The 57,671-nt window shown below is 45.6% G+C and carries 36 protein-coding genes and 2 tRNA genes (1 of these 38 running past the window's edge); 27 read left to right on the forward strand and 11 right to left on the reverse strand.

Features of this window, described 5'->3' with window-relative positions:
- Nucleotides 1–144: 144 nt before the first annotated feature.
- Nucleotides 145–753 (reverse strand): phosphoribosylglycinamide formyltransferase, encoded by a 609-nt coding sequence (gene purN / locus WC882_00005; GenBank protein MFA5842054.1) that lies wholly within the window; start codon nucleotides 751–753, stop codon nucleotides 145–147.
- Between the two features lie 871 nt (nucleotides 754–1,624).
- Here purN and WC882_00010 point away from each other — a divergent pair.
- The gene (locus WC882_00010; protein MFA5842055.1) at nucleotides 1,625–2,056 is read left to right on the forward strand and encodes a hypothetical protein; all 432 of its coding nucleotides are present in this window, start codon (nucleotides 1,625–1,627) and stop codon (nucleotides 2,054–2,056) included.
- 46 nt (nucleotides 2,057–2,102) lie between these two features.
- Nucleotides 2,103–2,432 (forward strand): hypothetical protein, encoded by a 330-nt coding sequence (locus WC882_00015; protein MFA5842056.1) that lies wholly within the window; start codon nucleotides 2,103–2,105, stop codon nucleotides 2,430–2,432.
- A gap of 12 nt (nucleotides 2,433–2,444) precedes the next feature.
- Here the strand turns inward: WC882_00015 and eno are convergent, their stop codons facing one another.
- Nucleotides 2,445–3,740: a phosphopyruvate hydratase gene (gene eno / locus WC882_00020; GenBank protein MFA5842057.1), complete on the reverse strand. Its 1,296-nt coding sequence runs from the start codon at nucleotides 3,738–3,740 to the stop codon at nucleotides 2,445–2,447.
- A gap of 159 nt (nucleotides 3,741–3,899) precedes the next feature.
- Between eno and WC882_00025 the strand changes: the two genes are divergently transcribed.
- From WC882_00025 to WC882_00115, 19 genes are all read left to right on the forward strand, one after another.
- Nucleotides 3,900–4,559 carry an MBL fold metallo-hydrolase gene (locus WC882_00025; GenBank protein ID MFA5842058.1) on the forward strand — a complete coding sequence of 220 codons (660 nt, stop codon included), beginning with the start codon at nucleotides 3,900–3,902 and terminating at the stop codon, nucleotides 4,557–4,559.
- A gap of 105 nt (nucleotides 4,560–4,664) precedes the next feature.
- Nucleotides 4,665–4,739 (forward strand) — tRNA-Arg (locus WC882_00030).
- Nucleotides 4,740–4,810: 71 nt separating this feature from the next.
- Nucleotides 4,811–5,716 (forward strand): DUF1189 family protein, encoded by a 906-nt coding sequence (locus WC882_00035; GenBank protein ID MFA5842059.1) that lies wholly within the window; start codon nucleotides 4,811–4,813, stop codon nucleotides 5,714–5,716.
- Between the two features lie 103 nt (nucleotides 5,717–5,819).
- Nucleotides 5,820–6,134, forward strand: a complete 315-nt coding sequence (locus tag WC882_00040) for a hypothetical protein (protein MFA5842060.1) — start codon at nucleotides 5,820–5,822, stop codon at nucleotides 6,132–6,134.
- Nucleotides 6,119–6,742 carry a transcriptional repressor LexA gene (gene lexA, locus WC882_00045; GenBank protein MFA5842061.1) on the forward strand — a complete coding sequence of 208 codons (624 nt, stop codon included), beginning with the start codon at nucleotides 6,119–6,121 and terminating at the stop codon, nucleotides 6,740–6,742. The genes WC882_00040 and lexA overlap by 16 nt, the downstream gene beginning before the upstream one ends.
- Before the next feature lie 363 nt (nucleotides 6,743–7,105).
- A tRNA-Thr gene (locus WC882_00050) sits at nucleotides 7,106–7,180 on the forward strand.
- 193 nt (nucleotides 7,181–7,373) lie between these two features.
- A complete protein-coding gene (locus WC882_00055) occupies nucleotides 7,374–8,654 on the forward strand; it encodes a DUF4256 domain-containing protein (protein MFA5842062.1) in 1,281 nt (426 codons plus the stop codon).
- A 162-nt stretch (nucleotides 8,655–8,816) separates the two neighbouring features.
- A complete protein-coding gene (locus tag WC882_00060; GenBank protein ID MFA5842063.1) occupies nucleotides 8,817–9,860 on the forward strand; it encodes a mechanosensitive ion channel family protein in 1,044 nt (347 codons plus the stop codon).
- A gap of 83 nt (nucleotides 9,861–9,943) precedes the next feature.
- The gene (locus WC882_00065) at nucleotides 9,944–10,270 is read left to right on the forward strand and encodes a hypothetical protein (GenBank protein ID MFA5842064.1); all 327 of its coding nucleotides are present in this window, start codon (nucleotides 9,944–9,946) and stop codon (nucleotides 10,268–10,270) included.
- A gap of 78 nt (nucleotides 10,271–10,348) precedes the next feature.
- The gene (gene mutS, locus WC882_00070; protein MFA5842065.1) at nucleotides 10,349–12,934 is read left to right on the forward strand and encodes a DNA mismatch repair protein MutS; all 2,586 of its coding nucleotides are present in this window, start codon (nucleotides 10,349–10,351) and stop codon (nucleotides 12,932–12,934) included.
- Nucleotides 12,935–13,039: 105 nt separating this feature from the next.
- Nucleotides 13,040–13,747: a 30S ribosomal protein S6 gene (gene rpsF / locus WC882_00075; GenBank protein MFA5842066.1), complete on the forward strand. Its 708-nt coding sequence runs from the start codon at nucleotides 13,040–13,042 to the stop codon at nucleotides 13,745–13,747.
- 7 nt (nucleotides 13,748–13,754) lie between these two features.
- Nucleotides 13,755–13,973, forward strand: coding sequence for a 30S ribosomal protein S18 (gene rpsR / locus WC882_00080; GenBank protein MFA5842067.1), 219 nt, complete (start codon nucleotides 13,755–13,757; stop codon nucleotides 13,971–13,973).
- Between the two features lie 20 nt (nucleotides 13,974–13,993).
- On the forward strand, nucleotides 13,994–14,668 hold the full coding sequence (locus WC882_00085) for an HAD family phosphatase (protein ID MFA5842068.1): 675 nt from the start codon (nucleotides 13,994–13,996) through the stop codon (nucleotides 14,666–14,668).
- Between the two features lie 4 nt (nucleotides 14,669–14,672).
- Nucleotides 14,673–15,797 (forward strand): glutamate 5-kinase, encoded by a 1,125-nt coding sequence (gene proB, locus WC882_00090; protein MFA5842069.1) that lies wholly within the window; start codon nucleotides 14,673–14,675, stop codon nucleotides 15,795–15,797.
- Nucleotides 15,798–15,922: 125 nt separating this feature from the next.
- Entirely contained in the window at nucleotides 15,923–16,438 is a 516-nt protein-coding gene (locus WC882_00095) for a hypothetical protein (GenBank protein ID MFA5842070.1), read from the forward strand.
- A gap of 11 nt (nucleotides 16,439–16,449) precedes the next feature.
- A complete protein-coding gene (locus tag WC882_00100) occupies nucleotides 16,450–18,147 on the forward strand; it encodes a hypothetical protein (GenBank protein ID MFA5842071.1) in 1,698 nt (565 codons plus the stop codon).
- Nucleotides 18,148–18,162: 15 nt separating this feature from the next.
- Nucleotides 18,163–19,731 carry a hypothetical protein gene (locus WC882_00105; GenBank protein MFA5842072.1) on the forward strand — a complete coding sequence of 523 codons (1,569 nt, stop codon included), beginning with the start codon at nucleotides 18,163–18,165 and terminating at the stop codon, nucleotides 19,729–19,731.
- 113 nt (nucleotides 19,732–19,844) lie between these two features.
- Nucleotides 19,845–22,259, forward strand: a complete 2,415-nt coding sequence (locus tag WC882_00110; GenBank protein ID MFA5842073.1) for a hypothetical protein — start codon at nucleotides 19,845–19,847, stop codon at nucleotides 22,257–22,259.
- 27 nt (nucleotides 22,260–22,286) lie between these two features.
- Nucleotides 22,287–26,348: a hypothetical protein gene (locus tag WC882_00115; GenBank protein ID MFA5842074.1), complete on the forward strand. Its 4,062-nt coding sequence runs from the start codon at nucleotides 22,287–22,289 to the stop codon at nucleotides 26,346–26,348.
- A 2-nt stretch (nucleotides 26,349–26,350) separates the two neighbouring features.
- Here WC882_00115 and thrS read toward each other — a convergent pair whose 3' ends face one another.
- Complete coding sequence (thrS, locus tag WC882_00120) at nucleotides 26,351–28,075, reverse strand: threonine--tRNA ligase (protein ID MFA5842075.1); 1,725 nt, start codon at nucleotides 28,073–28,075, stop codon at nucleotides 26,351–26,353.
- A gap of 399 nt (nucleotides 28,076–28,474) precedes the next feature.
- On the opposite strand from thrS, the gene WC882_00125 reads away from it, so the two are divergent.
- Nucleotides 28,475–29,353 (forward strand): PrsW family glutamic-type intramembrane protease, encoded by an 879-nt coding sequence (locus WC882_00125; GenBank protein MFA5842076.1) that lies wholly within the window; start codon nucleotides 28,475–28,477, stop codon nucleotides 29,351–29,353.
- A 21-nt stretch (nucleotides 29,354–29,374) separates the two neighbouring features.
- Here the strand turns inward: WC882_00125 and WC882_00130 are convergent, their stop codons facing one another.
- Nucleotides 29,375–30,337, reverse strand: a complete 963-nt coding sequence (locus tag WC882_00130) for a class I SAM-dependent methyltransferase (protein MFA5842077.1) — start codon at nucleotides 30,335–30,337, stop codon at nucleotides 29,375–29,377.
- 100 nt (nucleotides 30,338–30,437) lie between these two features.
- On the opposite strand from WC882_00130, the gene uvrA reads away from it, so the two are divergent.
- From uvrA to WC882_00150, 4 genes are all read left to right on the forward strand, one after another.
- Nucleotides 30,438–33,305 (forward strand): excinuclease ABC subunit UvrA, encoded by a 2,868-nt coding sequence (gene uvrA, locus WC882_00135; GenBank protein ID MFA5842078.1) that lies wholly within the window; start codon nucleotides 30,438–30,440, stop codon nucleotides 33,303–33,305.
- Nucleotides 33,306–33,368: 63 nt separating this feature from the next.
- A complete protein-coding gene (locus WC882_00140; GenBank protein ID MFA5842079.1) occupies nucleotides 33,369–34,517 on the forward strand; it encodes a DUF711 family protein in 1,149 nt (382 codons plus the stop codon).
- 238 nt (nucleotides 34,518–34,755) lie between these two features.
- A complete protein-coding gene (locus WC882_00145; protein MFA5842080.1) occupies nucleotides 34,756–34,926 on the forward strand; it encodes a helix-turn-helix domain-containing protein in 171 nt (56 codons plus the stop codon).
- Nucleotides 34,927–34,989: 63 nt separating this feature from the next.
- A complete protein-coding gene (locus WC882_00150) occupies nucleotides 34,990–35,250 on the forward strand; it encodes a hypothetical protein (GenBank protein MFA5842081.1) in 261 nt (86 codons plus the stop codon).
- Here WC882_00150 and WC882_00155 read toward each other — a convergent pair.
- The 7 genes from WC882_00155 to WC882_00185 form a co-directional block, all read right to left on the reverse strand.
- The gene (locus WC882_00155) at nucleotides 35,188–36,342 is read right to left on the reverse strand and encodes a hypothetical protein (protein MFA5842082.1); all 1,155 of its coding nucleotides are present in this window, start codon (nucleotides 36,340–36,342) and stop codon (nucleotides 35,188–35,190) included. The two genes, WC882_00150 and WC882_00155, sit on opposite strands and share 63 nt — an antisense overlap.
- A complete protein-coding gene (locus tag WC882_00160) occupies nucleotides 36,343–38,094 on the reverse strand; it encodes a hypothetical protein (GenBank protein MFA5842083.1) in 1,752 nt (583 codons plus the stop codon).
- Between the two features lies 1 nt (nucleotide 38,095).
- Nucleotides 38,096–38,752: a hypothetical protein gene (locus WC882_00165; protein MFA5842084.1), complete on the reverse strand. Its 657-nt coding sequence runs from the start codon at nucleotides 38,750–38,752 to the stop codon at nucleotides 38,096–38,098.
- Between the two features lie 37 nt (nucleotides 38,753–38,789).
- Complete coding sequence (locus WC882_00170) at nucleotides 38,790–39,365, reverse strand: hypothetical protein (protein MFA5842085.1); 576 nt, start codon at nucleotides 39,363–39,365, stop codon at nucleotides 38,790–38,792.
- The gene (locus tag WC882_00175; protein MFA5842086.1) at nucleotides 39,349–56,070 is read right to left on the reverse strand and encodes an S-layer homology domain-containing protein; all 16,722 of its coding nucleotides are present in this window, start codon (nucleotides 56,068–56,070) and stop codon (nucleotides 39,349–39,351) included. Before WC882_00175 ends, WC882_00170 begins: the two co-directional genes overlap by 17 nt.
- 258 nt (nucleotides 56,071–56,328) lie before the next feature.
- A complete protein-coding gene (locus WC882_00180; GenBank protein ID MFA5842087.1) occupies nucleotides 56,329–56,934 on the reverse strand; it encodes a prepilin-type N-terminal cleavage/methylation domain-containing protein in 606 nt (201 codons plus the stop codon).
- 36 nt (nucleotides 56,935–56,970) lie between these two features.
- Entirely contained in the window at nucleotides 56,971–57,498 is a 528-nt protein-coding gene (locus WC882_00185) for a prepilin-type N-terminal cleavage/methylation domain-containing protein (GenBank protein MFA5842088.1), read from the reverse strand.
- Nucleotides 57,499–57,634: 136 nt separating this feature from the next.
- Here WC882_00185 and WC882_00190 point away from each other — a divergent pair, with 136 nt between their 5' ends.
- A protein-coding gene (locus WC882_00190) for a type II secretion system protein (protein ID MFA5842089.1) crosses the window boundary here: on the forward strand, nucleotides 57,635–57,671 show its beginning. It continues 530 nt past the right edge of the window; 37 of the gene's 567 nt are visible here — the first part of the coding sequence; it begins with the start codon at nucleotides 57,635–57,637; its stop codon lies off the right edge, out of view.

Here is a 57,671-nt window from a genome sequence, read left to right on the forward strand (position 1 = left end):
GCACTACAGCAGGAAGATTTCTCATGTTTTTTATTCATACACGAGAAAATGACACAAAAAAGAAACTTTTACAGATTTAAAAGAAAATATTCTTCAACCAAGTTTCGTTAACTATCCCGCCCGGGCACACTTTGTCTGATTTTTTTACTCTCCCACCACCACTTTCCCGTGTTGAATCCAACGAATCACTTCGGGGTACCATTTTTTCTCTAGGGTTTGAACCTTATCTTTTAAGGAGTCCGGGGTGTCATCCGGATCCACGGCCACCTCTTTTTGAACCACAATCGGCCCTTCGTCACACACTTCACTCACAAAGTGGATGGTCATACCCGTGACCTTATCTCCATTTTTGAGTACCTCTTCATGCACATTGAGGTCCATAGCTCCACCGCCGCCATATTTAGGAAGTAAGGCGGGGTGCACATTCAAGATGCGATTGCGGAAATGATCCACGAACGATTTGGTTAAGATGCGCATATAACCCACCAGCACAATTAGATCCACCTGATATTTCTCGAGAATTTCCTGCATGCGTTGGTCAAATTCTTCTCTCGTGCGTCCCTTGGTACGCACAAAAATCGCCTTAAACCCTTGTTCGCGTGCCCGCTGCAACGCATAACAGTCTTTTTTATTGGAGAGAACCACGGAAAGTTCGACTCCGGGCAGCTTGTCGGCCTTGAGTTCATCAATAATAGCCTGAAGGTCGGTGCCGCGAGTGGAGGCAAGGACTGCAATTCGAAAAGGTTTTTTCATAAAAAATAAGTTTAAATTGGATTTAAAAATGCCTTTTTTAAACAGAAAAAGCAAGAAAATAAAACCTGTTTGCAGGTTAAGTCTTTAAATTAGAAAATATCTATCTACTCAACGCCAGGATAATTATTTGACGTAGGCTTAACTCGCGAATACAATAACACGATACGCTGAAATAAAGACAAAAAGAAAAACAAAGTAAGTCAAAACAAAAACAAAACTTTCTCTCGCGTATCAAACCTTCCTAAAACGCATAGGAAAAAAAGTTCTTTCACATCACGCTTCAATCGCGTCTCGCCCCTCTTTCCCTCCATCCGTCTTTATATGACGACCGGAGGCGATAAAGCGGAGGCGGAGAACTCGGGACAACAGAATCTATTTTCAGGAAATGTCCCTATTTCTCCCTTTCCGCTTTGTGATGGGAGTCCCCTTGACCAGGGAACCCCGACACTTCAATAGCTTGGTGTTTCCGTCGATTTGACCCGTAAGGTGCTCAACACGGACGCACACTAAACAAGCGGCTATGGTCAGGCCTATATACTGAACCAAAGCACAGCGGAAATAAGGAAGGGTAGGATCACCTTCTCGCCACTCTCTTGGGAACCTCTGAGCAGTAATACAAAAACAAAAATAAACTGCTAATAGAAAGGGCCTCTTCGGGAGTGGCCTTTCTGTTATACGGGAAAATTATCGCACACGATTTCGTGTGTATTTTTTTTGCACATTTTTAATCTTTTATTCATGAAATTTTAATGAACCGTAGACGCCGCATAAAAACAAGAATTTAGACAAGTTGAAATGGCATAAAAATCCTTGACCCTGCACATTAAAAAACTTACGATTCAAGGCCCACGATTCATTTTTAGATTTTCAAATGAAAAGGAGAAACGCTACAACACCGGCAACAAAAAGCGACCTCAGAAGAATGGAGGGAGCGTTTAAAGGAGACCTCAATAGAATGGAGGGGGCGTTTAAAAGAGATCTCAATAAAATGGAAGGAAGTTTTAAAAAAGATCTTAAGAAAATGGAAGTGAGTTTTCAGAGGAGCCTTAAAAAGGGATTTAAAGAAAAATTAAAACCAATTTATAAAAAATTGGATGACCATGATAAACAGTTTGAGGTCGTTCATTTAAAGTTGGAATATCATGATGAACAATTCGTTAGGATTTTTAGAACATTGGATGAAATGATGGTGATTTTAAAACGGCTCGATGGAAATACCGCTCATTTGAATTATAAAGTTGAGCGCCATGAAGAAATGCTTTTAAGTCTCAATGCGAAAGTGGGACTGCCACACTTGGCCTAAAGTTTGCAACAGAATTAACTTTTCAGGAATTTTTTATTCAAAATGTATGCCAGCAATAAAGCAAAAATCAGTCTCGAGAAAAAATTCCGTAATAGAGAGTAAAATTGATTTAATTTTGGGGAAACTTGAGAAGCATGATCGAAAATTCGAGCGCATCCTTGAAGAATTCGCAGAGCACAAGAGGCTTATGAATACCTTCGTAATTAAAGAGGAATTTTACGAATTTAAAGATGAGGTTTATACGAAATTAGATGGGGTAATGGCCATTTTGGAACGATGGGATCAAGAAAGAGTCTGCACAAACCACGCCATTGATCGACATGAAACCATGCTCGTCAGCCTCAATACGAAAGTGGGTTTGCCACACTTGGCTTAGCACGTAAAGGATTTATTTCATCTGATAAAACGCCTTTTTCCCAATGTAAAAAGCGTCTTTTCCCAGTTCTTCTTCAATGCGCAAAAGTTGATTGTACTTGGCGATGCGTTCGGTGCGACACAGAGAGCCGGTTTTGATTTGGCCGGTTTCCAGGGCCACCACCAAGTCCGCAATCGTGGTGTCTTCGGTTTCCCCGGAGCGATGCGAAACCACGGCGGTCCAATTGGAGGCGTGCGCCAGTAAAATCGCATTCATGGTTTCACTCAACGTTCCAATCTGATTGAGTTTGATGAGAATGGAGTTGGCGGTGCTTTCATTGATCCCGCGTTGCAGTTTTTTAACATTGGTAACTAAAAGATCGTCTCCTACAATTTGAATTTTTTTCCCCAAACGAGAAGTGAGAGATTGCCATGCCTTCCAGTCGTTTTGATCGAGCCCATCTTCAAGGGTCAGAATCGGATATTTTTTCACCCAACCTTCATAAAAATCCACCATTTGTGCCGAAGAAAGCACCTCGGGTTTACCATTCACCTTAATATGATAGCCATCTTTTCCATGAAATTCGGATGCCGCGGCATCTACTCCGAGATAAATGTCTTTCCCGGGTTTATATCCCGCTTTTTCAATGGCTTTTAAAATATAGTCAAACGCGGCTTCATTGTGCGGCAAATTAGGGGCAAAACCTCCTTCATCCCCAACCGCTGTTCCCAATTCTTCATCGTGGAGAATTTTTTTAAGAGAGTGAAACGTCTCAGCTCCCATGCGAAGCGCCTCTGCAAACGTAGGGGCACTCACCGGCAAAATCATAAATTCCTGGATATCGAGCCCGCTGTCCGCGTGTTTTCCTCCATTCATGATGTTCATCATCGGCACAGGCAAAACATGCGCTTTTGCATTCCAATATTTAAATAGACTGACGTCTTTTTCATCCGCTGCCGCACGCGCATTGGCCATCGAAATTCCAAGAATTGCATTAGCCCCAAGTCGACCTTTATTTTCCGTCCCATCGAGTTCAATCATTTTGGAATCGAGCGCGTTTTGATCCATTGTATCCATGCCTTTTACCGCAGTATTGAGCTCTTTATTTACGTTTTTGACCGCGTTCAAAACTCCTTTTCCAAGATAGCGTTTGGGGTCGTTGTCGCGGAGCTCTACCGCTTCGTGTTCACCGGTGGAAGCGCCGCTGGGCACCATGGCGCGGCCGTGATAGGTTCTCCCGTTTTTTTCAGCAAAAAGCTCGACTTCGATGGTTGGATTTCCGCGGGAATCAAGAATTTCACGGGCAAGCACGCGTTGAATAATGGCCATATCGGGGGAGGATAAAAAATAGGAGAGAAGATGGGAAAAATAAATTTTTCTTCCTGATCAGTATAACATAAATAGACTCGTTTTTGCATTCTTAAAATTTGCGCCAGCGGTTTGATGTGCTAGAATAAGCCGGCTTATTTAAGATTATAAAAAACTCCTATGGAAATCATTTGGCACGGTCAATCTTGTTTCACCATCAAAGGTTCTTCCGCCACATTAGTGACGGATCCCTACAGCGCAGCAAACGGTTTAACTCCACCTAAATTCAAGGCGGATATCGTAACCGTGAGTCATGCGCATGAAAATCATAACAATGTGGCCGGAGTCGAAGGAGAAAACGTGAAGGTTTTCGATTGGCCCGGAGAATATGAGTCCAAAGAAGTCATGATCACATGTCTTGAGATCTCTCGTTTTTTAAAGCCCGAAGAGAAAACAGACCTCAAACGTTCGCAACTTTTAGTCACGCATATAGAAATGGATGGCATTAAAATTTGTCATTTGGGAGGGTTGGAAAAGCGCTTGACCGGAGAAATGATCGAAGCCATCGGGGATGTGGATGTTTTGCTTCTTCCCGTGGGCGGAGGGGATATGATTGGAGCCAAGACCGCGCACGAAGTGATTGAGCAAGTGGAACCGAGAATTGTGATCCCAATGCACTATAAAATCGACGGATTGAAAGAAGCGATCGAACCGTTGGATGTTTTTATCAAGGAAATGGGAATTCATGTGGAGCCCACCGAAAAATGGGGGATCAAAAATCGCAAAGAAATGCCGGAAGAAACTACGGGCTATGTGATCTTGATGCCGCAATTGGGCTAATAGGCACGGAGCGAAGCGAAGTGCCGCATTTTGAATTTTTCCCCGTATTTTTTTTGAATTTCAGTTTTTCCTAAGAGATCTTTTGCCGTAGAATATATAAAGATTGCTCTCGTAGTTCAATGGATAGAACAAGGCACTCCTAAGGCTTAGATGCAGGTCCGATTCCTGCCGAGGGCACCAGAAAAAATGCGAAGCATTTTTTCTCTTCATTTTCTAGCATTTTGTATTTTTTTATCCTTTATTTCCTCACTATGCCTCTCAAAAAATCCCCCAAGCCGGTTGCGCCCCAAAAGGTGGAAAAAACCAAAAAAGTTGGCTTTTTAAAAGCCATTCCAGCCTCGATTTATTCCCCTAAGTTTTACGCCACAATCCCTCAGCGTTCATTTTGGAAAGCGTTCAGGTATTTTTTAGGAGTTTTAACGTTGATCCTATTTATTTTATTGGCCGTGGGTGGAGTTTTCGTGATGAAATATAAAAATGAAGCCATTGCAAAATTTCGAAGCATTCCGGAAAATTATCCTCAAGATTTGGTGCTCACCATGCAAGGAGGGAAATTTTCCACCAATGCCCCCGAGCCGTTTTTCGTTCCGATCCCGGAATCATGGGGGGACTTAAGTGTCGCGGGGACGGATATGAAAAATTTAATTGTGATCGATACAAAAACGCCTTTTGACATTCCTACAATGGAAAAATACGCAACCTTTATTTGGATGGGAGAAACCAGCGTTTTCGTGAAAAGCGAACAAGAGGTAAAAATTTATGACCTTTCAACCATGCCTGACGGGCAAGTGACGAAAGAGATGATCGGCGTGATGTGGTTGTCTCTTGAAAACACATTGAAGCCTTTCGTTATCGTCGCTGCGATTGGAGGAGTGATCGGCTATTATCTTGCCATGATTGCCTTGGAAATGATTTATCTTCTTTTCTTTGCATTATTGGCGGTGATTTTAGCGGCGATTTTAGGAACGAAATTGACGTATGGAGATTGCTACAAAATGGGTTTTCATATTTTAACCGTGAGTTTCCTCCTTTCCTTTGTGATTCGATTGACGCAAACGTGGACTCATTTCAGCGGGTTTATATTGCTTCCGACCCTTGTGATGTTATTGATGTTGGGAGCGAATTTATGGGAAGCCAAGAGACAAAAATTGCTTTAAAACATTTTAAAAAAGATGCGTCAACGGGAAAGCATTGACGGTGAGTGTTTGCTCACCTAATATAGGTGAGGATAAGCTCACTTCTATCTTTAACTCTCTCGTTATGAAAACTTTTTTCATCCTGTATTGGGGCACTTTGCTCATGGGATATTTAACCTATCGTTCTTATACCCATTATTATCGTCGTTCGATTTTACGACGGATTTATGCCGAGCGACACAAGAGTCGATTGAAAGCACTCAATGGAAGGAATCAAATGACGCTTTTTTCTTGATTTAAATTTTATTTTAGCGCTGTCATGGTGAGTACGCACAGAGCGAAGCGAAGTGCGCTCCCCCCGCATTCCATCCCCCTCGAACCATACAGCGCTTTTCTTCCTTTTTATCCTTTAAAATTTCATTTATGGACAATGCCCTAACAGAAAAACAAGCTCAACTTTTGGCTTTTATTGAGCAATATCAATGGGAGCATGGATCGTCTCCAACCTTGAGGGAGATGAGGGAAAAATTCGGAGTGAGCTCGGACAACAGTATTTTAAAACACCTAACCGCCTTAAAAGAAAAAGGGAAAATTCAAAAAGACGATACTCCACGCGGGATTAAGCTTTTGGATAAAATTCGAGGACAATTGGATGCTGCGGCAAATATTGTAAATGTCCCGTTGCTGGGCGCGATCCCGGCCGGAGGACCGGTGATGGCGGAACAAAACATTTTGGGCACTTTTGAAATGGGAAAGGGCTTGATGAATGTGGGGGATGGCTATTTTTTATTAAAAGTGACGGGAAACAGCATGATCAATGCCGGAATTCATGAAGGGGATATGGTGCTGGTGGCTCCAAGACAAGAGCCAAGGAATGACGACATCGTGGTGGCCTTGGTGGACGGAGAAAATACAGTAAAACGTTATAAAAAAGCCAAAGGAGGACAATTTTATCTCCATCCCGAAAATCCGGATTATGAGGATATTTATCCGGAACAAACCCTGGAGATCCAGGGCGTGGTGACCGGGCTGGTGAGAAATTATTAAGACACTTTTTTTCTATTTGAAAAAAAAGGACGAGAACCGTAGAATAACGGGGCTTTAAGACACGGAGCGCAGCGGAGTGTCTGCATCCCGAATTTTCTTCCCAACAAAATTCCGGATTTTCACTTTTACAAGAATAAAGACTTGAAATAAACAGCAACTTAAAAGGAAGACAAATGGTTTCCTAGAATGAATTTTCCCCAACTGAGCGACTTACGGGTCTCGTGGGCTAAGGTAAGCATAGTTTAAATTGTTCTTTTAAAAAATAAGGTGAGGTGAAGAAAAGTTACGCGAAACTTTTCGAGCCGAACATCAGCTGGGAGAGGGTTCCCGCAAGGGAGAACCTTAGGTGCTCCCTTGCGATTTGCCGGGGTAGCTCAGTGGTAGAGCGACGCACTCGTAACGCGTAGGTCGTGGGTTCAATTCCCATTCCCGGCTCCAGGAAAAAATAAAATGGCTTATTTGAGCCAAAAAATAAGGCAAAAGTTGTGCCCGGGCACAACTTTACGGCATTGCACGCGCATTTTTTTCTGAAATAAAACAACAATAAGACAATAGAACCTTAAGGCGATAAGTGTGATTTTTTGCTATACTATTATGATTTTAAATGCCCGAGCCGAATCTAAAATAAATTATGCAAAATTTAGAAATAATTGAAGCCAAAGACGAAAAAATTCTGGCAGGATTAGAAGCTGGGCGGCAAGACATACCTGTAGTAGAAACGGTAGGTAGAGTTGCAGGCAAAGTCCTTCAACTTCTTTGGGGATCGACCGTAAGTTGCGAAAGGCCCATGAGCCTATTGGAACAAGGCATAAGCGATGCAAGATATCGCGATGTTTTTTCAGGATCGGATATTCCAGAGGAGAAAGTCAGTGATTGTTTAAATGATATAACTCCACTTTATAACCAAGCCATTCGTACGTTTAAGGAAGAATTAAGACAGGCAGAAAAAGATGGGCAAATAAAGCCTGAACGATTGTCATATTTAAAAAAAGTCAATGCAAGACTTAAAGAAATTAATACTAAATTGGTCGAATTAGCAGATAAAACAAAAATATTTCGTCAGGGACTTTTTAATTCACCGTCAAGGGGGGCTCGATCAGCGCCACCGCCACTGCCGTCGCCAGCTCCGCCATCAATTGTTGAAAAGCCCATGCCAACAGTACCACCGCTTGCAGAGCCTTTATCTCCATCTTATTTGCGATCTCTCTCGAAGGCAGATCAGGGAAAATGGGTCGATGGTGCGGCAGAGTGGCTTGAAAGCTATGTGTATGAAGATCTTAAGCATGCTTATCCTGAAGGAAAACCATTTAAAAGATTGGCTGATGCATTGAGAAATCGTTTTAAGGAACACCCCATAGAAGAATATCAATCATTGATGGATAGTCTTGAAAAACGTTTCCAGGAAGACTCGGAAGATCATGAAGAAATGGAATGGGATGATGTTAAAAAAGCACTTGTTGCGGATCCGGAAGCACTGTGGAGTTTGCAACAGATGGAAGAAGAGAGTTACCAGCCTGATGTATATATGGAAGATGATGATTTTTATTACTTTGGGTCACGGAACATCTCTCATATTAATGTTACATATGACAGATTAGGAGAACAATGTTCTAAGGAAAAAGAGGGGGGATATACTTCTGGTAATGCCGTAGATTTTGCAACAATTATGGGGGTAGAGCTCTTGACTGAAGAGCAAGGGAAAAAATGGGCATTGGCTTTCAAAAAATATAAAAAAAGAAACCCTCATTTTCTCCGCCGAATCTTTTTAAAATCAGAGAATCCGACTGGATGGGGTATTAAAGTCGTATACTATGATGATGTTAATGGTGACTCAGCTTGTAATACATTTCGTCATTGCAAGGAAGGCACAGCACTTGCTTTTTCATTAAAGGTGAAGAAGGTTAAATCTTAATCTACGGTAGAGAAAGGGTTGGTTTCTTTATTTGGTAAAATATAAAATACTTATTAAGACAATAGAACCTTAAGGCGCTAAGCCTGATTTTTTGCTATACTATTATGATTTTAAATGCCCAAGCCGAACCTAAATCAAAAACAAACCTAAAAAACAACAATCATGGCAGGTGCCTTTGATTCCACCACCACCGAAACCGTTTCCAGCTCCGGAGGCGGAGTTGATGCCTCGGAAATCACCGGAGTCATCTTGAGTAAATTTTTCGAAATGGTACAAGCCGTACTCATTGTACTTGCGGCTTATTTTGCGATGAAATGGGTTAAGCGATATTTTTCAAGGATTGAAACCACGCATCTGGAGCAACGAACCGCGCTCAATTTTGTAGACCGCGTGTTGTCCGGATTCATCCTGGTGATTGGCGTGACGCTCGCACTCAAAACCGTGGGCCTCGACATCAGTCTTCTCGTCAGCGTCGGGGTGCTCGGCCTCAGTTACGGACTTAAAGATGTGATTAAAAATTACGTGGCCGGGATTTTGATTTTTTTCAAAGCGCCTTTCAAGATTGGCGATGTGGTGAAAATAAAAAAATACACCGGGAAAGTGGAGCGCATGGATTTTCAATCCACCGGAATTCGAACATTCGATCAGCGCGACATTACGATTTACAACTCGGACATCATGAGTCAGTCCATTGAAAATTATTCACGAACCGAAATTCGACGAATCGAATTGGAGGTGAAAGTGGGGTATGGAACCGATTTGAACGTCGCGATTCAAATTTTGGAAGCGATTTTGAAGAGTGAATCTCTTGTGCGTGAAAAACCAAAACATTCGATTATATTTAAAAAATTCACTGAAGGCGGATTGATACTGCAACTCAAATTTTGGGTGCCGCGAACCGCTAATATTCTTGGAATTCGTACCTTAATCGGGTTCAAGATGAACCAGATGTTTGATGAAGAAACCGTTTACTCGCCTTATACCAAAGGGATTGAAACCGAGGGTGAACTGTCTCATGTGGTGGGCGTTGGAAAATCCAAACTTAAAACTTATTTGGCGGAATTGGAAGCCGCGGCCGGGAAAGTGGCGAAAGTGATTTTGCCCGAAGGTGTGGCGGCCGGATCTCCGGAAGCCGCAGCCTTGGCCGCCGTGCCGGAAGTGGCGGATGCGGATGAACCGTATGAGGTGGAAGCGGAATTTATGTAGCAGGAATTTACGGACAGCTTGCGTAGCAGCCCCATCGTCTAAAAAAGAGAGACAGTGGGGTTTTTTTTAGCTAAAATAATCCCATGGAATCTCTCGTTAAAATTGTTGTGTACGTTCCAGGTTCATATGCGGATGCGATTCGCGAAGCCTTGGCAAAGGCCGGGGCCGGGCATATTGGGAATTATGATTGTTGCTCGTTTTCCGTGAAGGGAATTGGGCGATTTCGGGGACTGGAAGGCACGAATCCGTTCATTGGAACTCCGGGGAAATTAGAGGAAGTTGAAGAAGAACGTATTGAAACCGTGTGTCGCAAAAAAGACCTCAAAAAAATCTTAACTGCGGTGAAAAAAGTACATCCGTATGAAGAACCGGCGATCGATGTTTTTGCGCTTTGCGAACCTGGGGTTTAACGCTACAATAAGGCCACTATGGAGCCTTTACCGCTTTTTTCGCTAGCCTCGGAAACACCTAATAAGGTGACCCCGATGATGCGTCAATATCTCGAGATCAAGCACCAATACCCGGACTGCATCTTGTTTTTTCGACTCGGTGATTTTTATGAAATGTTTGAAGAAGATGCCAAACGCGGGGCTAAAATTCTCGGAATTGCCCTGACTCACCGCAATCAGACTCCGATGTGTGGCATTCCGTTTCACGCCGTAGAAAATTATCTGGCCAAACTCACGGAACACGGGGAAAAAGTGGCGATTTGCGAGCAACTCAGTGACCCGTCGCTCCCCGGAATCGTGAAACGAGAGGTGATTCGGGTAGTCACGCCTGGCACGACTTTTAGTGAAAATTTACTCAAAACCAAAGAGAATAATTTTACCATCGCTCTGTTTCCCAAGCGCGACTATTTTGGCTTGGCGAGCATCGATGTCACGACCGGAACTTTTTTGGTGACCGAGCTCCACGGCTATGACGAGCTCGCCGGAGAATTGCATCGTTTGAATCCTAAAGAGTGCATCTTGCCTCAAGAACTTGCGGAAGAAAATTTAAAAACCTTGTTGGAGGCTTTTTCAGGATTGCATGTGTATCCCTATCCGGCGCTTCCTACCGCTTATGAAACACTGACTCAACATTTTGGAGTGCAAAGTCTCGAGGCTTTTGGCATTGAAAAATGGCCGTTCGCGATTCAGGCCGCAGGCATGTTGCTTCGCTACTTAAAGGAAACTCAAAAAACCACATTGAGCCATTTGAAGCGGCTCAAACCTTATGCGCTTCAAGATTACATGATGCTCGACGAGGCGACTTTACGAAATCTTGAACTCACCCAAAACGCTCATGATGGCCAAAAAGAGGGCTCGTTGCTCGAAGTTTTGGATGGGACTTCCACAGCTATGGGCGGACGCTTGCTCAAGTCGTGGATTTTACGCCCACTCACGAATCGTGAAAAAATCGAAGAACGCCTCGAAGCGGTCTCTTGGTTTTATGAAAATTCATCGTTGCGCGATTCGCTTCAACAGGAGATTGGAAAAGTTCTCGATTTGGAACGCGTATTGAGCCGACTCACACTCGATCGAGGCACGCCGCGAGATTTGATTGCGCTTAAATTATCGTTGTTGCAAATTCCGGCACTTAAAACGTTAATTCACAAGGCCCAACCGGTTCTTTTGCGAAAAATCGAAGAAAAATTACAGCCCCTTCCCGATCTCATTGCTCTCATCGAAAGCGCCATCCTCGACGACCCACCTCTCGGGCTCAAAGATGGAGGATTCATCAAGCCCGGATTCAACCCTGAATTGGATGAATTGCGCTCCTTATCGCACGAAGGCAAAAATTTCATTCAAAATTTGCAAAAACGGGAGATCGAACGCACCGGGATTTCTTCCTTAAAAGTGCGGTACAACCGCGTGTTTGGGTATTACATTGAGATCAGCAATGGGAAATTGAGTCAGGTGCCTGCGGATTACATTCGCAAACAGACCTTGGTGAATGCCGAGCGTTTCATCACTCCGGAGCTCAAAGCGTATGAGGAAAAAGTGCTGAGCGCTGAGGAAAAGAGCAAAGCCCTCGAGTATGAATTATTCAAAAATGTGCACCTCCAAATCATGGAACAACTCGGATGGATTCAGCAAAACGCCGAAGCCATCGCCGAACTCGACGTGCTCCTCAATTTAGCCGAAGTCGCGCAACGCAATCGCTACGTGTGCCCGATTTTCACTCAAGACAACACGTTTGAGATTCGCGAAGGTCGCCACCCGGTGATTGAAGCGCGAAGTGCGGCGAACGATTTTGTCCCCAATGATACGATTTTTAATGATTCGGATCAGCAAATCATCTTGCTCACCGGCCCAAATATGAGTGGAAAGTCGACGCTTCTTCGCCAGGTGGCGCTCATCACGCTCATGGCGCAAATCGGCGGGTATGTGCCGGCCAAAATCGCACGACTCGGACTCACGGATCGTATTTTTACTCGAGTGGGTGCGAGCGACAATCTCCTTCGCGGGCAGAGCACGTTCATGGTGGAAATGCAGGAAGCGGCGCATATTTTGAACAACGCGACGGCTCAAAGTTTGATCATTTTGGATGAAGTGGGACGAGGGACCAGCACGTACGATGGGGTGAGCATTGCATGGGCGATTCTCGAGTATTTGCACGACCGTATCGGCGCCAAAACCTTGTTTGCAACGCATTATCACGAGCTGATCGCGGTGGCTGAACGCCTCCCTCGCGCCAAGAATTTTTGTGTGGCCGTAGAGGAAACCGAGGCACGCGGCGTGGTTTTCCTTCACAAAATCCGAGAAGGCGGCATTGATAAAAGTTACGGCATCGAAGTCGCCAAATTGGCGGGCTTGCCCAACGAAGTGGTGCAAAAAGCCGAGCTCATTTTGCAAGATCTTGAGGAAGGAGTGCTCGAAAAAGGCATTCGCGACCAGATGAAAACCGTGCCCGGCATTGATCAAGGAAAACTTTTCGATTCTGCACCCGAAAAAAGCGCGCTCATCACACGAGAACAGGGCCGTCTCACTCATCCCGCGCTCGAACGTTTAAAAGCCCTGGACATCAACCGCCTGACCCCGCTTGAGGCGTTGCAGGCACTGGAGACGTTGAAAAAGGAAGGGGAGAAGTAGGTAAAACCCCTTGCGTTCAAGGTTCCCCTCTGGTATCTTCCCTCTGCTTTTACTTTTCTGCTTGCGGAAAATCCGTAAGCTATCTATCCATAGAAAAGACTCTATATGACCAAGAATCCTTCTGCGCACAAGGACGAAGAACTCCTTGAAGCGGATCGCCTAAAATACGAAGTCATGGCGATCATCGACCCCGATGTCGGGAGTGTCGATTACAAAAAAGACTTCGACGCATTAAAAAGCCTGATCGAGAATCATGGCGGCTCTATTTGGAATGAAGAAGAATGGGGCAAGAGAGAATTGGCTTATCTCATCAAGAAAAAGACCCACGGTTTTTACGTGGTCGTGGATTTTGATGCAGCCCCGTCCCAAGTCCCGGAAATGATTCGTCAGCTCAAGATTACGCCTTTTATCGTGCGGTCTTTGTTGGTGAAATTGCCGGATGAATACGTGCCTCAACATTATGATTTGGATGAAGCATTACAGGAAAAGAAACCTGTAGAAAAAGGAGAGAAGAAAGAAGAACCCAAGGCCAAACCGAAACCAGTGAAAAAAGTTGAGCCTAAGGTTGAAAAAGAAGAACCCAAATCCAAACCGAAACCCGAGCCCAAAGAAGTTGAACCTGAAGAAGTTGAAGAAGAAAAGCCAATCAAAGCCAAAGAAGTTAAAAAAGAAGAACCTGCAGAAGAAGAAGCGCCCAAACCCAAGAAAAAAGTGAAACTCGATGACCTCGAAATCAACAATTCCGAAAAACTCAGCAAACTCGACAAACGGCTCGAAGAATTGTTGAGTGGCAAAGATGACCTTAACCTATAAATTTACTATGGCACACAAAAAAAATCGCAAACAATTCGGCAATTTCTGTCTTCCCGAGACGCACTACATTGATTACAAAAACGTCCCGCTGATGAAGAAATACCTTTCCATTCATTGCAGGATCAAGCCTCGCTATTACACCAAAGTTCCGATGGTGCTTCAAAAGCGATTGGCAAAAGCAATCAAGAATGCGCGTTATATGGCATTGGTTCCTTTCACGAAATAATTTTGCTTTAACATTCTCTTGTGATTCCTTTGGATTCGTCGATTCCGGAGATCTTAAAATGCAAAGGCGTTTTATGTGATCTGGATGGGCTTTTAGCAGACACGGAGACCGTGCACTGGGAAGCGTATCGAACGGTTTTGGCGCCTTATGGCATTGATGTCACGCGCCAACTGTTCATCGATTCGTGGCTTTCCGGAATCCATTATGGAACGGTTTATCATTTGAATCGAATGGGGGTGACAGACCCCGCAGTGCTTAAAGAAGTGCGAAAAAAGAAAGAGGATCTTTACATTCAACTGGCTGAAAAAGCGGGGCTCAAATTCATGCCGCGAGCTGAGGAGTTTTTAAAAGTTGTGAAAGAACACGGGATCCCGTGTGGCATTGGCACCGGAGGATATCATCACGAATATGAACATACGATCAAGGCCTGTGGATTGGAAAAGTATATTCAGGTGGCATTGGGCGGGGATGAAGTGGCGCACAACAAACCCGCGCCCGATTTATTTTTGGAAGTGGCAAAAAAACTTGGAGTGGCTCCCGCGGATTGTGTGGTGTTTGAAAATTCAAGTATCGGCCTTCATGCCGCGGAAAAAGGAAATATCCCATGCATCATTGTGCCCAGCGAATGGACCGTGTCACAAGATTTCACCGGGGCGTTGAGAGTTTTGAAGAGTTTAACGGAGGTGCTAAAGTAGATGTATGCGCTTTGTTGTTAAAATCGGTTCCAACCTGCTGACTCGCCCGGACAACTCCTTGAACACGGAGTTTATTTCGCAAATGACCGCGCAAATCGCTGAACTTCACAAAAAAGGGCACGAGCCCATCATCGTCACCTCCGGAGCCGTGGCCGCAGGCCGCAAAAGCATCACGTTTAAAAAAGAATCCAAAACCATTCCCTACCGCCAAGCCCTTGCTGCCGTGGGGCAAACCTTTCTTCTCGAAACGTATCAAGATAATTTCGCCAAATATGGGATTGTGATCGGCCAGGTTCTTCTCACGCTCGATGATCTCAAGCAACACGACCATTTTTTAAGCACGTACAACACCCTCGATCTTTTGCTTAAAATGCGCGTGATTCCGATTCTCAATGAAAATGATGTCACCACGTTCAATGAAAATAAATTCGGAAATAACGACAAACTCTCGGGCCATATCGCCAGTCTTCTGACCGCCGAAACTTTAATCATGCTCACTGATGTGGACGGACTTTACGATGCGGATCCTCGGTCAAACCCGGAGGCAAAACTCATCCAAACCGTGGATCATATCACTGCAAAACTCAAAGCTGCGGCCAAAGGGAGCGGAACCTCAAAAGGCATCGGAGGGATGTTGGAAAAATTAAAAGCCGCGGAATACGCCAACGCCTCCGGGGTTAAAGTGTGGATCGCACGCGGAGGGGTTCCCAATGTTTTAGTAGACCTGATTGAAGGGAAAAAACACCATGGAACGCTTTTTACCACCAAAGCATCTCCCCGAGAGGCACGTCGTCGTTGGTTTCAGCTCAATCTCAAGCAAAGTGCGGCGCTTCATGTGGATGAAGGCGCGGTCGCAGCGCTCACAACCAAAGGGAAAAGCCTTCTTCCCGCCGGAATCCGGTTTGTGGAAGGTCATTTTAAGCGTGGAGACATTGTTTCCATGTTAGATCCAACAGGTAAAAAAATTGGTTTTGGGAAGATCAATTATGACAGCAGTGCGGTGGAAACACTCAAAGGCGCTCAAACGGATAAAATCGAACGATTGCTCGGCTACACGTTGGGCGATGAAATCATTGGTCGAGACAACATGGTGATTTGTTTGGGAAACGTTGAGAAAAATCCGGAATAGTGATGCAAAAATCGCGGTTTATTTTGTGACAAGGCCTTTGGCTTGCTAAAACGGGGTAAATTTGGTAAAATAATTAGATTAAAAAACAAAAAAATCACACAAATAAAATTTAAACAAAAATAAACGTGGAAAAAATTCCTGTGGAAGCCGTCGAGGTTTCCTCAAAAGAAAGCCAAAAACACGTCCTGCTCAATTGGGAGGCGCCCGAATACATCAAGCACCCCAAGGGTCAATTATGGTTTATGATCGCAGGGGCTTTGATCGTACTTTTGGTTTTGTACGCCATTTGGACCAACTCTTGGACCATGGCCGTGGCTTTTATCGTGTTTGCCGGCGTTTACAGCATCACCCACCACAAAGAGCCCGGGAATATTCGGATTGAAGTGGATGGTTTTGGCATCACTGTGGCGGGTCGAAGAATCCCTTACAACCGGATCAAAACGTTTTGGATCATCTCCAGACCGCCGGTCGTCAATGTGTTGAAACTGCTTTTAACTGAAAAATTTATGGGGGAAATGTCCATCCAATTGGGCGACCAAGATCCGGGCGAAGTTCGCACCATCCTCATTCGTCATATTCCCGAATACGAGGGGCGAGGGGAGTCTTTTGTCGATTTTATTATTCGTTCGTTTAAGTTGTAACGCTTTTTAAGATGAATTTGTTTAAATCTCAATTCGAAATCGTAAAACCGCAACGCTTGGTGTGGAGGCTGGAAAATCCTTCAAATCAAGTTGCGGAAACCTCTTCGAGACCGGAGATCACAACTCGGGAACAACAAGAAAAACAAATAAAATATTGGGAAAAACAGCTCAGTCCTCAAGGCAAAGAATTATGGAGCCCCATCAGGGCAGATTTTGTGAAACGCCAAAAAGATTTCATAAAAGACGCAAAAGAAACATTGTTCAATCGAAGTGAGGTGACCACAGGAGGAGAGGCCACCGTGTTCGGGGATTTTGCCAATATGTTTATTTATCGTATCAATCAATCCGCGCTTTCTTGTTTGAAAGAAATTTCAACAATGGATCGGGATTTTGAAACCGGAAAAAAAGACACACAAGATCCTCAGGAATTGAGAAACCTAAAAGAGCAATACGAGCGTAAGGTTGCGGGATTACATCTGAAAATTCAAAATGAATTGAATGACACGGTGAATCAATTTTCAAGCACAACCGAGGGGTTTGGAAAAGGAGTGATCGATACGGGGTCGGAGCTCTCACGATTGAAGCAAAATATGAATGTTTTAAAAGACAAAGGCCTGTCCGCGCTCATCGTAAAATTAACGGAAGGCAGGGATTTAAGAGATCAAGATTATGAAATGATTTTGGGTGGCTTGACCGAGCTCATGGGGGAAAGAAGCATCGATACCACACGGTTGGATCGAACCATAGATTCGGTGCAAGCGATCGAAGTCGCCGGGAAAACCGCGATTCTCAATCTTATGACTCCGGCTCAAAGATTTAAACTTGGAAAACGTTTGGTTGAAAAGGCGAATCAAAACGATACGTTTTCAAAAGAACAAGCCCATAAAGGCCTCCTTACTTTAAGTGCCATGGGGTTTTTGGATATCGGTCAGGTTGAATCTCTTTTGGAAACATTGGGCTTTCCCATGAAAGACGAAGAAAAAAAAGAAATTCATAACGCGCGCAAAATAATGATAAATGTTCGTAAAAAAATGGAGCATTATATGAAAAAAGGAGGCGGCGGAAATTGGATTAAAAAACATCTCACCGCTTCCAACGGGATAATTTATGAAATAATCGGACGGATCGGGTTTATTGGAGCCGGGTTCTCTCTTGCTTTGCATGCGTCGCATCCCGAGCGATGGCCCGCTATTATGGCGGATCCCGTTTGGATGGGATGTGTGGCGATCAGTGCCGGAGCCATTGACCATATGAGTGGGGGCATTGGACAAGGAGCTGTGACGAAAAATATTCTTAAAATCGGAGAAGAAAAACCAAAAGAAACGGATGAAACACGAAGGGGGAAATTTTTGAAAAAACTGGATCAATTAAAAGGAGATTTTAAGGGGATTTTCAAGTTTATGGAACGACCGGAATTTTTATCGAAAGCGAACAGACTCGCCGCTCAATATGAAGCGGCAAATAAAGGCGCTCGTTACGTTTTTTCGTCAAAAGATTTTGTCGGTTCGGACGGAAAGTTACCCCTTGAGTTAAAAACGGGATTGGATGGATGTTCTCCTCATGAAACCGAGCAAATAATTGCGGAAGCCTTTGGAATCATGCGTTACGATCTCAGTGCCGCGGATGCCGGGGAAATGGAGAGAGTTTTAGCCGGCAGCCGGGAACGTCGCGGACTTGATCCCTCTTCCACTTCTTCTTCCTCTACCTAATTTTATTTTCACCCCATGTCTCCCTCTTTTACCCTTTCAGAAGCCAATCGCACGATGAGTCGCCTCATCATGATTGACTATACCTCGGGCCGCATCACAAGCGAAGAAGCTTTGGGATATCTGTATTTATTAAAACAAGAAGGGGGGTTGTTTTTGGTCACAATCGCGGGTCAAAAAACGTATCTTTCATTGGAAGACATGGAAGCTTTAAAAGAGCGCGGAATAAAAGATGAAATCAACGTCATTTTGGATCGATCTTACGCTTTTGCCGGGACCACCACGGAAAATCAAAAAGAACATTCGATCTCATTCAAGAGCCTTAAATCCTATTACAAACCGATTGAAATGACCGACGAAGACGGCCACACGTTTGTCGGGACTTCGGCCACGCGCTTGGAGCAAAAATGGCTTCCTTTATTAAGAGAAGAGATGAGAAATCCGAGCAAAAAAGAAGAAAAAACGGAAGAGAAAGAAGAAAAACCGGAAGCTAAAACTGAAAAAAAAGAAGAACCCAAAACCGAGAAAGAAAAAATTCTGGATTGTATTGATCGCGATCTTGAAGACGGACTTCTCACCGAAGAAGACGCCGAAATTTATCGTAAAAAAGCCGAAAGCGGCGAATTGATGCTTGTGGAAATGGGAGGAGAGAAACAAGATTATTATCTCCCGGTGGACAAAGCTCAAACGCTTTTGGGGAATTCCGCGAGTGCGAGTCTCGGGCTTCAAGTGGCGCAAACAACGCACCACTCACGAAGCGATAGCGAAGTGAGCTCCTCCTTCCGCATTTCTTCTGCGACTGCGGTGGGGATAAGCACGGCCGAAAACCAAGAAACAGAACTTGAAGGACAAGGGGAAAAATTAACCATTCCGTTGGTGGCTGCCGATGCCGTGGATGAACAAGCGAAAAAAGATAAGAAAAAGAAAGAAGAAGAAAAAGAAGGAGGAGAAAAAGGAGAAAAAACGGCGACTGAAAATAATGAAAAACCGTTGATCCCAAACGAAAGTCAGCCGATTGTACCGGAAATAATCCCGACCGTCGGACAGAAATCAACGACCGAAAAAGGATTACCCGTTGAAACGCAAACCGAGGACATCCCGGCTCACCTCCTCGCCAAAGGCTCGAAAGATTCGAGTGAAAGGGTTTCAAGCAAAAGGGTCTCAAGTGAAAAAGCAACGCTCCCTTCAGAAAGAATGAGTCAATCTTCGATGCCGGTGAGTCCCATGGGGAAAACCGGAGGGAATATTACTTTAACAATCCCTCGCGAAACTCAACCCGATCAAACCCCCAATCGTTGGAGTCCGGAACAAGAACAACGCAAACAATTGGATCAAAAAAGGGAACAAGCGGAAGACGTTTTAACGGAACAAAAGAAACGACAACAGGCCATGCGTTATCAACAAGCCAAACCCGCGACTCAGCAAAAAAATCCCATGTCCAAATTCGTCAAAATCGGATTTGGCGGCACAGCGGCGGTCGGGGCGGGAGGAGTCGGAACACTGCTTTTAAACCAGATGAGCAATCCAAGCGAATCGGTCGCCTTTGCGGGACACATGCTTCATTCCATCTTTTTATCTTTGGCCTAATTCCAATGAAATTTTTTCACTCGCTTAAAAAATCATTAAAAAAAATCGGAACTCCGTGGAGGGCGGGCCTTATGTTGAGTCTCTTGTTTATTACGTTTTTCGCCTTTCCGAAAATGGGATTTGCCGTCGATGATGCCGAGGCCTCAACCAACACCATGAGCAACATCGCTCAATCCGTTGCATCCCTCACCACCATGGGATTTAATTTTTTGAGTTTTCTTTTATACCCGCTCATGTTGTTGATTTCGCAACTCATGGATCCCGATATTTTGATCGGGCCGGATATGGAAGCAAAATTGCTTGAAATTTGGGTGCAAATTCGAAATTGGATCAATATGTTCTTTGTGTTGGCTTTGGTGGTGATTGCTTTATACAATGTTTTGGGGATTGCGGGGGACGGGAGTAATTATGCTCTCAAAGCCATTCTCCCCAAAATTGTGATCGGACTCATTGCCGTGAATTTTTCGTTTTTGGCCGGGAAAGTTTTGATCGATGCCACCAATGTTTTAACCAATGCGGTGTATGCATTGCCCACGGATTTAAAAGAATGGGACGATCAAGTAAAAGGGGTAAATGAGCGATTGTGTTCGAAAATCGTAGGATGGGAGGAGCCCAATTCCGAGGGGTACTCAGCCCCGAAGACCAATTCCCTGAAAATAGACGATGGGAAAATTTTATCCTATATCTTTTGCAAACCCGGGGAAGGAACCGGAGCCGAAGGGGACACGGACATAGAATTTTATACGGGAAAATTCAATGAATTCGGAGACAGCTTTTTTAATGTTTTTGGCGCACACAATGTGGACTTGGTCTTGATGGTGAACATGGGACAAGTGATGGACATTAACATCGCACAGCTTTCGGGGAAAACCGCGGTGGATCAATTTGCGGCTTTAAGCATGCAAACGTTATTTGGAATTCTTTTGTTTTTATTGTTTGGATTTGCCTTTGTGGCCGTGGTGGTGGTTATGGCGGCCCGGTTGGTGATTTTATGGATTTGTTTGGCCTTATCTCCTTTTGTGGTGCTTTTGTTTGTTTTCCCGGATTTGGCCAACTTGGGAGGAGGAGGAGAATTGAATTTAAAAACCACTTTTTTTAAACATCTGTTCGCTCCGGTTATGATGGGGGTTGTTTTCTCCGTTGGATTTGTCATGTTGGCAACGCTTCAAGGCAGTCAGCCCGGAGGATGGTTGGGAAAAATCGGAGAAATCACATTCGAAGATTTGGGGGACGCCGATGCGATGGAAGGATACGTGAGTGGGACTTTTGGACGAGACATCAGTGATTTTCAAGATCTTTTGGTCGCGATTTGCGCGGTGGTCATCATTTGGGTGGGGGTGTTTGCCGCAGCCAGCCAAACCATTGCAAGCAGTTGGACCCAGGCCATTAAAGGTGCGGGAGAAAGCGTTGGAAAATTCTTGGCCGAATCTCCCTTGTATGCCACTGTGATCCCGGTCCCGGGTGGGAAAAAAGATGCTAAAGGGAACGCACTGGAAACAGTGAGTTTGGGAGGCGCCTTATTTGGAAGCATTGGTAAGCTTAAAGGGCTTGGGGCCAAGCGTGATCAAATAAACAAAGATGATGCGAGAAAAATATGGGGAGCAGGTACTCCGATTCAGGATTATGCAGATCAGGTGGAGAGTAGAGTAAAGAAAGGCTCTAAAGCTGACATTCATGCGGAATTAAAAGGTTTGGCCGCCAAGAAAGGGTCGGATGGGGTTGAGAATTGGGTGGAAATGTTAGGGGATTCGAATGTGCAAAAAACTTTGGAGTTGGAAAAAATATTATCTGCAGATGACTACGCTAAGTTAGATAAAGCTATCGAGGGGAAAGATACTAACGCTTTGGTAAGATTGTTAAAAACAAATCCAAAGATAGAAAAAGCCATTTTTGGAGAGGGAGGGTTTAATTCTGGCGACTGGGATAAAAAAGAAGTGACCAACGAAGACCTTGGAAAATCCGCGGACTCAACCGAACCGGTTAAACCCACCGAAGAAGAGAAAGCGGAGACTCAAAAGAAAAAAGAGGAAGGAACGAAAAAATTGAAGGCCGGGAAAGAGGCGATAATGGCAGCCACTACCGCGGCCGCAGCCGCTACCACTGTGGGGCAATTGGATAGTACACAAAAAGGAGCAGTCCAAGCGGCTTTATCTCAGGAGGAGTTAGATGCTCCTTCCTCGGAGATCATAAATGAAATGTTTACAGTCCATAGCCCTGAAGAGGCTTCTCAAGTTAAAGAGGCGGGGAAAATATGCAAAGAAAAAAACGCAAAAATAGAAGATCCGATATTCAATAACGTCAAAATCAATAAAGACGGCACAATCGATGGAGCCAGCTTTGTTGAGGCTGTAAATACCGCTTTCCAGGCTCAACCGAAAGCAGGCGAAGCAGGAAAAACATCGACAGCCCCCACAACGACAGCAGTTCCCGGCGGCCCCATGAAAGAATCGTCCGACACAGCAGGGACCCCTCCCCCTGAGCCTCAGCCCGAAGAGACCCCTCCCCCTGAGCCTCCGAAAAAACAATAATCCAAAAATTCCCTTTACATCCGTTTTATGATTTTCCTTCTCTTAAATTCTCAATTACGGGATCCCGCCCTGAATGGACGGGTCGTGTTTTTTGCCGGAGGGACGCCTCCATCCTCCTCTGCCAAGCCGGATGTGGATGCGGAGGCTGCGGCTAAAAAAGGCGAATCCTTGGATCGAGAACAACGCACGGCCCTGGAAGCAAAAATCGATGGCCGTCAGGCAAGCGGAGACATCAATGAAGATGTTCGAGATTTGGCGCGAGAAGCCCTCGATTCCGACGATAAATCCAAGAAAAAATTGGCGCAAATGTTGGCTGAGAAAAAGATTGAAGGTGGAATTTTTGAAATGGCCTACGACTGCCTGGACGACGGCAATCGCGTGGAAAAAGCATTGGCTAAAAGATTGATGGCCAAGGAGGTGACTCCCGCGGCATTTGAAAGCGCCTTAGCCGAATCGAGCAGTGGCGATACGTACAGCAAGGGGCTTGCTCGACAATTGGCCTATCGTGGGATCGATGGCGACACCTATGAACAAGCATTGGAGTTGCTCGATTCCGATGACCAAGCGGTAAAGTGGGCCGCTCAACGGCTTGCAAAGGCCCAAATGAATTCCACTCAATTTAAAGAGGAAGTGGGGCCGGCAAAAACCTCGGCCGCTTCTTCTTCCGAAACCGGAAGCAAAAAGAAAACTCCGGAACAAAAGAAACCCGAGAACGAAGTGGCCAAAAAACGCCGTGAAATTCATGACCGTATCATGGAACTTTTAGTGGGCGTGGACGTGATGATGGAACAATTGCCGGAGCAAGAACGCACAAGACCGATTTTAAAACTTCAAAAGAATTTGGTTCAAATCAATAATCGTGATCGCAACAATCGGGACGGATTGACCGCTTATCTTCGCAAATTGAATGAAGACACACAATTAAAACAAGACGATCTTGAAATGATTCAAGGCTTTACCATTACTAAAAAAGAGAATTTTGTTGATAAAAAAGAGGATTTTGAAAATTTTGAAACCGCATTGGAAGCGCTTCCATTGACCCCCGGTCAAATCGCCAACATTATGCGATTGAAACGGGAAGAATGGCAAATCGAGCAGGATTTTATTCAACAATCAAAAACCGCCGGAGAGGTGATCAAATCCGCGGTTCATATCATCGATTATGAGACCTTGAAACATCGGATGCTCGAAGAATCCTCTAAAATGTGCGGCATCAATTTGAAAGCCGGCACACAAATTCAATACACAACCATTGATCCCGCTCACAACAACATTGGCACGCGCACCATCAAAAAAGTCGAGGTTCAAGATGCGGCCATTGTGGATGGCATCAACGGAGATAGCATCGGGAAACAACCGGTAACTTTAATTATTTATTTGGACAACGGCGAGCGCTACACGCTCGGGCGATTTATGAAATGGGTGGATGCCGCAGACATCAATGAGGTGGTCAAAGATCAGGCCGAATTGGAGAAAAATTTGGGCCTCCCTCAAGTGGGAATGCGTTTGCAGGCCGGACAAACTCTTGATTACACAAAAAATCGTTCTCGCGATGATGAAGGAAATATTATTCCCACGCGCGACACGGTCAAAATTCAATCCATCGATGATGAAAAAGTGATTTTGGATAAAGCGGTTGTAACATTAACTCCGGACCAAGAACCCAGTGCTCGTTTGACAGCCCCGCGCATCGCCCGCGAGCTCAGCTTGGGCGAATTCGCCAAATGGGCGCATCGCAACGACGCGATCCCGGAAATCAAAGACATCAAAACCCTTCAAGAGCATTTGCGCAATCACACCGCTAATTTAAATCAAGAGTGGGAACGCGAAGCCAAAGATTGGCCCCCGATTCGAGCGGAAGCGGGAGAGGTTTTGCAATTCGGAGACAGCGATTCCAAGCAATTTCAAATAAAAAAAGCAGAGGACGATGGCATCACGTTCAAAGACGGAACGCGCATGACCTTGCCTCAATTTTTGGGATGGGTGAGACAAAATAAAGTGGAACGTGCCAACGCTCAAGACGCCGCCAATCGTGAAATCAACGCCGCCGCGAACGTGGGGGAAGTTTTGAAAGAAGCGGAAAAAGATGGCATTTTGCAAAAATTCTTAAACAGCATCAAGAGTCGGGAAACACCGGAGAAAGAAGAGGCACATGGAGGGGGCGCTCATGGAGGAGAACACGGCGCTCATGGCGGGAATCATGGCCATCATGGAAAAAGCTTTTTCGAAAAAATGAGTCCTTTTACGCCTCCGGAAAACAATTACGGGCCTTTAAAAAAGTTATTTTACCAACACACGTTCCTTTCCATGAAAGATCTTATCCATCTCGGGAAGGAGCTCATTGAGTTCATCAAACGCAAACATGAACGCAAAAGTAAACGACGCTTTGGTTACGTGGGCCAGATGCTCCCCAGTTTCTTGGGGGATGAATTCAAACGCATCTATCAGGGCGCGGAAAATGAAGAAGTGCAAAAATATCAAGAATCTTATAAACAGTTGGGTATTTGGGAGTTGTCTGAAAAATTGCACACCACCGATACTGCGGATGTGGCAAAAGCTTGTTTTCTTGTGTTGGGTGAAAAAGGAGAACTCCGTTGGGATGACATGAAAATGTGGGCCACCTTGAATCGTTTAACATCAAGCACTCCCGGAGTGGATGGAGAAAAATTAAATATTGAATTGACCGAAGAACTCCAAAACGATCCTACAAGTCCGGGGCATCAAATCTCAGGACAAGACAAAGTGAAATATTCGGTGGATGCTTTGTGGGGAGATGGAACATGGGCGGAATGGTTTGCTCACAATCACAGCGCTTTCGAAAGCGGGAAAAGTAAATTTGAAAACAAAGCCAAACAATTGGAAGTCAACCCGAAAGGATTGAAAGAAGGAGGTTTGGACGGGGAATTGAAGCGTTTATTAAGGGAATGGAAAGAAGGGAAATACGTTAGCCCTCATGAATATGAAGAAATGATCGATTGGTCCATCAAAGCCGGAAAACTTACCGCGGAAGATAAATTATTCTTCATCATGGAAGGACTCACTGCCAAATGTCCAAGCGGCCCCATGCAAGGGATGACTCTTTTGGAAATGGATCGTATCGGAGAAATTGAAGGAAAATATTTGAATTCCTTTCCGTTGTTGGATTTCTTTACAAGTCCTTTTGAGAAACCGTTTCATCCACGGTATTTAAAAGGAGAAATCACATTGGAAGAAACAAAGAAAGTTTATAATGTTGAAGATTTGCAGGCATTCATTGATATGCACTTTAAAGATGAGTCCAATGACAACAAGGCCGGAAAAAACTTTTCCAAATTTTTATGGGAATACATGATTGTGGATCCACGTTTCCGTCAACGTTTATCCAAAGGAATTGCTCGTTCTCAAAACATGGATCACGATGATGCGCATCTCTATATGCCGGCTTCAACCTTGGAACAAGTGGAAACGTTCACCGGAGCTTTCACCGGAACTCAAAAATATTTTACAGATGAAGGATACAAAAACGGATACCCGGGATACAATCAATACATCATCAGTCTCAGTAATCGTCAGGAGGAATTGCAGGAACGCTTACTTAAAGGAGGCGCGGAAGAATTGGATGGAAACGCAAAGAAGGCTATTGAGGAAACGAAGAATCAAATGTTGGAAGCGGTTCGTTCTTATTATTTATTTGATGCCGTTTTATCAGGGAGAAGAGATAAAACAAAAGAAGGAAAAGCGAGATTGGGTAAATTTACATATGATGAAGGAGCTGTCGTGGATCGTCAGGTTAAAATTAAAGAACATAAAGAGCAATTGGATAATTTGGTGAAAGCGGTTTGTGACGCGTACCACATCGATTGGAAAGAAAAGGGATTGTATGAAGAGCTTGAATATTCGGATATTAGAGGACAAGAGGCTCAAAAAGCGCGGATGCAAGTATTTTTGGAAAAAGAATTGCCGGATGCAATTGAAAGAGATGGGATTCAAAAAATGTTTGATATTGTATCGGAACGAAAAAAACGAGCAATCAGCGATTCAAGCGACCCCAATGCCCTAAGGGGAATCACGTCCTCCAACCGATTAATTCAAGACAAGAAAGCGGCCTAATTCTATTTGGGCACCGCATCCTTATATTTTTCAATCACTTGCTCCACGCTGAGCACGTCTTGTTGGCGTTGCCCGTAGTAGCGGAGCGTGATGGAGTGAGCTGCAGCTTCTTTTTCACCAATAATGCCCATGACCGGGATTTTGAGGGTTTCCGCTTCACGGATTTTTTTGCCAAGGGTCTGGTTGCTATCATCCACTTCCACGCGATAGCCGGCTTCAAAAAGCTTATTTTTGACCTCAACCGCATAGTCATTGAAGTTTTCACCGAGTGGCAAGAGACGCATTTGCACCGGTGCAAGCCAGAAGGGGAAAGCGCCTGCGTAGTGTTCGGTCAAGATCGCCAAAAAGCGTTCGAGCGAGCCCAGTAAAGCGCGATGCAACACAATCGGCGTATGCAATTTTCCGTCTTGAGCCTCGTATTTGAGTTCAAATCGGAGAGGCATCTGGAAGTCGACTTGGATGGTGGCGCATTGCCATTCGCGCTTCAAACAGTCGTGGATACGGAAGTCGATTTTAGGACCATAAAAGGCCCCGTCTCCGGCATTGATCTCGTAAGGAATTTTGGCGGCCTTAAGCGCTTTTTCAAGGGCTTTTTCCGCGGTATTCCATTGTTCTTCGGATCCCATGGATTTTTCCGGACGCGTGGACAACATCACATGAAAATCAAACCCGAACAATTTATAAACATATTGCGTGAAATCGATACAACGCATGATTTCTTCATCGAGTTGGTCGAGCCCCACAAAAATGTGTGCGTCATCCATGCAGAATTTGCGCACCCGTGTCATTCCGCCCAGCGCTCCGCGCAACTCATTACGATGCAACATGGCAAAATCCGCAATGCGCAACGGGAGATCCCGATAACTGCGCGTTCTCATCTTAAACATAAGCATGTGCGACGGACAATTCATGGGCTTGAGAGACGCTTCTTTGCCATCCACTTCCATCAAAAACATATTTTCACGGTAGTGTTCCCAATGTCCGCTTTGCTCCCACAACGATTTGTCGTACACGAGAGGAGTGACCACTTCGCTGTACCCGCGTTTGCGGTATTCGCGGCGAAGAAAGGCGGTGAGTTCGTTGAAAATAATCGCACCCTTGGGATGATAAAACGCGGCCCCGGGAGAAATTTCATGAAATTGAAATAAGTCGAGCTCCATGCCGAGTTTTCGATGATCACGTTTTTTGGCTTCTTCCAATTGAGCCAAATAATCATCGAGCTCTTCTTTGGTTTCGAATGCCACGCCGTAAAGCCGCGTGAGCATTTTATTTTTTTCATCCCCGCGCCAATACGCACCCGCCACACTCATGATTTTAAACGCTTCGGGATTGATCTCACTTGTATTTTCCACATGAGGCCCGGCGCAAAGATTGTGAAATCCATCGGAATCGTAAAAACTCAATTTTTTTTCGCCTTTGGCCTTGAGGTCTTTGATCATTTCGGTTTTATACGGATCGTGTTTGTAGAATTTCAATGCACTCGCAAAATCCGAATCGCTTTGCTTGAAATCGATTTTTTTATGAATCATGCCGCGCATTTTTTTCTCAATCCATCCAAAATCCGTTTCCGAAAGGCTCTCCGGTAAATCGTAATCTTGATAAAACCCATTCTCAATCGATGGCCCCACGCCCAATCCGGCCTGCGGATATTTTTTCTCCATGATCGCCATGCTCATGAGGTGAGAAAGGGAGTGGCGAATGCGTTCCAGTTTTGCTTGTTTATCCATATTTAGAGATTTTAAATGATAAAATACCCCTATTTGAGGGGCTCGGACCCCATTTGAAGGGGTGGTTCCACCGAGTTTTCCAGTCTGCGGCCTTAGAGAGGCGCTTTCTGGACACTTTGAGATTGAAATTGAAACTTTTTGAGGGTGGTACTCTTAAGGAATTTTTGAGGAAGCTTTCAGCCCGGGCTTCCCTCTCTGGACAAAAATGATCTTAAAAGCGTGTCCTTCAAATATCCTATTTTTAAGATAGACGAACAGGGGGCATTTTTAAAGAAGGATGAGTTGTTAAATAAGATAAAATATGGTATAATCATAAGATAAGTAGGCACGAGTGTAGCGAGTATCCGCATTCCGTATTTTTTCTCTAAGCCCTCACTTCAAGTCTATAACCTTTATCCCGTGTCCTGGCCTCTCATTCAATCCATCTTATCCTCACCCCTTTTCCAGATCCCGGTTTGTTTTCTCCTTGCCTGCGTTCCGGCGTACATTTGGGGTTATATTTTTTACACCAAACAGCCCGAGCCCAGACGATGGGTGGCTTACACCTTTATCGCCGGCATTGTTTCCGTGATCCCCATCATGCTTTACAAGATGAGTTGGCGCTTTTTCCCCAACCTGAACATTTTCAGTTACACGGAAAAAATGAACACCAATATTTTTGGATTTACGGATCTTCTCTACGTATCGGTTGGCGGGGTGTTGGCTTTTATGTTTGTGGGAGTTTTGGAAGAATACATGAAAAATATCGCGGTTCGTGTCACGGACCGAAAACAATTGCATCAAATCGACGACGCCATTGAGTTTTGCATCATCGCGGCGCTCGGGTTCGCCTTCGTGGAAAACATCATGTATTTCTTTTACATTTGGAGTTATCAGGGCTTTGAAAGTTTGTTCACCTCTTTTATTTTTCGGTCGGTTTTTTCAACCTTTGCTCACATTTTGTTTTCCGGAATTTTTGGTTATTACTATGGGGTCGCTCATTTTGCCAAGCCTATTTTGCAAGAAGAAATGCGCCAAAATCGTCACCCCTTGCTGAATTGGTTTCATAAGGGTGTACACTTAAAAGTATCTCCGGTTTTTGCCGAAGAAAAAATGATGGAAGGATTGGTTCTGGCCATGGGTTTGCACGCAATGTTTAATATTTTCCTGGAAGCCGGTTGGACATTCATTATTGTGCCCTACCTCATCGGCGGCTACAGTTTGCTTTCGTATTTGTTCAATAAAAAAGAAAACCACAAGGCCTACGATAAATTGATGGTGACGGAAGAGGATTTGTAAAAGGATTGCCGTTCGAGCCTGTTAATTTTTAGTGATGGGGTTTTTTGTAATATAAAACGTGGCTTGATCTCCTTTATTCGTTGCATTCAAAGCCAAGGCTTTTTGTTGAAATTCGCGGATTGTTTTTTTTGAAAAAAGCGAAGCTTTCGGATTTACTCCGTAAGAATGGGGATCTTTCAACGGGATTCCTTTGAGATATTGTTCGCTGCCCCAAAACTGAAAATCGGTGGAATCGTAAACGATGCTTTGTAAATGAAGATTAGCCGTATTCAAAAGCCATTTAAGGCTTTTTACGGAGTGAAGAAAAAAATGGCGAGGCGCATCCCATTGAACCCAATTCGATCCATAATGTTCCCATGCAAAAGAAGGAAAAACAGGAATGCTGATCATACAAATTCCCCCCGGAGCCAAAAGACGGGAAACCGCTTGAATCGTTTCTTGTGGATTGGGAATGTGTTCAAAAGAGTGATGAAAAAGAATAAAATCCCAAGTCCCTTGCATTTCGGAAAGAGTTTTTTTGAAAATTTTTAACCCGTTGGAATACGTGATTTCGTGATCGATAAAAGGGTCGACTCCCGTGGTATTCATGAAACCTAGATTTCTCAAAGAATAAAGAACGGATCCGATTCCGCACCCCACATCTAAAATATTTGAAGTTTTCGTGAGGGGCAATCGAGATACTTTTTCTAAGATTTCATTCGGGAATTTCGAATGGAGCCATTTTTTAAAAAAACCTTTATGAAAAAGAGCATAAGCATCCCTTTGTTTTTTCAGCCATCGTTTGACGGGATTTTTTGAAAAAGGAGAAAAACTGCAATAGTCCGGAGGATAATATTTGGACACATCTTTGGGGAATTCGGCGATTTGTAAGCACCCGCAATTTAGGCACTCAAAATAAGTAAAAAAGTCTTTGAATCCAAACATCATTTCTTGAACTTGGTGGGTGGGATAATCCCCGGAATGATGGCAAATTTTACATTTCATAAATTCCCATTTTAATCTTTTGCTTTTTTATGTTAAACTATTTAGCGACCCTAAAAAAGGGTTTAAGGTTATTTTTTATTAAATTTAATCCAAAAAATTCGTGGCTCTGACCCATATTGTTGTTAAAGGCGCAAAAATTCACAATCTCAAAAATATTGACGCCCGAATCCCTCGAAATAAACTCACGGTGATCACCGGACTTTCCGGGTCGGGCAAGTCGTCCCTCGCGTTTGATACGATTTATGCCGAAGGTCAACGTCGTTACGTCGAGAGTCTTTCCACTTACGCACGTCAATTTTTACAACTCATGGAAAAACCGGACGTGGAATCCATCGAAGGGCTTTCTCCCGCCATTTCCATTGATCAAAAAACCACGAGTCGCAACCCGCGTTCCACAGTCGGAACCGTAACTGAAATTTATGATTATCTTCGTTTGTTGTTCGCTCGCGTGGGGGAGCCCCATTGTCCCAAATGCGACAAATTGGTCACACGACAGACGGTGACTCAAATCGTGGATCACATCGCCGGCATGGAGGAAGAAAAGCGTATTCTTTTGTTGTCTTCCGTCATTCGCGACCGCAAAGGCCGTCATGAAAAGATTTTCGAAAAAGTGAAAAAAGACGGATTTGTGCGCGTGCGCGTGGATGGCGAAGTGATGAGTATTTTAAACATCCCGCCTCTGGATGAAAACAAAAAGCATTCCATCGACATTGTGGTGGATCGTTTGGTGGTCAAAGATATGAAGCCCAAATTTCAAACCATGAAATCCGGGCAAGAAATTCCGCTCACCAATGAACACCGCACTCGGCTTGCCGATTCGGTGGAAGTGGCGTTGCGACATGGAGAGGGGATGATGATTGTGCTCGATCATGACACCGGGAAAGAAGAGTTTTTCTCCGAGAATTTTTCATGTTCGGACTGCAACGTGAATTTACCTGAAATCGAGCCGCGCAGTTTTTCATTCAACAGCCCTCACGGCGCATGTGAAGCATGTCATGGACTGGGAACAAAGCTCGAAATCGATCCTTTGCTCGTGATCCCCAATCCAAAATTAAGTCTGGCCGAAGGAGCGGTCATGCCATGGTCCAACACCAATTCGCATTTGGATTGGTACGGCCATATTTTGGAGGCTGTGGCGCGCAAACATCATTTTTCAATGGAGGTTCCGGTGGAAGAGTTTTCGCAAGAAACCATGAATATTATTTTGTACGGAACCGGAGCCGAGCAGTATTTGGTTCGAGCCGCGGAACGTCCCTACAACACCACGTTTGAAGGAATTCTTCCCAATTTGGAGCGTCGTTATTTGGAAACGGATTCCGATTATGTGCGTGAAAAAATTGAACAATTCATGCGCATTATAAAATGTCCGGTGTGCAAAGGCCAACGCCTTAAAAAAGAAATTTTAAGTGTGAAATTAGGCGGGCAATCGATCGCTGAAGTCACACAACTTTCCATCGATAAAGCCGAAGCTTTTTTTGCAGGGTTGCATTTGTCGGAAATGAATACAAAAATCGCGGAACCGATTTTAAGAGAGGTGCAACATCGTTTAAAATTTCTCAACAATGTGGGGATTTCTTATCTCACCTTGGATCGTGCGGCCAATACGCTCTCCGGAGGCGAGGCTCAGCGCATTCGGCTCGCCACGCAAATCGGGGCCATGCTCATGGGGGTCTTGTATGTGTTGGACGAGCCCACGATCGGTTTGCATCAAAACGATAATGAAAAGCTCATCAAAGCCTTGATCGCGCTGCGCGACATCGGCAATACCGTGATCATTGTGGAACACGACATCGACACCATGTTGGCCGCGGATTACATCCTTGATATCGGTCCGGGCGCGGGAAAATACGGAGGAGAAGTGATCGCCGAAGGCACGCCCGAGGAAATCATGAAAAACCCAAAATCCATCACCGGACAATATTTATCCGGCGCCAAGCAAGTTTCAGTCCCTAAAAAACGACGTAAAGGCAATGGAAAATATCTTAAAATCGTGGGCGCCACCGAGCACAATCTTAAAAATGTGGATGCGATTTTTCCTTTGGGCATGTTCATCGGAGTCACGGGTGTGTCCGGCTCCGGGAAATCCACCCTAATAAACGACATTTTAGTGAAATCCTTGAGCGCAAAACTCAATCGCGCGCAAACCGTTGCCGGCGCGCACAAGGAACTGCATGGAATTTCTCATTTGGATAAAATCATCAACATCGACCAAGGCCCCATCGGCCGAACGCCGCGGTCCAATCCTGCGACGTACACGCGACTTTTCACTGATATTCGAGACCTTTTTGCCATGACCCCGGAGGCCAAAGTGCGCGGGTACAAGTCCGGCCGTTTCAGTTTCAATGTCAAAGGCGGGCGTTGCGAGGAATGTGAAGGCGATGGCGTGAAAAAAATAGAAATGCATTTTCTCCCCGACATTTATGTAACGTGCGAGGGGTGCAAAGGCCGTCGTTATAATAAGGAAGCATTGGAAATCACCTATCGTGGGAAAAACATCGCAGACGTACTTGAGATGACAGTGGATGAAGCCTTCGAGTTTTTTAGCTCCATTCCTTCTGTCAAAACCAAGCTTGAGACCTTATCATCGGTAGGGCTCGGCTATATTCATTTGGGCCAACCCGCGACCACGCTTTCGGGAGGGGAGGCGCAGCGCATTAAGCTCTCCACGGAATTATCGAAGCGTGCCACAGGAAAAACGTTGTATGTTTTGGATGAACCGACCACAGGGCTTCATTTTGATGATGTGAAACGGTTGCTTGAGGTGTTGCAGCGACTCGTAGATATGGGAAATAGCGTGCTCGCCATTGAACACAACCTCGATGTGATCAAATCCGTGGACTATATTATTGATATGGGGCCGGAGGGGGGAGACGCGGGCGGAGAAATTGTGGCGCAAGGCACGCCCGAAGAACTTGTTAAAAATGAAAAATCCCATACCGGGAAGTGGTTGAAGCGGTTGCTTAAATAGAGATTATGAGAAATTATTGACCGAAATTTATTTAAACCAATGTAGTTTTTAATATTTGCCACCATGAAAATCAGAACAATAACAACTGGCGTGTCGCTTCAATCTCCAAATAACAAAGCTAAAATAAAGCAAACCGCCGAATTTAATCAGAAGGCTAAAGCTGTTTTTGAAAAAGCAGGTTATGAAGTTCAGACGACCAGAATAGCCACTAATTCTTGGGAAGAATATCTTGGTGATTTATCGGACAAAGAAATTATAAGCGCGGTTCAAAAAATAGAGAAAATTTGCCAAAGCCTTGATGTGAGTTTTTTTAATCTTGGCTATGCAAAAACACCAGCCAGAATAAAACTCGTCCCGAAATTTAATAAAGTCACTTCTCGAATTTCATGCTCCGCCAAAATCGGCGACAAGGAAAATGGAATCGATTTTGAAAATGCAAAAACAACCGCTCAGGTTATTAAGCGTATAGCGGAAGAAACCGAAAACGGTTATGGCAATTTCAGGTTTTGTGCTTCCGCAAACTGCAAACCCGGCATTCCATTCTTCCCTACAGGATTTCATGAGGGGGAAACCGCTTTCGGCATTGGTTTGGAATGCGGAGATTTAGCCATGAAGGCATTTTCAAAGTCTCACAATCTCACAGAAGCAGAACAAAATCTAAAACAAATATTCGAGGAAGAAACAAAAAAGGTCGCTAATTTGGCTCAACAAATTTCTAAAGATTTTGGCATTAAATATAATGGCATAGATGTTTCGTTAAATCCTGGGCTCGCAGAACATGAAAGTATTGCTTTTGCTTATGAAAAACTCGGCTTTGGCAAATTTGGAAATCAAGGAACGCTTACAATTTCTGCTTTAATTACTCGTGTCCTCAAAGGTTTGTCCGTGAAAACATGCGGCTATTCTGGTCTTATGCTCGCAGTTACAGAAGATAGAGGATTGGCAACAAGGGCAAACGAAGGAACTTATAGTGTCACAAATTTACTTCTATATTCAGCAGTGTGCGGATGTGGACTAGATGTTGTCCCAATTGCAGGCGACACGCCAACAGAAAAGATTGAAGCGACACTTCTCGATATGGCGACTTTAGCAATTAAGTTAGATAAGCCCTTGTCAGCACGTCTTTTGGTTGTGCCTGGCAAAAAAGCTGGGGAGATGACAAATTTCAAGTCGCCCTATTTGGTGGATTGTAAAATATTAAAAATCGAATAAATCATAAATTTCGGCCACTAACTCTGCACTCCTTTTGATCGCTTGAGGCGGTGCGCTTTTTAAGCGTAAGAAGATAGTTTAATAGAATATAATAAAACTTAACAAAAAATAATAAAATAAGATAAAAACTAATAAAAATTACTAAAATAGAAAACCTTATAAAAAGACTTGATTTAATTAAATAGAGCATGATAAAGTTTAATCAAACGGACCCACTCGATTCTTTAAAAGCTGTGATATGGCCGAGCAACTCTTGACGGCCGAACAGGTGGCGAGCATGCTACAGGTGCACCACCTCACCGTGCTGAAACTCATCAAGCAAAAGAAAATCAGAGCCGTGAAAGTGGGACGTGTCTATCGTATTCTTCCCCAAGCGGTGAATAACTTTCTGAAAAAGTACACCACTTAATCCTTTCCCTCCTTTAGGATTTCTCTCCTCCCCATGATTTTCAACTGTTTAAATTGTTGTCGTGTGATTTCTTCTCGTCATGAGAAGTGTCCCTATTGCATGGTGGAAGTTGCCAAAACGTTTGCGGTGGAAGAAAAACCGGCGGTAATGATTAAAGCACCCGAGCAAGTTCGCGAATCCAAAATCCAATTGGTTTATTCCGCCATGGCGAGTGTGGGCCAAATTGTGAAAGCCATGCGAATTGAGAAGAGGGGATGATTTTTAGGGATTCCCGCTTCCTTGTTTTTTTCGAATTTCTTTGGCCGTCGTAGCCAAGGTATTTAAGTTGACTCCATTGCCTCCGGAGGTGCTTTCACGAACAATGAGGCAAAGAGTTTTGATTTTAGAGGTAAGTCGAGCCGTGATCTCCACATTGCCTTGTTGATAAAGGAGTTGATAACGGGCCTTTAACGTGGCTTTATCCGTAAGAACTTGAAAATCCGTCTCAGCCGCTTGCAGAGATGTTTGGGCCATACTTGTGGTCACCAAATTTCCCAACGCTTCAAAATTGGCCATGATATCTTCCAAGTCTTTTTTGGAAGGCAGATTGCGGATATTCAATTCAATATTTTTTTTCAAAAAAGCGCCCATGGTCGCCCCGAATCCTCCGGCCCATTCCCCGTTGGCGTTTAAAATACCTTCTTGTTCCCATTGTTTTTTAATGTCTTCTTTGTAAGGGGCCCATGTTTTTTTAATATCTTTAAATAAAAAAAGATCTTTTACATCCTTCAAGGTTTGCAATAATTTACGAAATTTATCCCCCACCTCTTGCCAAGGGGAGTCGTTGCAATCTTTATAAGTCTCAATGCGATATTCGTAACGGGTTTGCCATTCGGAAAAAAACGTGGCCAATTCTTCTGTTTTCAGCCATCCCTTTTTACCCACAAATTCTTTGTCCATCGTCAGAAGCAAATCCTCGGCAATGAATTTATAATCCAAGGCATCAAGATCTTTTTCGAGAAATGAATCTTCGAAAGCGGGGACAATATGGCGCACAAAATAAAGCTCCATTTTTTTCTTACGGATTTCATCTTGGATTTCCGTAAACCCTTGGATGGAACAATCCGCTTCGTAGAGTTCTCTCAACAAGGAATCGATTTCGTCTTGAAGTGCAAAAATATCTTGTTGTTGACATCGATTGCGTACAAAAAAGTCCGCCCAATAATCCGTAAAATTATCCGAACCCAAAAAAGAAACCAAAAAAGTAAGAATTTTAGCTCCGCACGCATTCCCGTCTTGGGTGGCGTCATAAGAGACGGGTTTGGCCAGTGTTGAAAAAGGGAGGAGTGATCCGGTTAGAAAAAGTCCAACCAAAACAAGGGCGAATCGTTTTTTGAATCGATGGTAAATCCCGGATTTGAATGAAGGGGAAGCCATTTATGGGACGGGTTTAAAGTTATTTTTAAGTTTTTCGGTCACGGCTTGAGTCATGGAAATGGATTCGTAAAAAGCCCTGAAATAATTGGTCATTTGGTCCATTTCATCCCCCAAACTTTGATAAAGCGTATTTTGGGCTCCGGAACGAGTGACGGTATAACTGTCTTCAAATGTTTTTTCAAATTCATCCATATGGGCATCGTAATCATTGAGGGCTTGAGTGAGCAATTCGTTCACGGAAGTGCCGTTTTCGGAACGAGTGGTTGCGTCTTTCATCGCATTTTCAATCCCGTTCCCGTAACTTCGAAGTTTCGCCAATTCTTCTTCCGTTAATTTTTTATCCACAAGGGTGTCGGGGTCGACTCCGCACACTCCTCCGGTGCCTTTATCGCCATCGAATAAATTTTGTATGGAAAGTTTATAAGGGTCTTTATCTCCCATAAAATCCTTGATGCCATCGCAAAAGCCGAGACCCGTAACAATGTCATTTGCCGGAGGCGTTTGAATCGGCATGGGAATTAAAAACAGATTGAGATCGATTTGAGTAAGACTCAACAGCAAATCATTTTTACACACCGGAGGCTCCATAATGTTTCCGGAAACTTTTCCGAGAGTGAGGCTTTGCGAAAGCGTTTCTTCGAGCGCTTCAACAATGTATTGCACATGACATTGGATGCAATTGTCCGCTTTTGTATAAGAAGAATCCGGACGGTTAACGAAATTGATAAAAAGACAAAACACGGAATCGCACACTTCGGGAGAAGTCCAATCATTGGCCGGAGCGGGCAAAATCACATCCGGGGTGGTTTCCGCGACGTCTTCCGGGGTGCCATCGCCGGACGTATCCGGAGTATCCGTGGAAGGATCCGAAGAATCGGACGCGGGTTCTTCTTCGGAGGGTTCCGGTACAACCGCGGCAAAGGCGCTTTGGAGGCCCGGATCCGCATCACAGGAAGAAGGAGCAACTGCTTCGTCTTTTTCTTGTTCGGTCGTCGAAGTGGTGCTTTCAGCCGGGGATTCTTCGGTGGAAGCGTCGGTCCCGTCATCCGAAGTGGATTCGGGACTTTCTGAAGGGGTTTCTTCGTCGGAGCCATCGTCATTCGCGGTTTCATCCGTCTCGTCCCCCTCGGAAGAAGACGTTTCATATCCCGCTTCTCCAAAAAGGAGGTATTCGATGATTTCCATATCATAAAGAACATCAAAACCCGAGTCTCCGGTGTCGCCGTTGGCAAAAATTTCACGCATGTAGCTGTCCATGAGCATTTCCTGGGCCATTTGGGCCTCTGCCAAATGGTCACGATAGGTTTCTTGCATTTCGGCTAAAATATCCATGGCTTCGGTGATGGGAACCACTTCGTTTTCGTTCATACTTGCAATGGGGGCGAAACTTCCGCCCAAGACCGCGCACATTTGTTCTTGCGTGAATTGATAATCCTCGGCCGTGGCTCTCACCGCCGTATCTTCGGGTTCGGCTCTTACTTTTTTATAAATGGAAAGATAAAGATCTTCGACTTTGGGGGTTTTGGATTGCCCGAACATATTTTTAAAAATATTCACCACATCAAGGTCCGCACTTCCCGCTGCATCCTCAAATAAATCTTCCATCAATTGGGTTCCATTGTACTTGAATCCATCGCACGCTTCTTGGATATCGGCATCGGTTTGAGCGCGAACGTTGTGGACGCCATGGAGGACCAGGACGCTCACGAGGAGCAATCCAAGGCTGATGAAATTGAGAGGGATTTTTTTCATACTATTTACACTTCGTGGTCATACGATTATGAAAAGCGGAAGGGTATTGTTCGACTTGCGTGCGCAATGTGGCGAGTTTGTCGCGATAGGCTTCAAGATCCGTGATCAACGTGAGGTAATTCAGGTGCAGGTTATAAAAAAGGAAAAGTTCATTGTACGCGGCCAACGTGGAGTCCATGGCTTTTTGCGCAATGTCGATTTGGTCATAAATAAGGGCTTTGCGCTCCTCCTGATTGTCCATTAATTTATCGATTCGATACGCGGATCGATCTTCATTGTTCCACCACCAGCTGATTTTTTCGGCATCGCTCATGTCATCTTCCACTTGATCCACATAGAGTTGTAAGTGGGAATCTTGGTCATAGATCAACGCTTGTTGAAACGCGTCATAATAATCCAAGGCAACCAAGGACACACAATAGGTGCTGACATTGGTGTCATCGCAATTTCCATCTTCGGGAGGCTTTACATTTCCGTTCCCTGACAATAATTCCTCAATGGAATTGTTGAACAATTCATTCATGTCTGTGTGATAGTTGATGATGGTTTTTCGAAGAGAAGCCACGTCCGGAAGATACCGCTCGATCAACTCGGGATCCGTGGACATGTCTTCGGCCACCACTCCGGGCAAGCGGTAAAGTGAGACCCCGAAAAACACAAGGGAGAAAATGAAAAACCAAATTTTAAAAGGAATTTTATTTAGAGGCACTGGTGAGGGTGTTGCTAAGAGTGGTAAAAAGGGCATAAACCCGAGCGAAATTTTCATTGAGATCGCGAAGGCCTTCGTTGATGGCCTTCATTTTTGTGACCAATGTATACGTTACTTTTGCGCTGGAATTGGCCAAATGATGATTGCGTAACATTTGCTCCACGGTGCGAATTTGAGTTTCTATAAAAAGTTTACATTGAGCATATTCTTCATTTTCCGGATCCGGGGAGATGACGGCCCCTTCTTGCTCGGCGTAAAAAGTGTTAATCAAGGCCAGCATATTTTTTTTGAATTCATTGAATTTTTGAAGCGCAACATCGAGAAGCTCGGTGGCCGGTTCTTGTGATAAATAATGTTCCGAAATAAAGGTGGTGACATCCGCGTAATACACCATGGCCTCGGGCATGATTTCTTGGAGGCAAATATTGTTTTCTACGGGTTCGGCATCCGTCCCTTCTCCTTCTTGCGCAAATCCGGGGGAAATAAACCAAAGGAGTAATGCGCCGGAAAGCAGCATGAACGTTGCGAAATTGAGAAGGCTGAATTTATAAGATTTTTTCATGGAGGGATGGGTTTGATACGTGTTTATTAATTCAATGGCCTAAAATTTCTTCAATTTTAACGCTCGGACTGATGGAAAGCACTTCGGTCTTGTCCGCATTCATGATCGCCGAGTACAAGGAATCGCCTTCATCGAGGTCGGCCATATTTTCAATGGAAGTCGGGCAGGGGCACGTCATGCATTCATACGTGACCACCGTGATGCCGGGCTCCAGTCCATCGAGGACATTTTCCTCTTCCAATAGGGTTTCTTCAATAGGTTGATCGGTTACCCCCGCGTCGTCACTCGGATCATCGGTTGGGTTGGTTCCTTGTAAAACTTCCACGCCGTCATACGTGCCGCCGTCATCCGTGTCCGGGTCAAAAGGATCGGTGTCGTAAAGGTCGATTTCATCCGCATTCACGAGCGAATCTCCGTCCGAATCATCATCGTTGCGATCCATGGGATCGGTTCCGACCGCCACTTCTTCGCCATCAAAAATCCCGCCCTTATCCGTGTCCGCATCGTATGGGTCCGACCCGTAAACATTCACTTCTTCATAATCCGAAAGCCCGTCTCCATCCGAGTCTTGATCCGCATAACAATTGTAGAAATCCAAAACACGCACCGCCATTTTCATGAATTCATAACGTGTGAGCGCTTCGGTGGCCCGACTCGCTTCATCGGAAGTGATGATAAACGGTTTGCCTTCCCCCAATGTGGTGTCCGAAATCAAATAATCCGTTAAATCTTGAGCCATTTGCATATAAGGAACATACCAAGGCGCGTCCGTGGGAATGACAACGTCGCCCATATCAATGACGCCCAACGATTCCAGCACTTCCAAAATGATTTTGGTCCCTTCGGCGCGGCTGATGGAAATATCGGGTTTGAAAGGCGTCATGCCTCCGGCATCTTTTTCTCCCAAATACCCCACAATAAAGCCCTGCAAATACGCCTCTTTGGTGATCGCGTAATACCATGCAAGATCGGTCTCGCTGTACGGGATATCATTGAAAACCGAAGGAGCAAGATACGCCTCGGGTCGCGGCGTGATACAAAGAATCGTGAGTATGACCTTGGTGTATTCCGCACGGGTGATGAGTTGGTCGGGTTTAAAATAATGGCCCGAAGCGGTTTCGTATCCTTCCACGGCGCCCAGTTGAACCAACTCGAGGATGTCTTCATACAAAGGATCGCTGCTCGGGATATCTTCAAAATAAGAATCCACCGGGTCGAGCGGATCGGTGCCGTCCCCCACTTCTTGGGAATCGGTGCGACCGTCTTCATCCGAGTCGGATGCGTTAAGATTGGTGCCAAGTCCATATTCCGTAAAATTGGAAAGTCCATCGCCGTCCGCATCCGCGCTGACATCGGTTGCATCATAGGGATTGAGTCCGTTTCGTAATTCTTCAAGGTCCGGGATCCCATCTTGATCCGTATCCAAAGATGAGAGATCTTGGCCGTTCAAAGGATTCACCGCTTCATCGTCAAGTCCAAGCGCTTCAACCGTGGTGAACTGAGAGGATTCCTCCGGGGAAATATAAATATGGAGCCATTGAGTTTGATCCGCGCCCAACGTGATCACAATGGGTTCGGCGCCTTCCGAGTCCGCGGTTTCACTCACACTGGATTCATTCAAAACACCCAATTCAAGAGTTGAAAAAAGTCGGTAAATATTACCGTCCGAATCGATCACAGCCACGCGTTCAAGCGTTGGATTTATTACCGCCACGCCTCCGGTAAAGAGGGGAGCACTCGCCGGGATCGGCTCGAGTGAATAACCGTCGGGAAGTCCGACATTTTGAACATGCACGCCGGCCATGGAGGTCACGGTTTCGGCGGTATATTGAGTGGAGGCGGGATCAATTTGAACGTCCACATTGGAGTCCGGAACAATGAAAATGAAGAGCAAAGGATTTTGGCCCGGATCCACCAGCGCCACGCGTGTGGGCCATGGCAATTCCGCACTGTACACTTGAATGGAATACCCTTCCGCAAGGATCGATAACGCTCCGGTATCGAGATCCACTTGAGCCACGGCTTCATTCTCGGAATTGTAAATAATCCACGCATCGGACAAGACAAGGTCGTCGATCATGAATTCGCCGTTTTCATCCGTATAATATAAGCCATTGGAGTCCGCGCTCGGCGTGGTGATGAGCTCAAAAACTCCATCGCGTTCGCGCGCCAACACAAAAGGAAGCTCGGAGACCACGGGATCCACATTTCCTTCCACGGTCCCGGTGCGACCCGCCGCCGCACTCAAGGCAATGGCCGGAACATACACAGTCACCGTCACCTCCGCATTGGACGCATTGCCGGCTTCATCTTTGACCCATAAATTAAAGTTGTGAGAATCAACGCTGTCGTAAGGCCCGGCCGTATACGTGGGATCGTCGCGATCATTGGTGCTGGCACTCAGGGAATGGAAACCCAGAAGCGGGTTGATGTCATGATAATAATCCGCATCATTGGTCGGATCTCCGTCTCCATCGCTGTCATGAGTGATATCGAGGTCCCAGTAGTACTCCTTGATGTCCCCGGAGCTGTCAAAAGAAGCGCTGCCATCCAAGGTGATGGTTTTAAACACCGAGACGTCTTCTTCCGTGGAACCCGCATTGGCATAAGGAGAGTCTTCGTCTCCGCACACTTGAGGAGACAAAAGGATCGTTTCTCCGAACAGGCCGCGGGCTCCGGTGGTGGTGATCCCATGCATCGAGGAGTAATAATTGCCGTTTTCTCGGGCCAGGGCAAAAGTCGGGGAGTCGCTGTTCAAAAGCTCATGCGCGGTCCAAGTAATAGGCCCTTCATAATTCATCGAAAAAGTGGAATCCGAATCGTTATCGTTCGTATTGAAAAGAGAAATCAGTTGAATGGAATTTTTTTCTTCAATGGAGGCGGAGGTGTAAGCAATCGTGACACCATCGGTGAAAGAAATATTTTCTTCCGGGAAAATCAACATGCCTTCATAGAGCGGTTGGGTTTCATCAAGAGTGTTTTGACGAATGATTTCAATGGAGCCGTCGTTCACGCGCAGGGTGAGGGGATCCGGATAAAGCATGGAAGCGGTCATAAGTCGATTGGCGGACAGTTCAATTTCAATAGATCCGCCTTCGGCCGGAGTAAGGGTAAAAGAAGCGTCCCCGATGGAATGGATTTGATCTCCGGGAGTGAGGGAAGTTTCTCCGGATTCATTCACAAGAGTTCGTTCGAGATTTCCTTCGGGAAGCAATGCGTCGCCCGACAGATCTTTTAAAAAGAAAAAACCAGCCTCAAGTAAAGGAATGGGGAATCGAGTCGATTCATTCATCGTAAAGGTGGCATCGTTTCCGTAAGAAAGAGTCATGGAGCCTCCCTCTTCGGTTTGCAATAAGGTCCCGGATGTTAAAGAATCCGTATTCAGTGTCCCGGCTTCAACGTCTTCTTTTGAATACGAAGATCCGGAAATCGTCACAGTGCCATCCAACGAAAGGCCCGAAAGTGAAGCCGTTAGAGGCGCATCCACGGGCAAGAACACATCCCAATACATTCTTTCCGGCTCCGAGTTTTCGAAATCCGGAAGTGAAAGATAAGACTTGGCTTCATACCCCAAAAGCGTGGAGTCGTTTAAAAGATCAAGATTTTTCCAGGAGATCGAGGCTTGGTCATTGTTGGAATCCGTGGCGCGGTACAAAGAAATCGCGGGCAAAGTGGGCAATAAATCCTCCAGCGATGTGATTTGAGGCGATTCGTCGTAATACGTCGGTTCAACGGTTTCCGTATAATTTTCTTTGAGGTAAACATTGCCGCCGTACGAATAAAGGATGTCATTGTCGCTGTCATTTTCCATATCAATAAACGCCAATTGAGACGGTTGGTCCGCTTCTCCCGTGTAATCGATCAATCGTTCATTGACCCCGGTGTCTTCATTGTAAAGGAAAAGTCCTTTATTGATGATCTCCGGAGCGGAGCGGGCCTCGGCATAATCGGAGGAAGAAGAAGAGTCGCTTTCACTCGAATCCGCAAGATAAGAGGTGAGCATGTCATGGGCTGAGTCAAGATTGTTGTCGACCCATGTTGAGGCCGAAGAAGCGGTTGAATTCAAAAATTCTTGACGGGCTTGTTCAAAAAGAGCCTCGGTGCTGTAAAGAGTGTGAGTTGCTCCTTGGTCATCGAGGGTACTGGAAACAAGAAAATTGGAGGAAGGCGTATACGATTGAGGAGAATCGGAATTCACCCAAGCCATCATGGTATCCCATTGATTGTCAGGAGATTGATTGAGATTGGCCGCGAAAAGATCGTTTTTTTGTTCTTCTTCATTCAAGTAGCCGAGAAGATCGTTGCGAAGAGAAGAAAGCGGAACATCGGGAGAAATCTCAAGCGTGCCGGCGTAATATTGCCCTTGTAACGAGGTGAATTGGGAATTCACTTCCTCTTCCGTAAAGGCAATGGACGACGAAGTGGCCCTTAGAATATAAGCATCCGGAACCTCGGCACTTTGGGAGTTTATAAGTGCGGTTTCCTCGGAGAAAGAGTTGACCGCTTGAGTCCATTGGTCCAAATAAGGACGAAGGAAAGCATTATTAAGATAAGGGGTCATTTCATTGAACCCGGATTCATCGTTGATAGTAAATCCTCCGGAGCCGGCGTCTGTAACGTCGTCATTGTTTTCTCCCGTGACTTCATCCAGAGCTCCTTCAACCGTATCCGCGGCCGAGTCCATGGTATCTTCCAGCGCATCCGTGGCCGCATCCGAAGTCTCTTGAATCGCATCCGCCGCTTGTTGAGCCGCTTCATTCGCGGCTTCGACAAGGTCTGTCACAATGGCGTTCGATACATTGGCCGCGGCTTGGACAATTTGAACCAATTGGTCGAACTTCATGCCTTTTTCAAGATTAAGAACTCCAATAACCTCAATGAGATCCACAAGGTCTCGACCCAGAGATAAAGGGGGGAAGTTGATGCTAAGGTCAATGGGGAGAAGAGGATCCAACGGACGTTGCGTCATGTTCTCGACCTGCGTTTTAAGGAAAGTTTCTTGTACCGGTAAAATACCGGATTGAAGCAAACAAAGGATTTTAAGAATAGAAGAAGCGATTTTGAGAATAACTTCAAGGCTCACGGACAATCCGGGGATGGCGGGGGGGGGCGGAAGGTCGGGAAGATCGGGCAAAGTCAATGAGGGCAATGCGGGGAGAGCGGGGAGGGGCGGCAAAGCGGGTAAGACCGGGATGTCGGGAATATTTAAATCCAATGTCGGTATTTCGGGGATGACGAAAACGGGAAGCGACGGAATTTTAAGCGGCTCGGGAACGAATTTGATTTGCGGCCAAACAATCGTGATTCCCATTTGAATTTGAGAAAAATCAATGACAATATCCGGCCACTTTGGGAATTGAATGATGGGAGGCTCGGGGATAAACGCAAACAATTTAAGCAAAAGTTCAAAGAGACTGAATCGTTGATTTTTGCATTGATCGCAGGATTCCTGGAAATCCAAAGCCAATTGAAACAGCGCTTTCCATGACGTCAATGCGACCACAATGTCATGAATCGCTTCGACCCATTGCTCCACCCGTTTTTGGTTGGTGGCCACCCATCCGCCGAGATATTGGATAAACGCATCCAAGTAACAAATGATTTGTTTGGCGTAAAAAGCCTGTGCATTGCGCCACGTGAGCAATTCTCTCGGAAAATCTTTGTAGTCTTCCAAAATTTCAATGTTTTTTTCAACATCCTTAAGCATATCTTTGATTTCATTCATAACCTCGGCGTATTGAGCCTCCACCCAATGATCCGCCACGGATTCCACTTGTTTCCATTCATTCTCAAGCCAGAGAGACCATTCCATTTTAAGTTTTTCTATTTCCTCATTGGTCAAGGCCGGAAATTTAAACACCACTTCTTGGGTTTCAATGCGAAGTAAAGGGAAACTGTTCATGAAACTGATGATTTTTTCGAGCCCTCGAATGTCCGCGTCCTTGAGAATATCGGTGTCCGGGATGAACGCGCCAATAAACGAGCTCGGGTCCGGATAATAAACATAAATATCCGGGAAATCGCGGAGTTTATTGATGATTTCTTCGCCTTGTTTGCGGAGCCATTCCGTGAACGGAGCCGGGAATCCTTTGACCATGGAACGGGTCGTTCCGCCGCTGGCAACCACATAAGAGCCCAAGTTGTAATTCACCAAACCGCCGCCAGACCCGTGTTCGCTGTTCGACTCCTGACCTCCGCCTCCGGCCAAAGACATAACTTTATCTTTGCCTTTGGCAATAAAAGCATTGGCCTTGGAAATGGCATTACTGACTGCGCCATTGATGGCGGAGCAAAGATCGCTCAAGGCGGGCACAAGACTGGACAAAGGAAGGGAAACCGTCCAACAGAATCCAAGAAGGTACGGTCCGACACACACGGAAAGGGTTGTTCCCAATGTTAAGGTGATTGAGACATAAATGCGCACCGCGGTACTGGCTTGCCAAAAAGGAGAGATGGGCCACAAAGGGAAAATGGAAGGCACCGGCGCCGCAAAAACAGGGATGTGCAATGGATCCATCGGGACCACCGGCACGCCCAAGAGATTGATCGGTCCCGGGACCAAAGCCGCGTAATTGATGGGTGAGGCAATGCATCCGCCCGAGCATCCAACCCCCAATAAAGTTTCCAAATTATCGGCCAATTCCGAAACCACGGCATCGGCCAATAAAATTCCGGCTTCGGCATTGGCCATGATATCCGCGGGATTTTCCACCGGAGTGAAGAAACTGGACGAGAGGGGATTGAGTTCGTTATCCGAGGGAGGAGTGATGGCGTCTAAATAAACGTCATTGGCCGCGGCCGGGGGTTCTTCCGCATCTTTATCAATATGAAAAGCATTGGGATTTCCATTGGCATCGAGGTCGCCCAAATCGATTCCCATTTCTTTAAAAACAGAATCCAAAGAGGTGGGAACCGCGTCTTCAGCGGATGAAGTTTGTTTGGTGTAGTTGATTTTATCGATTGAATCGTCACGATATCTGCCATTGGAATAGAAGAAAATCATTTGCCCCGAAGGATTGTTTTCCGGGCTGGCACCGATGTCCACGTAGTCATCATTGGGGAACCCGGAGTCGAGATCTTGCCCGGTAAAAATATTCACAGCCGGAGTGGAAACACCATCGATCGTACCTTGATAAATAATCGTGGTGGATTCGCCGGCACCCAATGAAAGATTGTTTGCCACAAAAGGATAGGAGTCCATTCCGGTCTCCGAAATTTTCATAGCGGCACAGCTTCCGTCACATTCAAAACTGTCAAAATCAAGCGTGAGCATTCCGGACACGCCATCGCTTAGAGCAAGACCGGAGGCGGTAGAAGAGCTACTGTTGGTCAAGGTGATGCGGTATTCAATGGTATCGCCGTTTTCCACAATATCGCCGTTCACATCCGAGGCGGTTTTGGTGGAATTGATAAAATTTTCATCTTCATTCGCATAAATATAGAATTCCGTTGAAGAAAGTTCGGGATCCGCCAACGTCACTTGCAACGTGCTTGAGCCCGAAGAAGTCAAGGAGTCCAATGTGTCGCCAAGATAATTGGGAGAAAATCCGCCGGCTGAAAAAGAGGGGTCGCTCGAGGTGGAAGAAAAAAGATCTTCAAGTGCGGAAGCATAGGATTGAGACGCATCGTCGGAAGCAGTGGAAATCGCGGTCGGGAGTTCCGTGAAATTTCCATCATCCGCCATGGAATTCGGATCGTCTTCGGGCATGCCGTCGTAATGCACCAAAACTTCATTGATTAAATTTTGTCCGGCGTCCACTTTCATCCCCACATTTCCGATTTCATCCCCTTCGGTTAAAAAAGTCCCTTCCCGATTGTAAAACGCTACAATCGTTCCATTGAGATCCGAAACAAGGAGATCCGGATATCCGTCGAGATTGAGATCTTCGGCCACCAATTGTTTGAGGGTGTTTCCGTCGAGGCTGAGATCAAGATTTTGGCGAATAAATTGCGCGTCATAATTGGTGTACAAATAAACGCACACTTCTCCCTGGATACAAGCGTCTTCGGTGGCCACAATAAGATCGGTTTGCCCATCGTTGTTAAAATCGCCTTGAGTCATGTCCACAATCCCGTTTGAAATATCAAGGAGCGGGCCGCGGTCACGGAATCGAGGATACGCATTCGTATTTTCCAAAACTTGAACCACTCCGTCTTCAAAGGCCACCAGGGCATCTTCCAGCCCGTCGGAGTTGTAATCCATCACGGATAAATCTTGAATCGTTTCCGGGCCGGCAAGAATGAGTCGGCCCACGCCCGAAGTGAATCCGGTGGAGTGAACATCCTGTGCATTGGAATCCGTGAGCCGTATCGTGGGGTCGCCGAGCACCACGCCGATGTCCGAGGCATAATACATGTTCGCTTCACCCACGGTTTCCCCATCCGAAAGGAGCAGCATGAATTTATTGTCTCCTTCGAATCCGATCCCCGGGGAAGTGTCTGCGGACTCAATCGAGGTGAATCCCAACCCGGGTTTTTGTTTACCGGAAAGTTCTTGTGTTTTATTGGTGACAAAAATACCTTTGGGATTGGTGCTGGAATTGCCGCTGTAAGCTGTGGCAAAGCCATAAGTTTCGGATTGGATGCCTTTGTAATAGACGCCGGGGTCGAGGAGTGAAGCTTGATCCCAATCAAAATCATCGTCCAAGGCTGCGACATTATTTTTAAAGGTTTGTTTCCACAAAACCGTGAGCAGGGGAGTGCCGGCTAAGGTCACATCAAAAGCAAAAGAATCATAATCTTCATTTAAGGTCAGCGCATAATTGGAGTCGTAAATTTGAATTTGTCCGTCCGGTTCAAAACGAACGATTTCATTTTGATTTTCCAAAAGGCTGATCACTCCACTCGCGGTTCCTCCATTAAAAGCGGGCGTAAATAAATTCTTGGTTTCACGCAATTCATAACGGGAATCCGAAAACAACGATTGGATATAAAATCCGTCGTCTTCGGCGCCGGAAAGATTATAGGAGCTGTCCACAAGATAAAAATTATTCGTGGTGGCCGGGATCACCGCTCCTTCAAGCAGAGTTTGTTTGGTGACAAAATCTTTGATAAAAAATTGGACCGGCAAAGTTTTTCCATTGGAAGGACGAACATCAATCGTGACGGCATTGCCATCCAGAATGCCGACTTTTCCTTGAAAACTCACTTCCGCTAAACGGGCATTGGGGGTGGGATCCGAAAGCAGAGAAAGCGAGGCTTCGGTTTTTCCTTCAAACGTAAACCATCCTCCCAAGAAATTTTCTTGAGTCACTTCCCCAAAAGGGGCTCCGAGCAAGGCGGCAAATAACACGTTGGGCTCAAGATCGGTCATACTCTCCGCCGAGATGGCCATCACGCTGTTGAGTGTGATCGTGGCGGTTTCGGCATTGAACGCCGAGGCCACAATATTGATCGGCCCGGTCAAATCGCCGGCACTCACGGTGAATTGGCCTTGGCCATTTCCAAGGGTGATGGAATTATTTTTTAAAGAGCCAAAAGAAGAAGAAAGATCCGTGAGTCGTAAATCCACGGTTGTGGAAGAATCATTGGTCGCAAAATTTTCGTATTGATCATAGGCTTTGATATAAACCAAGGCATCGCCTCCGGTGGCAATGGTGGTGAGGTCCGAAGAAAGTTTAAGCGCGGTGGTTGGGCCGGGGAGAAGGACGAGAGCCAGAGATGCGGGTTCGAGTCCCACCATGGAAGCGCCGATAAAAGCCGTTCCCGCAAGGGTGTTGGTGGTGAAGTCGACTTCAGCTTGACCATCCTCCAACGTCACGGTGGTGTCCTCGGGAAGAGTGCCATAAGTCGTATCCAACAGGGAAAAAGTAACCTCGCCGTTGAATCCGGGCAACGGAGCATCCGAATCCCCAAGCACGGCCTTGACCGTGAGTGTGGTGGTGGAAACCCCATCCGCATTCAATGTTTCGTTCGCAGAGGAAAGCACCAGTTGAATCCCGTCGTAAACTCCCATGTCCAATGAAGTATTCACTGCCCCTTCGTCCAAGGCGGCTTGAATCGTTGCCACCCCTTCTTCTTCTCCGGAAATAATATTGAACGTCGTCTTCCCTTCGAATACCGTGATTTGGGTGCCCCCCTGCTCAACATCTTCATCAAGGCCTTGTTCAAAAGTACTCGGGCCGGTGAGCGTCAACGTAATATCTTGAGGGGACATGCTCGCGATATTTCCGTAAGAGTCGTAGAGAGTGAGGGTGATTTGTGCGGTGTTCAATCCACCGGTTTTCATATAAGAAGAATCGCTCTGCAATGTCATGGAAACCGGATCTCCGGGATACACATAAACCGTGGCAGGTAAGACCGGGAGTTCATCCGGAGTGATGCGTGCCGTGATCACAAAATAACCCGAGGTGGTGCTCGCCTTGAGTTCGGTTTCCGCAACCCCGTCCGTGACGCGAACGCTGGTTCGCATAATTTCAGCATACGGATAAGCGGGGTCGATGGCTGAAAATTCAACAATACTGGAATTGTCCTCGGTGATGAGTTCTCCCGTTTCATCCACAATCGTGGCGCGGAGGAAAAGTTGAGAGGTCCCATCCGCCGGAACCAATTTGGTAAAAACTTTTTCTTCAATGAGTTGACTGTCCGTGAGGGTTTGCGTTTCATAAACCGAATCGCGAGAAAGATAATCCCCGGAAACATATGCGCCGGAAGAAGAATCTTGACCGTCGCCGGAAGGGAAATCATCTTCGGCATTGAGAGGGTCGCTTCCACGCGCGATTTCTTCAAAATCGCCCACCCCGCCATTGTCGGTGTCCGGATTAAAAGGATCGGTCCCATAAACCGCTTCTTCGGCATCCGTGAGCCCGTCCTCATCCGAATCCGTGGTGAGATTTTCGGGGGTGTCGCCCGGGGTCCCTTGATCTCCGGTATCGCCATAATCGTCGGAAGGATCCGACACCGCATTGGTCCCGTTCAAAATTTCAATAAAATCATTCACCCCGCCAAAATCCGTATCCGGGTTGTAGGGATTGGTCCCGAAATTATAAAGCTCGGCATTGTCGGAAAGCCCGTCTCCATCCACGTCGTTCATACGACAGTCTTCTTTTTTAAGCGTGTTGTTCACCATCATGGCGAATTCACCGCGGGTGATGGGATTCTCGAGCCAATTTTTAATGGCGCTGTCGTACGTCAGTTCCGTGGCCAGCCATTTTTGAAAATCCGTATTCGAATACGAGTCCATGGGAGTGAAACGGCCTTGCGGATAAAGCGCATTGGCTTGAGCTTTTACAATGGCATAAAAATACCAAGGAAGGTTGGAGTCCGCGGTTTCCACAAAATCAATGCCCGCGGTTTTAAGGAGCACTTTCGTAGCTTCGGCGCGGCTCATCGGATTAGTGGGAAGATAATAGCCTAAATAAATTCCGGCTTTATATCCGGAAATCAATCCGCGATTGCGGCTTTCCGCCACACAATAATAAAGATTGGGATCAATGTTGGTGTCAGGGAAAGGATCTGTCGAATATTGTTCTTCAATGGCGGTTTTGGCTGTGTCCGAATAGTTTGTGCAATCCGTGCACACCACACCCAAATTGAGTTTGGTGAATTCTTCACGACTGATGGGTTTGTCCGGTTTGAACGAACCGTCTTCATAACCGGAAACAATGCCGCGGAGATAAAGTTCAAGAACCGAGGAATACGCCTCGTGCGTGGCCGGGAGATCGATAAATAAAGATCCATCGCTCAGGGGATTGTAGCCGTTGTTGAGCTCTTCTCCATCGCTATAATTGTCTCCATCGGTATCGGTCTTTGTGAAATCCGTTCCAATGGTCCATTCACTCAAGTCATCGAGCGTGTCGCCATCCGTATCCAGGAAGTCGGAGGCGGCGGAGGCGACGTCGAAGAAGAAGTTTTTTAAGGAGGATAGCAAATGATTAGTGGAAGATGGCGTGAAGGTTTTTGAGGATATTTTAGGAAAGTGGGAAGGGAAATTTTTATTCGCATTTTCAAGGAAGAGGACACGAGGATCATGTATCCGAGTGTCCGACTCCCATGCGAACAAAAATTCTTCCTGACCGCTTTCCAAAGATGTCATCCCTTCTTCACTTAGTCCTTCCATCTCCAATGAACTCGTTTCGCTCCCGATCACCACATCAAATAAAACATTTTCTCCTATATTAAAGGTGAGGTGAATATGCGGGTTCGTCACCGCGGACAACGTTGCGGCCGGTTGCAAGGAAACCGAAAATCCGGGTTTTGCAAACACCTCTCCATTGGGCAATACGAGCCCGACTTTTTGTTCTTGAAAAAGAATTTCCACTCCGCCTCCACTCGTCGCTTCATCACGGGCTTGCGCAATCCAATCATCCGCGTTGTTGGAATCAATCACGCGAACATCATTCACCGCTCCCGCCAAATCGGACAAAGCGGAGTTGAGAACGACTTGTTTGGTGTCCGGGATTAAATAAAAAGACGCCAAAATCGATCCCTCTTTTATAAGCACCTCGCGCGTGGGTAAATCAAGGGTGGCCAGTCGCGCTTCCAATGCATACGTTGAATCCACCACTTTAATTTCTCCATTGTTTGCATGCACCGAAGCCACCAGTTGACCCGAAGCATCCAAGATCAGCACATCCGCCAACGTTTCCGTGGTGTACACAGTATCCTGAGAAGAAAATTTCTTTTCATACGTGGCAAGATCGAGGAATTTATTTTTACTGGTAAAGGTAAGCGTATTGGAATAGACCTCATCAATATTCTCACTCACGCCAAACGCACGCAGAGAAAAAGTCCCGGGAGTAAACGTGGTTGCGATTTTCAATATCGTCTCTCCGTTCACAAACGTGGCTCCGTCCACACTGAAGATTTGGACAGATTCTTCACCGGAAACGATTTCCAATTGAACGTTTGAATAATTGTCATCCGCATTGGGATTCCCATCGGCATCCAACGCTTTTACCGTCAATGCCACCTGGATTGTTCCATTCGCGCCAAGCACCCCTCCCACATTCGAAGACAGAGAAAGAAGTGCGGTGTCTGTGGCCCCATCCGGGATCCCGTCATCATTATTATCCATGGAATAAGGGGCCGGATCTTCATCGTCTGAAATGCCATCCGAGTCCGAATCGATTTTAATGTCGGTTTCATTGGAGCAGTACGTTTGTTCCTCAAGACAGCCGTATTTTTCTTCACTCTTTTTTTGATCTTCGCTGGTTTCGGTGAAGGAAGAAGGGGACGACGTGGCGGTGACGGAGGTCAAGGATTTAACCCATTCCATAATGTCGAACATCCAAACAAACGGGAACAAAGACGGGTGCCCGCTGTCGGGATCATTCACATCATAATTTTCATCCACATCGATGGAAGCGGGGACCGGCTCTCCATTGAATTCCAAATCCGGATCATCGCCCACGGCATTGGCGTTGAAACTCATATTTAAAGTTCCGGAATCGCCGTCCGCCACAAGGTAAAGCGCTTCATATCCGTCCTCCACTTTCCCGACAAAGGTCATAGCATCGGGATTTAAATAATGCTCTAACACCCATTGATGTTTTTGATCCACATTAAGAGATTGCCATTCAAAAACATCACGCAATTGATCTTCGAACATTTCAGTACCGAGAAGACTGGTTAAGAACCCGTCATATCCCGAAGCCCCGGGAACCGTTTCCGTAATTTCCGTTTGTTTTTCTGCAAGCATGGACACGAATGCCTCGTAATTTGAAGCGGCAAAAATATTTGGATAATCAATGCGTTGGTAATCGTAATCGCGATCTTGAAATGTGATGAAACGGGGATTGTCGACGGGCAACGCCTGACTGAACCCCGCGGTCACTTGTTTGTTGATCGTGGTCACCGTGGGTTCCACATGTTTAAGTACGCTGGGAATTTCCAAGGCATCGCTTTCCGTCTCCGTTAAATTGGAAGAAAGGAGTCCACTGTCTTCCTTGATGAATTCCTTTTCAATCGTAAAGGTGACGGACTCAATATCAATGTCATCGAACTCACCATGATCAAACGTGTAGGCCGTGGTGTCATTGGCGAAAAATCCACCGATTTCTTCTTGGCTGTCTTTATTGATTCCAATATGAGTGAAAAATGCACCCAAGGTTAAATAAACATCATCCCCGGCTTCTCCATATAAATAGAGGTCATCCACATCCGGGACCGGGATATCATAAGCGCCATCGCGGTGAAGATCATCGATGATTTCTTGTAGTTCGGCCTCGTAATCCGATTCATCATAACTGTCTTCATCATCTCCTCCTTCGTCCAGCTTTTCTTGAAGATCGGCATAGCCATCAAGGAAATTTTCCGCATAATAAAGATAACCTTCGCCGTCATCTCCGCCCAAAAGCCCTTCTTCTTCTTTAAAGTTATAACAAGAGCGATAATCCACATGGATGTCTGCAGCGAGTTGCGAAATTTCTTCTGCTGAGGCGTCTCCGTTTCCCGGTTCAAGTGCAAGGGCCTCTTGAGCCTCCATGGTTCCGGTTCGACTGCGCACCCCAACTTCCGCCACCTCGGGGAAGCAATATTGTGGCGTTTCGGCAAAACTTCCATAACAACCGCCATAATCAACTCCTTCGAAATGACCATCATCATTTTCCTCATCCCAAGCTCCAGCCGTGGAGTAGTCCCATACACGCAGCCCTTTCACCAATTGATTTTCACCTCCTTCATCGTAAGATCCCCGATAAAGAGAGCATTCGCCCACACTGGAAATTTCGTCCGCGGTTTGTCCATAAATGGTAATGATTTCCGGAGACAAAAGACTGTCCTTAACGCTGTGATTGATGAATCGAAATTCAAAACTGGCCGTGTCATCTTCCGTGGTTGTCACATCCCCTGAAATGGTCACACGCCCAATCATGGGAAAATCATGCGCCACATCCTCCACCAGTTCGTCAACCGTGGCTTCCATCACATCATTGGCCGCACGCAGCACTTTTAAAGCGTATTCATCACGCAAACCGATGAGACTCACAAAGGTGTCGCGATCGCTCAATGTTTTGTCTTTGGACTGATAGCTCGATTGATAACGGCCCGTGTAATCAATAAGATCATTGCTGTTGCCAATGAATTTTTTGAAAATCGAAGGGTATTTTTTAAAGAAACTTTCAATCACGGACTTGGATTGAATGTCCGGGAGTTGTTCAAACATGTTGTCTCCCTCATCCGGGTCTCCGCCGAGGTCTTCATCCGTGAGACCATCGTTGTCCGCATCATTGTCATCCGAAGTGTCTTCATCGCACAACCCGTCCTCATCGTCATCATTGCTCATATCGGATTCGCACGCCGCAGGCCGACAGATGTCACCATTGCGATCCGTATTATTGGGTTGAAAAGTCAAGGTCCCGTCAAAATAAGCCGAAGGCTCGGGTCGAGTGGAGTAAGGATTCCAACAGTAGGGGTCATACGTCGGGAATTCTTCATCCGTGTACATGGAATGCAAATAACGTTTATCCGAATCATCAAGATGTTTGGCTTTGTACCAAAAAGGACTGCGTTTTTTGGTGGGGTCGGAATCGAGGATTTCTATTTCGTAGCTATTGGGCCAGCCATCCCCATCCCAATCCGCCTGATCTCCATCTTCGTCCGTTTCACACGCCCCCGCACACCCGTCCCCATTATTATCCCCGGGTTCGTCTTCATCGGTTAAGAGGTCGCCATCATTGTTGTTGTCATCCGGAGTGTCCTCATCCACGAAATTGTCGCCCAGATCACAGGGTTTGCCGTCTCCATCGCTGTCCCATTCTCCGCTCGGTTGCGCCCAACAGTCGCGATCATTATCGATGCCGTAATTAAAATTTCCATCATCCTCATCAATAAGTCCGTCATAGTCATCGTCGTAGCCGTTCACCGGATCCTCATCAATGAGTCCGTCCTCGTCATTGTCCACTCCGTCGCCGCCGTTCACCGATCCGTAAACCTCGGTGTAAAGCTCTTGCGCCAATTCGCTGGTGTAGCGGTAATAGGCAATATTTTCAAAATTGTCGATAAAACGTTGATACGCATCCAAGGACGTGTCGCTGAGTGAATCTTTTTCCGAAAGCGTATCTCCATAAAAAAGTTTTTGATCAAACTCCGAAAAATCCGGATTCCCTTGGCGATACAAATAATTTTTATCCAAATAAGAAGCGAGAAACTCATTGCCTTCACTCCCGAAAACCGGAGATCGAATCACCCCGTGCCACACTTCGGGTTGAGGGTTTTTAACTTGCGGACTCGGTTCAAAATCGCCGGAAGTGGCATTAAAAAGATACGCGGAATCCTCATAATCCGTGTAGGGATAAAGGCTTGGATAGCGATTCCCTCCTTTGTTCACCACCGGGATGGGAAGGTCTCCGATTAAAATCACACCACTCAATTGAGTGTACATGTCCTCGCTCCCATCTCCTTCAAAATAAAGCGTTTGGAGCGCTTGCATGATGTTTTCCGGTTTTTCATCCGAACGAGTTCGAATGATCAGGGCTTTGGTCATGGGCATTACGCCTTGGACCAATTCGGCATAGCGATCGATGCGCGCCTTGAGTGTGGTGGAATTAAGAGAGGTATATTCGTCGCTCAAGCCAATGTAATCGGTGGGGTCGCTGTAAATCGTCTCATCCACAAGAATCGCAACCACGGAATAATGTTCCTTGGCCGCCGAGCTTTGAGAAAGATCGACTCGGAAAATCTGGGTCGAAACCATAGCAACAAGAATCCACGTTGTTAAAACGCGTTTAAAGGTTTGAGAGCCAAGAGTTTTCTTTAAAAAAGGCATGAAAGGGAAGGGGCTACAACAGAGAAAACCCCCGCATCAAGCGGGGTTAAAAAGCTATTTTATGGCTTATGTAAGCCAAAAACTAATCAAAATAATTCGATTTTAATTATACCGATTTTGAATTTTAAAAACAACGCAATAACAGGTTCGGTGCGCGTAAATTTAAAAAAAATCCGTGGACAGAAAATAGAAATAATTTATGCCGCAAAAAGAGTCCCTAAAAAGGAGCTCTTTTAAATCCATTATAAATTTTAATCCTTAGCGAAGAATAATGTAGTAAAGATTCCCGGAACTCGGACAAAGCCCTTGCTTGTCCGACAAAAAGGTGGAGGCGACACTGTATGTTCTAAAATTCGAAGCTACCGGAAAAGTAGAGGGAAGACAATAAACTCCATCCGATTCCGCATCCTCAATTTCAAGATTGGCAAAAAGTATATAAGAAGAAGGGGTGGGCGAAAGAGGAGAGATTCTTTCAGGGATGGCGTAATAATAATAATTTGTACACCGGGGGGTTACAGGGCCGGTGATGGCTTCTCCGGGATCCGTGGGAATGCTTTGAATATAAGAAGAAAGTTTATTCTCAAGGGTGTTTGATGTCCCCATATCACCGGGATTAAGGCAGAGACCACGGAAACTGAATGCGGACCCATCATAGGGATAATATCCTTGATCGGAATAATACAACTCGAGTGTGGCGGCAATATTATTGATATCCGTTTTCCGCTTAACATCGCGCGCCTTGGCCGGGCCTTGGCTTAAACGGGGGATGAGGGCCACGGCTAAAATCCCAATGATCGTGATCACCACCAAGAGTTCAATCAATGTAAACCCTTTTGGTCTTAGACGAAGGGGGGATGGGGTCATAAAAGTTTTTCAAGAGGTAAAAGCCTTTAAAAAACTTTAGCGAAGGACCACATAATAAGCATCTTGATCCGGATCGTCGGCTACACAAGTAGCTGCATCTCCATTTAAAGAGCTTTGTGCGTCGGCATAAGTCGTGAAAGTCGGGAAAGTGGAATAACAATAATAACCATCCGAGGCAATATCATCGATTTCAAGATTGGCGAATAAAGCGTACGAAGACCCTTCGTCCAGAGAATAATAATAATAAGATCCCGTACAGCCTCCTGTTACAGCATTTCCCGGGTCGGTGGGCATGGCTTGCATGTAAGTGGAAAGGTCGGTAGAAAGCGCAGAATCAACACATCCACTGGTTGTGGGATAACTGCCTACATCCGAATAATACAATTCAACCGCAGTCGTGATATTATTGATGTCTGCCTTGCGTTTGACATCGCGGGCTTTGGCAGGACCTTGACTGACACGGGGAATGAGGGCGACCGCCAAGATACCGATGATCGTGATCACGATCAAAAGTTCGATAAGCGTAAAGCCTTTTTTATTGCGAGGCAAAAAACGAGTGGACATACGGGAGGTTGTTAGGGGAAGGAAAATTAACCTTATTATACCAAGTCCTTTTTTAGATGCAAATTTTTTGCTAAAATACTCACGAAGCGAAAGTGAATTCTTAAGTGCACTTCATCTCATTTAATAACTTATTAAAATGCTTTTCTTCCCTCCTCCCATTTTTCTGCGCGCAA

The organism is Candidatus Gracilibacteria bacterium (assembly GCA_041658685.1).
GTDB lineage: Bacteria > Patescibacteriota > Gracilibacteria > UBA1369 > UBA12473 > JBAZZS01.